The 57671-nt window shown below is 33.2% G+C and carries 58 protein-coding genes (2 of these 58 cut by a window edge); 53 read left to right on the top strand and 5 right to left on the bottom strand.

The window, feature by feature from the left end; all coding sequences use genetic code 11:
- From C1Y58_RS12135 to C1Y58_RS11995, 31 genes are all read left to right on the top strand, one after another.
- On the top strand, positions 1-194 hold the 3' end of the coding sequence (locus C1Y58_RS12135) for a GNAT family N-acetyltransferase (RefSeq protein ID WP_105616309.1). It extends 364 nt beyond the left edge of the window; only the last 194 of its 558 coding nucleotides appear in the window; its start codon lies off the left edge, out of view; the stop codon is at positions 192-194.
- Positions 195-300: 106 nt separating this feature from the next.
- Positions 301-1137 carry a Cof-type HAD-IIB family hydrolase gene (locus C1Y58_RS12130; RefSeq protein WP_105616308.1) on the top strand — a complete coding sequence of 279 codons (837 nt, stop codon included), beginning with the start codon at positions 301-303 and terminating at the stop codon, positions 1135-1137.
- Between the two features lie 349 nt (positions 1138-1486).
- Entirely contained in the window at positions 1487-2098 is a 612-nt protein-coding gene (locus C1Y58_RS12125) for a class I SAM-dependent methyltransferase (RefSeq protein ID WP_105616307.1), read from the top strand.
- 21 nt (positions 2099-2119) lie between these two features.
- Positions 2120-2422 (top strand): hypothetical protein, encoded by a 303-nt coding sequence (locus C1Y58_RS12120; RefSeq protein WP_105616306.1) that lies wholly within the window; start codon positions 2120-2122, stop codon positions 2420-2422.
- Positions 2423-2438: 16 nt separating this feature from the next.
- Positions 2439-2840, top strand: coding sequence for a hypothetical protein (locus C1Y58_RS12115; RefSeq protein ID WP_105616305.1), 402 nt, complete (start codon positions 2439-2441; stop codon positions 2838-2840).
- Between the two features lie 19 nt (positions 2841-2859).
- Positions 2860-3123, top strand: a complete 264-nt coding sequence (locus C1Y58_RS12110) for a hypothetical protein (RefSeq protein ID WP_105616304.1) — start codon at positions 2860-2862, stop codon at positions 3121-3123.
- 34 nt (positions 3124-3157) lie between these two features.
- Positions 3158-3751, top strand: a complete 594-nt coding sequence (locus C1Y58_RS12105; protein WP_105616303.1) for an NUDIX hydrolase — start codon at positions 3158-3160, stop codon at positions 3749-3751.
- 23 nt (positions 3752-3774) lie between these two features.
- Entirely contained in the window at positions 3775-4380 is a 606-nt protein-coding gene (locus tag C1Y58_RS12100; RefSeq protein ID WP_105616302.1) for a pentapeptide repeat-containing protein, read from the top strand.
- 82 nt (positions 4381-4462) lie between these two features.
- The gene (locus C1Y58_RS12095; RefSeq protein WP_105616301.1) at positions 4463-5362 is read left to right on the top strand and encodes a GNAT family N-acetyltransferase; all 900 of its coding nucleotides are present in this window, start codon (positions 4463-4465) and stop codon (positions 5360-5362) included.
- A gap of 19 nt (positions 5363-5381) precedes the next feature.
- Entirely contained in the window at positions 5382-5600 is a 219-nt protein-coding gene (locus C1Y58_RS12090; RefSeq protein WP_105616300.1) for a hypothetical protein, read from the top strand.
- Between the two features lie 46 nt (positions 5601-5646).
- Positions 5647-6690 (top strand): DUF5700 domain-containing putative Zn-dependent protease, encoded by a 1044-nt coding sequence (locus tag C1Y58_RS12085; RefSeq protein ID WP_105616299.1) that lies wholly within the window; start codon positions 5647-5649, stop codon positions 6688-6690.
- Between the two features lie 121 nt (positions 6691-6811).
- Entirely contained in the window at positions 6812-7570 is a 759-nt protein-coding gene (locus tag C1Y58_RS12080; protein ID WP_105616298.1) for a SagB/ThcOx family dehydrogenase, read from the top strand.
- A 67-nt stretch (positions 7571-7637) separates the two neighbouring features.
- The gene (locus tag C1Y58_RS12075) at positions 7638-8009 is read left to right on the top strand and encodes a VOC family protein (RefSeq protein WP_105616297.1); all 372 of its coding nucleotides are present in this window, start codon (positions 7638-7640) and stop codon (positions 8007-8009) included.
- Positions 8010-8366: 357 nt separating this feature from the next.
- Positions 8367-8984: an NUDIX hydrolase N-terminal domain-containing protein gene (locus tag C1Y58_RS12070; RefSeq protein WP_105616296.1), complete on the top strand. Its 618-nt coding sequence runs from the start codon at positions 8367-8369 to the stop codon at positions 8982-8984.
- A gap of 202 nt (positions 8985-9186) precedes the next feature.
- Complete coding sequence (locus tag C1Y58_RS12065) at positions 9187-9723, top strand: NUDIX hydrolase (RefSeq protein WP_105616295.1); 537 nt, start codon at positions 9187-9189, stop codon at positions 9721-9723.
- Between the two features lie 100 nt (positions 9724-9823).
- Entirely contained in the window at positions 9824-10549 is a 726-nt protein-coding gene (locus C1Y58_RS12060) for a 4Fe-4S double cluster binding domain-containing protein (protein ID WP_105616294.1), read from the top strand.
- A 263-nt stretch (positions 10550-10812) separates the two neighbouring features.
- Entirely contained in the window at positions 10813-11502 is a 690-nt protein-coding gene (locus C1Y58_RS12055) for a hypothetical protein (RefSeq protein WP_157950062.1), read from the top strand.
- Between the two features lie 40 nt (positions 11503-11542).
- Positions 11543-12007 carry an aminoglycoside 6'-N-acetyltransferase gene (aac(6'), locus tag C1Y58_RS12050; protein WP_105616494.1) on the top strand — a complete coding sequence of 155 codons (465 nt, stop codon included), beginning with the start codon at positions 11543-11545 and terminating at the stop codon, positions 12005-12007.
- A 53-nt stretch (positions 12008-12060) separates the two neighbouring features.
- On the top strand, positions 12061-12684 hold the full coding sequence (locus C1Y58_RS12045; protein WP_105616292.1) for a class I SAM-dependent methyltransferase: 624 nt from the start codon (positions 12061-12063) through the stop codon (positions 12682-12684).
- A 97-nt stretch (positions 12685-12781) separates the two neighbouring features.
- A complete protein-coding gene (locus tag C1Y58_RS12040) occupies positions 12782-13144 on the top strand; it encodes a DUF8058 family membrane protein (RefSeq protein WP_105616291.1) in 363 nt (120 codons plus the stop codon).
- 59 nt (positions 13145-13203) lie between these two features.
- The gene (locus tag C1Y58_RS12035; protein WP_105616290.1) at positions 13204-14031 is read left to right on the top strand and encodes a flavodoxin family protein; all 828 of its coding nucleotides are present in this window, start codon (positions 13204-13206) and stop codon (positions 14029-14031) included.
- A gap of 63 nt (positions 14032-14094) precedes the next feature.
- Complete coding sequence (locus C1Y58_RS27045) at positions 14095-14226, top strand: hypothetical protein (RefSeq protein ID WP_278286099.1); 132 nt, start codon at positions 14095-14097, stop codon at positions 14224-14226.
- A gap of 433 nt (positions 14227-14659) precedes the next feature.
- A complete protein-coding gene (locus C1Y58_RS12030) occupies positions 14660-14968 on the top strand; it encodes an RNHCP domain-containing protein (protein ID WP_105616289.1) in 309 nt (102 codons plus the stop codon).
- Between the two features lie 106 nt (positions 14969-15074).
- Entirely contained in the window at positions 15075-15872 is a 798-nt protein-coding gene (locus C1Y58_RS12025; protein WP_105616288.1) for a GNAT family N-acetyltransferase, read from the top strand.
- 50 nt (positions 15873-15922) lie between these two features.
- Positions 15923-16450, top strand: a complete 528-nt coding sequence (locus tag C1Y58_RS12020) for a GNAT family N-acetyltransferase (protein WP_105616287.1) — start codon at positions 15923-15925, stop codon at positions 16448-16450.
- Between the two features lie 134 nt (positions 16451-16584).
- Positions 16585-18309 carry a S8 family peptidase gene (locus tag C1Y58_RS12015; RefSeq protein WP_105616286.1) on the top strand — a complete coding sequence of 575 codons (1725 nt, stop codon included), beginning with the start codon at positions 16585-16587 and terminating at the stop codon, positions 18307-18309.
- A 41-nt stretch (positions 18310-18350) separates the two neighbouring features.
- Positions 18351-18917 carry an AlkZ-related protein gene (locus C1Y58_RS12010; RefSeq protein ID WP_105616285.1) on the top strand — a complete coding sequence of 189 codons (567 nt, stop codon included), beginning with the start codon at positions 18351-18353 and terminating at the stop codon, positions 18915-18917.
- 36 nt (positions 18918-18953) lie between these two features.
- Positions 18954-19808, top strand: a complete 855-nt coding sequence (locus C1Y58_RS12005; RefSeq protein ID WP_105616284.1) for an arylamine N-acetyltransferase family protein — start codon at positions 18954-18956, stop codon at positions 19806-19808.
- A gap of 288 nt (positions 19809-20096) precedes the next feature.
- Positions 20097-21032: an AraC family transcriptional regulator gene (locus C1Y58_RS12000; RefSeq protein ID WP_105616283.1), complete on the top strand. Its 936-nt coding sequence runs from the start codon at positions 20097-20099 to the stop codon at positions 21030-21032.
- A 190-nt stretch (positions 21033-21222) separates the two neighbouring features.
- Positions 21223-21354, top strand: a complete 132-nt coding sequence (locus C1Y58_RS27040; RefSeq protein ID WP_278286098.1) for a hypothetical protein — start codon at positions 21223-21225, stop codon at positions 21352-21354.
- A gap of 256 nt (positions 21355-21610) precedes the next feature.
- Entirely contained in the window at positions 21611-23209 is a 1599-nt protein-coding gene (locus tag C1Y58_RS11995) for a peptide chain release factor 3 (protein WP_105616282.1), read from the top strand.
- 251 nt (positions 23210-23460) lie between these two features.
- Here C1Y58_RS11995 and C1Y58_RS11990 read toward each other — a convergent pair whose 3' ends face one another.
- The 4 genes from C1Y58_RS11990 to C1Y58_RS11975 all read right to left on the bottom strand — a co-directional run bounded on the left by C1Y58_RS11990 (position 23461) and on the right by C1Y58_RS11975 (position 28740).
- Complete coding sequence (locus C1Y58_RS11990; protein WP_105616281.1) at positions 23461-24255, bottom strand: TrmH family RNA methyltransferase; 795 nt, start codon at positions 24253-24255, stop codon at positions 23461-23463.
- Positions 24256-24590: 335 nt separating this feature from the next.
- Positions 24591-25475: a M23 family metallopeptidase gene (locus C1Y58_RS11985; RefSeq protein ID WP_105616280.1), complete on the bottom strand. Its 885-nt coding sequence runs from the start codon at positions 25473-25475 to the stop codon at positions 24591-24593.
- 190 nt (positions 25476-25665) lie between these two features.
- A complete protein-coding gene (locus C1Y58_RS11980) occupies positions 25666-27348 on the bottom strand; it encodes a methyl-accepting chemotaxis protein (protein ID WP_105616279.1) in 1683 nt (560 codons plus the stop codon).
- Between the two features lie 279 nt (positions 27349-27627).
- Complete coding sequence (locus C1Y58_RS11975; RefSeq protein ID WP_105616278.1) at positions 27628-28740, bottom strand: uroporphyrinogen decarboxylase family protein; 1113 nt, start codon at positions 28738-28740, stop codon at positions 27628-27630.
- Positions 28741-28889: 149 nt separating this feature from the next.
- On the opposite strand from C1Y58_RS11975, the gene C1Y58_RS11970 reads away from it, so the two are divergent.
- From C1Y58_RS11970 to C1Y58_RS11930, 9 genes are all read left to right on the top strand, one after another.
- A complete protein-coding gene (locus C1Y58_RS11970) occupies positions 28890-29732 on the top strand; it encodes an AraC family transcriptional regulator (RefSeq protein WP_105616277.1) in 843 nt (280 codons plus the stop codon).
- A 106-nt stretch (positions 29733-29838) separates the two neighbouring features.
- Positions 29839-31914, top strand: coding sequence for an immune inhibitor A domain-containing protein (locus C1Y58_RS11965; protein WP_105616276.1), 2076 nt, complete (start codon positions 29839-29841; stop codon positions 31912-31914).
- A 257-nt stretch (positions 31915-32171) separates the two neighbouring features.
- Positions 32172-33881, top strand: a complete 1710-nt coding sequence (locus C1Y58_RS11960) for a S8 family peptidase (protein ID WP_105616275.1) — start codon at positions 32172-32174, stop codon at positions 33879-33881.
- Positions 33882-34105: 224 nt separating this feature from the next.
- The gene (gene glgB / locus C1Y58_RS11955; protein ID WP_105616274.1) at positions 34106-35998 is read left to right on the top strand and encodes a 1,4-alpha-glucan branching protein GlgB; all 1893 of its coding nucleotides are present in this window, start codon (positions 34106-34108) and stop codon (positions 35996-35998) included.
- Positions 35999-36022: 24 nt separating this feature from the next.
- The gene (locus C1Y58_RS11950; protein WP_105616273.1) at positions 36023-38428 is read left to right on the top strand and encodes a glycogen/starch/alpha-glucan phosphorylase; all 2406 of its coding nucleotides are present in this window, start codon (positions 36023-36025) and stop codon (positions 38426-38428) included.
- 9 nt (positions 38429-38437) lie between these two features.
- Entirely contained in the window at positions 38438-39586 is a 1149-nt protein-coding gene (locus tag C1Y58_RS11945; protein ID WP_105616272.1) for a glucose-1-phosphate adenylyltransferase, read from the top strand.
- Between the two features lie 108 nt (positions 39587-39694).
- Positions 39695-40816 carry a glucose-1-phosphate adenylyltransferase subunit GlgD gene (gene glgD / locus C1Y58_RS11940; protein ID WP_105616271.1) on the top strand — a complete coding sequence of 374 codons (1122 nt, stop codon included), beginning with the start codon at positions 39695-39697 and terminating at the stop codon, positions 40814-40816.
- A gap of 22 nt (positions 40817-40838) precedes the next feature.
- Positions 40839-42281, top strand: a complete 1443-nt coding sequence (gene glgA / locus C1Y58_RS11935; protein ID WP_105616270.1) for a glycogen synthase GlgA — start codon at positions 40839-40841, stop codon at positions 42279-42281.
- A gap of 59 nt (positions 42282-42340) precedes the next feature.
- On the top strand, positions 42341-44251 hold the full coding sequence (locus C1Y58_RS11930) for a glycoside hydrolase family 13 protein (protein ID WP_105616269.1): 1911 nt from the start codon (positions 42341-42343) through the stop codon (positions 44249-44251).
- 47 nt (positions 44252-44298) lie between these two features.
- On the opposite strand, the gene C1Y58_RS11925 is transcribed toward C1Y58_RS11930, so the two are convergent.
- Complete coding sequence (locus tag C1Y58_RS11925) at positions 44299-44982, bottom strand: HAD family hydrolase (RefSeq protein WP_105616268.1); 684 nt, start codon at positions 44980-44982, stop codon at positions 44299-44301.
- A gap of 384 nt (positions 44983-45366) precedes the next feature.
- Between C1Y58_RS11925 and C1Y58_RS11920 the strand changes: the two genes are divergently transcribed.
- From C1Y58_RS11920 to C1Y58_RS11860, 13 genes are all read left to right on the top strand, one after another.
- The gene (locus tag C1Y58_RS11920) at positions 45367-46395 is read left to right on the top strand and encodes a 3-oxoacyl-ACP synthase (protein WP_105616267.1); all 1029 of its coding nucleotides are present in this window, start codon (positions 45367-45369) and stop codon (positions 46393-46395) included.
- On the top strand, positions 46395-47270 hold the full coding sequence (locus tag C1Y58_RS11915) for a branched-chain amino acid ABC transporter permease (protein ID WP_105616266.1): 876 nt from the start codon (positions 46395-46397) through the stop codon (positions 47268-47270). The genes C1Y58_RS11920 and C1Y58_RS11915 overlap by 1 nt, the downstream gene beginning before the upstream one ends.
- A 17-nt stretch (positions 47271-47287) precedes the next feature.
- The gene (locus C1Y58_RS11910; RefSeq protein WP_105616265.1) at positions 47288-48316 is read left to right on the top strand and encodes a branched-chain amino acid ABC transporter permease; all 1029 of its coding nucleotides are present in this window, start codon (positions 47288-47290) and stop codon (positions 48314-48316) included.
- Positions 48288-49079 (top strand): ABC transporter ATP-binding protein, encoded by a 792-nt coding sequence (locus tag C1Y58_RS11905; RefSeq protein ID WP_105616264.1) that lies wholly within the window; start codon positions 48288-48290, stop codon positions 49077-49079. The genes C1Y58_RS11910 and C1Y58_RS11905 overlap by 29 nt, the downstream gene beginning before the upstream one ends.
- Position 49080: 1 nt before the next feature.
- Positions 49081-49800, top strand: a complete 720-nt coding sequence (locus tag C1Y58_RS11900) for an ABC transporter ATP-binding protein (RefSeq protein WP_105616263.1) — start codon at positions 49081-49083, stop codon at positions 49798-49800.
- A 69-nt stretch (positions 49801-49869) separates the two neighbouring features.
- Entirely contained in the window at positions 49870-51087 is a 1218-nt protein-coding gene (locus C1Y58_RS11895) for an ABC transporter substrate-binding protein (protein ID WP_105616262.1), read from the top strand.
- A gap of 119 nt (positions 51088-51206) precedes the next feature.
- Positions 51207-52514, top strand: coding sequence for an acetyl-CoA hydrolase/transferase family protein (locus C1Y58_RS11890; RefSeq protein WP_105616261.1), 1308 nt, complete (start codon positions 51207-51209; stop codon positions 52512-52514).
- A gap of 39 nt (positions 52515-52553) precedes the next feature.
- Entirely contained in the window at positions 52554-53372 is an 819-nt protein-coding gene (locus C1Y58_RS11885) for an alpha/beta fold hydrolase (protein ID WP_105616260.1), read from the top strand.
- Positions 53373-53704: 332 nt separating this feature from the next.
- Positions 53705-54280: a TetR/AcrR family transcriptional regulator gene (locus tag C1Y58_RS11880; RefSeq protein ID WP_157950061.1), complete on the top strand. Its 576-nt coding sequence runs from the start codon at positions 53705-53707 to the stop codon at positions 54278-54280.
- A gap of 44 nt (positions 54281-54324) precedes the next feature.
- The gene (locus C1Y58_RS11875; protein ID WP_105616258.1) at positions 54325-55527 is read left to right on the top strand and encodes an acetyl-CoA C-acetyltransferase; all 1203 of its coding nucleotides are present in this window, start codon (positions 54325-54327) and stop codon (positions 55525-55527) included.
- 322 nt (positions 55528-55849) lie between these two features.
- A complete protein-coding gene (locus C1Y58_RS11870) occupies positions 55850-56281 on the top strand; it encodes a MaoC family dehydratase (RefSeq protein ID WP_105616257.1) in 432 nt (143 codons plus the stop codon).
- A 38-nt stretch (positions 56282-56319) separates the two neighbouring features.
- Positions 56320-57039 carry a 3-oxoacyl-ACP reductase FabG gene (gene fabG, locus C1Y58_RS11865; protein WP_105616256.1) on the top strand — a complete coding sequence of 240 codons (720 nt, stop codon included), beginning with the start codon at positions 56320-56322 and terminating at the stop codon, positions 57037-57039.
- Between the two features lie 235 nt (positions 57040-57274).
- Positions 57275-57671: the 5' portion of a mechanosensitive ion channel family protein gene (locus C1Y58_RS11860; protein WP_242985384.1), read on the top strand. Its footprint extends 425 nt past the window's final position; only the first 397 of its 822 coding nucleotides appear in the window; the start codon lies at positions 57275-57277; its stop codon lies off the right edge, out of view.

Below are 57671 nucleotides of genomic sequence, written 5' to 3'. Positions count from 1 at the left end.
TTCTAGAGAAAAGTGAAAATGTTAAATCGCAGATTTTAATAGTATCAGAGAATTGGGGGCAGGCTAGAAAAATATATAAGAGAAATGGTTTTCTTGAGGTAAAGTACATTAAGGACTTCTTAGTATACAATAATAATCTTAAAGAAGATTTCATTGTCATGAGAAAATTGGATTGCAAGAATAAAATGCAATAAAACAAAATAAGATGACATTCGATACATGACCACAAACTAACTTAGTGGTCATTTCTTACTTATTATAATGATCATACAAAACTATGCAAAGAGGATGAATGCTATCATGAACAATCTATACATATCTGATTTAGATGGAACATTATTATCTACTGATGCTACTCTAACTGAGTTTTCTAAATCCAATTTAATACGATTAATTAAGAATGAAGTAAATTTTACAGTGGCAAGTGCTAGAAGCGTCGTATCTATTCAAACTATCTTTCAGGGAGTTCTGCTTAAATTACCTGTAATTGAATTTAATGGTGCATTCATTTCGGACTTAAAAACAGGCCGGCATGAGATAATTAATGATATTGATAGAGACTATAGTGAAGACATCTTTAGCATGATAACTCAATATGGCTTAGAATGCTATATCTCAACTTTTGATGGGACAGAAGATCATTTACATTATAATAAAATCACTAATGGAGGAATGCAGTGGTATCTGAATAGTAGATTAAAAGCAAAAGACAAACGCTTGAGAAAATCTAACTTAAGAGAAACGTTAGCTGAACGAGTGATTTGCTATACAATAATTGATAAGTATGAGATTCTAAGCTATCTACAAAAGAATATTCACAGGAAGTTTTCTGATCATGTAGAATTACATCTGATAGAAAATCAGTATTCTCCTGGGTGGTATTGGTTGACAATCCATGATAGAAAGGCGACAAAAGATCAAGCTATAAAATCTTTGGTAAATAATTATGGATTAGGTAAAAGCGAGTTAACTGTATTTGGTGATAATTTAAACGATATCAAGATGTTTAAGTTAGCCAAAAATCGGATTGCTGTTGGAAATGCAAAGCCAGAATTAAAAGAGTATGCAACACATGTAATCGAAACCAATAAAGAGGACAGTGTAGTGAGATATATTTTGGAAAGAGAAGGAGCTTAAATGTATAGAAAGAAGATGATAATTGCATATTGATATAAAAATAATGGAACTCCATATCTAATGGTGTTTTGTATGATGAGTATATTGTTAATGATGTATAATAATGGTATAATTTATCTCTGAGGATTAACTACATGTATGAACTAAGAAAGCAGTTTAAGTACGAAATTTTGGAGATAATCTGTATGTTGGATAGATATAAGACGATTATTTTTGATGTGGCAGTTTAATAGATCCAAATGAAGTAGATGTACCTAGTAAATAGCTGTGCTGAAAGAACTGAAAAGCCCATAATATTTAAGTTTATAGAAAGCTTCTTATTATAATTTTATGAAATGAGGGACCGTATATGCATAATTTAATTAACGCATTTCCACTGTATAATTTTTTAAAGTATTGCAATAATAGTTCACTCGAAAAGATTATTCTTGATTGTGGCGCAGGTGGAGCTAATCCTCCACTATCTTTATTTTATGAGTTCAGTTATGAAACATATGGGGTAGAATTATGTGAAGATCAGCTGGCTAAAGCCTGTGATTTTAGTGAAGTACATAATATGGATCTAAACATTATCAAAGGTGATATGACAATACTTCCTTTTGATAATGAGTTTTTCAGTTTTCTATATTCCTACAATACAACAGTTCATATGAGAAAACATGACTTTAAAAAGGCTATTGCTGAATTTCATCGAGTTCTGAAAGCTGGTGGCTTAAGCTATGTTAATTTTCTAACTGAAGAATGTGAGACCTTTGGTAAAGGAACTCAAATCAGTGAAGGTGAATTTAAACAGACAGAAGATGGTGAAGAAGTTTTTTATTGCCATTATAAAGAAGAAGAAATCCATCAATTATTTTGCAATTTTGATATGCTTTACAAGGAGAAACGTATCGTTGAAAGAAATATAGATAACAAAATATTTAAGTCTGCTTATCTTGATTATATTATAAAGAAAAAATAATGCTAAAAATGAGGAATATTAATGAGAGAAGTTAAACATTATAATGTCGGTGAATATAGAATGGAGCTAATTATTCCAGGGCATAAGCTTGATGGAACATTGGTTAATAACTTAACCATCTATAATGATGTAAAGAAATCAGTATGGAACATAGAGGAATTACTCAAGGCATATTCTGATGAAAATGGATACAAGTACTTTAACGAATTATATTTTGATATTCATATAGTAGCTGATAATAAAATATACTGTGTTGGTTTTAACAAACATTGTGAGATCGATTTGAATACTATGAGAATTGTTAAAACCATAATTAATCGATAACATTTGGAGGGGTTGAATGATAATAGTAATTTTAGCTTTATGCTTGATACTATTTTCTATCATTGATAGGTATTTATTTCTTAAATTCTATGGAAAAGAAAAATTAAAGAGTGTAGCTGTAATAGTTATTGTTGAAAGAGTTATTTTTTTCACTTGCTATTTGATAATGATTTACTATATTACTGATACCTTTTTAGACTTTTTTATAGTTGTATTAACATTTTCTCTATATTTTGCACTTGTTCTCATATACAATATGCAATTTGATAAACTAAGATGGAATTTAGTAGTTATGTTAGGTACGCCATTATTTGCTATCCTCTTGATATTTTCAATTCAGCATCTATTGATTGAAATGCACTATATGCTATTACCTGTTCTGATTCCAGCAACTATTATTGTTTCTTCGTATAAGTAGGAGAAGTAGTATTTCAAAAGTGTTAGGAGTTGGAATTACTATAGTATTCGTTTGGAGTTTTTATTTTTTCTATAATGGTGAGATAGTTAAAAAACAAGAAACTTTTGCAACAGATTTTATAGTAAATGAATTAAATTTAGATGTGGATATTATCTATTCAGACAGTAAGTTAAGAGGAGAAGAAATAGAAGTAAAAGCTTATACATCCGATGATACGAAGATTACTTTAATTTATAGAGATAATTCCATTATTAACTATGAAATAAAAAAACATGGCGAATGATAATGATGATTACACCCATGATTGGAGAGATTTTATGGACTTTAAAGAACAAATTAAAGAATTTATCCCTGATAATGATCAAGAACGACAAGATAAAAAGATACTGGTTCAATATATAGAACTGTTTCCACATAATGTTTTATTGAGAGATAATGAAATTGCACACATCACAAGTTCAGGTTTTATAATGAATAAGGCTTTAGATAAGGTATTGATGGTACATCATAATATACTTAATACATGGGCTTGGACTGGTGGACATGCTGATGGTGATGAGGATTTTTTGAAAGTTGCAATTAAAGAAGCAAAAGAAGAAACGGGAATTAAGAAAGTATCGCCCCTTTTTGATCATATTGCATCTATAGACATATTACCTGTACCTGGACACATTAAAAATGGACAATATGTCAGTACCCATCTTCATCTTTCGGTAGCCTATATATTAATAGCCAGTGAGGATGAGAAATTAGTAGTTAAAGAAGATGAAAATAGTGGTGTTAAGTGGATACCAGTAGAAAGATTTACTGAAGACTATTTTAATTCTTATGACGTTTATTTATACAATAAGTTGATTAAAAAAGCTAGAGATTACATTAAAAAGAACTTAAAAAGTACTTTAATTAGTTGAGAGATGAGAGGATAGATCTATAAATGATAATATCAAGTAACACAGAGTATGAAGGGTATGATTTTGAAGATATCGATTTGAAGTTTCTTGATCTGAGTAAATCATCATTTACTAACTGTAATTTTAAAAATGCTGAATTAGATGAATCACAAATTGCTAACTGTCAATTTGTTAATTGTAATTTCAAGTCTGCTAGATTAAATGCGAGTGAAATCAAGAATTCCGCTTTTTTAAACTGTAAGTTTGGTTTTGCTGATCTATTCGTTACTAAGTTCATTGACTGTAAAATGGTGGGGTCAACATTTGAGGAAGCGAATTTATTAGGAGTAATCGTTACTAGAGGTGATTGGTCCTATACTAACTTGAAATTTCATGATTTTAAAGATTTGGATTTAAGCTATATTAATTTTACACGTGCAGATCTAACAGGATGTAATCTGCAAAATACTAAATTTGATGGAGCAAAATTGGTTTATACCAATTTATATAATGCAAAGTTAGATGGAAGTGATTTAAGAGGTGCCATAATCGAAGGTATAAATTTATCTGAGCTTAATTTACATAATGTTAAGTTAGATGTTGCACAGTGTATCTTACTTGCTACTTCATTTGGCGCTAAAGTAGAATAAAAATGTTCTTAAAATATTTCTAGAATTAATTAAAAAACATAATAAACTAATTCAGGAGTTATAAAATGTGGAGGGATTTTATATGGAGACTATAGTAATTAATGAAAAAACGTATAAATTTGTTAGCCATTTTAAAGATAATAATGAATTAAGAGTTAGCTTCAATGGTTTAGCAAAAAAAACATATGGTTTTGATTTTGAAGAATGGTATCAAAATGGTTATTGGCAAGACAGATACATACCTTATGCACTTCTAGATGGCGACAAAGTTATCTCTAATGTTTCAGTCAATGTTATTGATTTCATTGTTAGAGGTGAAAATAAGACATATGTACAAATCGGAACTGTTATGACAGATGATGATTATAGAAAACAAGGTTTAAACCGATTTCTTATGGAAAAAGTTTTAGAAGAATGGAAAGGGAATTGTGATCTTATTTATCTTTTTGCTAATGATAGCGTAATCGATTTTTATCCAAAGTTTGGATTTGTTCAAGCTACTGAGTATCAGTATACAAAGAAAGTATCTTCACAGAATTCAACTTACCCTACGAGAAGATTAAATATGTCAGATATAGCGGATAGAAATGTTCTCATTAATATGATTAATGATTCCTTACCCTTTTCTCAGATCACAATGCAAGATAACGCATCTCTTATTATGTTTTATTGTACATCATTTATGGATGAGGATGTTTACTATATACAAGAGTTTGATGCTATAGTTATTGCAGATTATGATGATGATGTTTTATATTTGAATGATGTATTTTGTAAGACTGAAGTACCATTAGATGATATTATCTCGGCAATGGTTAAAAGAGATATAAAACGAATTGTATTAGGATTCACACCAAATGATGTTACATCATTTGATGTTTCGTTATTACAAGAAGATGATACAACACTTTTTGTAATGAATGCTGATAAAGAAGTACTTAAGAATAATAAAGTAATGTTTCCAGTTCTTTCTCATGCGTAAAATGATCAAATAAGATGGATTGGTAATTTTTAGGGGTTGCTTTATTTGCTTTGATGCTAGTAATAAGGAAATTCATGAAATTAATCTTAGGGAAGAACAAAAGGATGTCATTCTTAAAGTCAATGAAGAAAATAATTCACTTGATGTGTATTATCGAAATAATGATAAACTAACAGTAGACTTTACATATATTGCACAGCTATCAATGGATGGCAATGAGTTAATTTTCTTAGAATAAGAAAGTGAACTATAAGTTAGTTCATATAGAATATGGAGAGGTGCGTATGATAAAAATCAGTAAAACGACAATTTTACCGATGTTAGATATTATGGAGAGATTTAATGCAGGTGTAGATGTAAGGAAAGATTTATCCGAACTTTTAGAATATGAAGACTATCAAATAGAAATAGAACGTTATCAGAATCATATAGAGGGGATTGGGTTTACTAAGGAAGAATATATCGATTATTTCTTGAATATTAGAACGGTCGAGGTTGAGACTATAGCTTCAAAAGCATTGAAGTATCGAGTAAAAGATCTACTGTCTGTTATGGATAATGTAGATTATTATCGTGATCTATATGAAGAAATAAAAGATTTTAAAGAAGCGGATGTAAAAGATGCACTTATAAGAACTAGGTTTGGACTACCTGATGAAATAGAACTAGATGATATAAGAATTATTTTTTCAATTGGTCTTGGTCTATCAGGTGGATGGGTTTATAAGAATAACAGTCATTATGATTTAAAGCTTATTATTGATAAAGAAAAGAAGACTGGGTTAAAGAATACCATTGCTCATGAATGCCATCATATAGGTTTTAATAAATATATGAAAGCGGTTAATATGGATGCTTTATCAAGCTCAAAAGATACTGCCTTAGTACTATATTTTAGTGGAGAAGGCACTGCCATAAAGTATTGCAATAATTTTCATGGGATAATGACTAGAAAAATATATAAACACGATGATATGGATATAGATGATCAATCTTATAGGTATTATCTTAATAATTTTGATAAGATTTACGATGGGTTTAGAAATGATATAGTAACACTTCGTTCTTGTGATAAAAAAGAGATGAATGTTGTTAGAGATATATTTATGAAGAATTATTTCTATAGGGATGTTGTGATAGACGGAGAACTAAGAGAAAATTATCTATGGCAACCGATAGCTTACCATTTAGGTGCTGATATTTGGGGATTAGTTCATGATGTTTTTGGTAGAGAGAAGGTATTTGATTTATTAATGAATCCAAGTTCCTTTTTTCAATATTTTAATATGGCTCTATCAGAGATTGATAGAGATGATTTGCACATATAAGTAATTATTAACATACATGGTCTAACTTTAAATATGTACCGAGGGCAGAAAAGAATGTTTATTATTTCTCAGATGGACTAAAATGGTTTGTAATTGATATTAAAAAGAGAAGGTGAGTAGTGTGATTACTAAAGAATATATTGAATCAATTATGAAGAATGGCTTAGAAATGCTAAAACCTGATTGGAAACTATGGAACTATAAGAAGACGGATGCAGGAAAAGGATTAACACCCCCAGCAATCGTAAAAGAGTATGATCAAAAAAGTGAATTAATATCACTAAAGACTGATGGTATTAATGAATTAAGCAAAAAGTCATTAATTGATTGTATAGAGAATCGCAAAAGTATTCGTAAATTTAATGACAACGCTTTAACTATTGAAGAATTGTCTTTACTGCTATGGGAAGTAGGTGGAATAATAGAGCATCGAGATGGATGGTCTCGTAGGACTGTTCCATCAGCAGGGGCTAGACATTGTCTTGAGACATATATTTACATTAACAAAGTTGAAGAAATTTCAGAAGGTTTATACAGATATTTGCCCATTGAAAATAAATTGTTACTTGTTAATGCTACTGATAAGTTAAAGAGTAATTTGGATAAAGCCATGTTTAATCAGATGTATAATAGTGCTGTAACCTTCATTTGGACAGCTATTCCATATAGAATGGAGTTTAAGTATTCAGTTGTTGCACATAAAATGATTGCTTTTGAGGCAGGACATGCTTGTCAGAACCTCTATCTAGCTTCAGAAGCTATTGATTGTGGTTGCTGCGCAATATCAGCTTATAAGCAAAAATCAATGGACAAGATAGTTAAAGTTGATGGTGAAGATGAATTTGTCATCTATATGGCAGTGGTTGGAAAGAAATCTTAAATTGCATTGAAGAAAATGACTTTAATACGAACTGTAGCAATCTAAATCTACTACGGAGGGATAAAAAATGAAATTTGCAGGTATTTGTATGGTCACGGATGATGTTACTATGTTGAAAGAGTTTTATGAACGTGTATTTAATGTTGAAGCTAGTGGTGATGATAAATTCGCTTCTTTCATGTTTGATGAAACCCATGTGTCCATATACTCTAAAGCTGGTACTGAGAATTTAGCTCCAGGTAGTATGAAGGGGAGTGGCAGTGGAAACTGTATACTTGAATTAGAAGTAGAAGATGTCGATTATGAATATGAAAGGCTTCAATCATTAGGTGTAAAAATAGTCAAACAACCTACAACACAACCATGGGGTATAAGATCAGTTTGGTTGAGTGATCCTGATGGTAACATAATCAATTTCTTATGCAATGTCAATAAATAATTCCACTAAAAAGTCTTGGGTTAATATTAAAGTGTCGTGTATGGATTATCATAAGTGATTTTACATTAGATTCTGGTTGGGAAGTATTAAAGAAAACTGTTCAAAACTCAGCAGGCTTTTCAACACAATGTTCTATGCTTAATAATGCTAGCAAAATTAATGAAATCAACGATATAATGACTACAGAGTTAGATAAGGTTAATGAAACATCAGAACAAACAGAATCATCAAATTGGATTTTGAGTTTAGGGTTAATCATAGTATTAATTATATTAATTACTATAGTTATAGCCAAAAGGAAGTCTCAGTCACATGGAATGAGTTAACAGTGCTTGATGATGAAAAGGAGACAAGTTTATGGAAGAAAAATGGTTAAGATGGGCTAAGCAATTACAGGCAATAGCTCAAGCGGGACTAGAATATTCAAAGGATAAATATGATATTGATAGATTTCAGCAAATTAGAGAATTAAGTATTGAGATAATGAGTGACTATACTGGTATAGATCATTCAAAAGTGAAATCACTTTTTGCAAATGAAGAAGGTTATCAGACACCCAAAGTTGATATTAGAGCAGCAATATTTAAAGAAGAAAAAATTCTACTAGTCAGAGAACAAATTGATAATAGATGGTCACTACCAGGTGGTTGGGCTGACATAGGACTTACCGTAAGTGAAAATATAATGAAAGAGTCCATGGAAGAAGCTGGTGCTCAAGTAAAACCTAGAAGAGTCATTGCTGTATTAGATAGAAATACGCATATAAAGGATGCAAGCCCATACTCTATATATAAAGTTTTTGTGGAATGTGACTATTTAGGTGGAGAATATCAGGATAACATTGAAACCATTGAAGCTGAATTTTTTGATCTAGAAAATTTACCCAAATTATCTGTAGGAAGAAATACAAAATCTCAAATTGAAATGTGTTTTAAAGCAAGAAAATCAGAAGTTTTTGAGACAATATTTGACTAATTTAATGTTTTGAAAATTACTTCATATTGCTTATAGTATTATATAAAAATCAAATAAGTAGCTTTGAAGTGTTATCATGGCAAAAATATGGTATAATATTTTTGTCATGATTATTTATTAGAATTATATTATTTTTACATAATAATAATTAAGATTACTTTTGATAAATAGCATTTTATAGGTACTGAAATGGAGTGATTTTTTGAAACTTATAAATAAGTTAACGGATGCAGATTTTAATGGTGGCAAACGTACTTATCTAAATAAAGTATCAAGATTTGCGTCTAGAGGGATTTTGTTCGATAAAGATTTTAATGTTGCAATGATTCATATGTCTAGAAATGGATGTTATAAGTTACCTGGTGGTGGAATAGAGAAAAATGAAACACGACGAGATGCCTTTTTACGTGAAATACGAGAAGAAACAGGATATAGTGCGAAAGTTATAGATGAATTAGGTTATATAGAAGAGCATAAACTAAGAAATAAATTTATGCAACGTTCATATTGTTATGTTGCAAAAGCTGGTCTTCATAAATCTAACATAATGCTTAGCAATAATGAAAAAAAATTGGGGTTTGAGGTAGCTTGGATGCCTTTAGATGAAGCATTAATTGCCATGAAAAACTCACTTGAAATATGTAATGAATATACCATGAATTTTATGCTTCTTAGAGATAAACTAATAGTAGAAGAAGCAAAAAAATGGTTAAAACGTACCAACAATAACATAAAATAAAAATGTAGCGAGATGAGAATGACCACAGAGTATAAGTGCTTAGTGGTTATTTTTATATCTTTAGCAATTTTAGTAATCTAAAGAATCTGGGGGAATGGTAATGAGTTTAAGTAAAAGGCTGAAAAAAGTATTAAAAGAAAATGGTGCAGATATCATTGGTTTTGCGGACTTAAGTCCCATAAATTCTGATGAGAAGTTAAGCTTTCAATACGGTATTTCCATTGCAGTTGCTTTAGATCCAAATGTTATAAATAATTTATGTGATGGTGTCACACGGGAATACGAAAGTGAATATGAAAATAAAAATCATAAACTTGATGAACTTGCATTGTTAGCAGCAGAGCTTCTGCGTGAAGAAGGATATGAAGCTTTTCTACAGACGACTACCGAAGTGGTCATCAAAAGTGATCATCGAACCAATCTGCCTCATAAAACAGTAGCTAGACGTTCGGGTCTAGGCTGGATAGGTAAATGCGCTTTGCTTATCACCCCTGAATATGGATCAGCAATAAGATTAACTTCTGTCTTAACTAATGCGGAACTGGAAACTAGTACTATTGATAAAAAATTAAGTTGTGGAAATTGTAAACTATGTGAGATCAGTTGTCCTGGTGGAGCTGTTAAAGGTGTTAATTGGGCTGAAAGCAAGCAAAGAGAAGATATCTATGATGCAATCAAATGCAGAAAAGAAGCAAGAAGACGTAGTGAGTTCAATGGTATTTATAAAAGTCTTTGCGGTGTTTGTATATTAACATGTCCATATACTAAGAAATACAAAGAAGCAAGTAATATTGTATATAGAGGAAATGATATTCAGCCAATCTAATTAGTTCAAAAATATTTTATTATGGCTTTACTTTATAAGGATATATTGTATAATGGTTATAATATTCTATAAAAGTTACATAAAATGAATAATCAAATATATTCATATCATATGAAAGAATTATCCGTTATATAAATGACCACAAAGTATAAGGCTTAGTGGTTATTTTTTAAAATTCATAAAGAGACTAAAAGAGTAGCAGGGATAAGTACACAAGAGTACAAGAATTTAAGCGAATAGTTAAGGAGTTAGGAGGAGAGATGGTGAAGAGATGTTTGTTAATAGTCGTAATATCTTATGCTATTTTATTAACTGGATGTAATCAAAATGAGAAAGTAACTTTTAATGATGAAGTTGTACAGAAAGAGTTAGAGGAAGCGAATACTAAGAAAATAGAATTAAAAAAGAATTTAGATGATGCAAGGAATACTATAGTAGAATTAGAAAAACAAGTTGATGATCTTAAAGCAGAAGTTAATAGACTAAGTAATCAAGAAGGCGTTAAACAAGAGCTCAATGGGATAAATGAATTAAAAATAATAAAGGTTGACGAAAATGTTATTAAATTTCTTATAAATGAGTCTAAAATTCCAGCACAATCGGTTTCTATTGTAGGAAACAATATTGACGGTTTTATAGAGGAATATGAAGAAATTCATTTGGGTTCCCCAAGTGATTTTAATGAGTATTTCAAAGCTACAGTCATTGGAAGTATATATAATCTTCAACTCATAGAACTTGAATGGAATAATGAAACAAATGATTTAGAAGAAGTTAATGTTGCGTATGAAATGGAAGAAGTTAGAAATCAGACAGTATATATAACGACAATATTACCATGTGGTCTACCAGGTCAAAAAATTAAGTGGGAGAATTCAAAAGGAGATTCCCACGAAATCTACCTGTCAAATGACGGTTATGGATTTGATGGTTCAATCGTGTTATCAGAATAATGCATATTTATACTTTTTCAATGGAAATGGAGAGGATCAAATGAGTAATGATATATATGCAAATATCAAAGTAGCTACCATAGATGATTTAAAAGCAGTTGTAAAGATGGCTTTAGAGTTGTGGCCAGATAATCTATATGATGAGCTGAAAAAAGAATTTAAAGAAATAGTTACTCATGATAATCAAAAGGAAGAAGTATTACTTTATCAACAAGATGATAACTTTATAGGTTTCATTCATGTAGCTATTAGGAATGATTATGTTGAAGGTACTGATTTTAGCCCTACAGGTTATATCGAAGGAATATATGTGAAGTCCGACTCTAGAATGAAAGGTATCGCAAAGACTCTTGTTAAAGCTGGAGAAGGATGGGCAAAAGAAAAAGGATGTAGGCAAATGGCTTCAGATGTTGAGCTTCATAATGAGGATAGTATTAAGTTTCATAAACGTATTAATTATCGTGAAGTTAATAGAGTGGTATGCTTCTTGAATGATATCGATTAGACAATATAATGAACATGAAACTACATGTATAAAAAAGATGAAGGTGGTTTAATATGAATCCTTGGGAGCAAGTAGATATAAATATATATGAAAAACATATGAAATCAAATAACGTTATGCAGCTTCAAAAGTTAAATGACATTATGGGTAATCAATTAAAGTACAACAAACCCTTTGTCGGAATTCTTGGAGTAGCAGGTGGTAATGGTCTTAATCATATAGATACTTTAATAACGAAAAAAGTCTATGGGATAGATATAAATAAAGAGTATTTAGAAATATGTAAAAGCAGATATTGTGAACTCCGTGATATTTTAGAGACTATACATAGTGATTTATCAGATGATACCATAGCACTTCCATTTACTAATTTACTTATTTGTAATTTGGTTATTGAGTATATAGGAGTAAAGCAATTTTGTAAGATTATAGAAAGGAATAGTGATTATATAGAAGTAATATCATGTGTGATTCAAAAGAATAACGGTGATTATTTTGTGAGTCATACAGATGAAGGTAAAGACCTACATAAACTTGAAGCAGTACATCATGATATCAAAGAATTTGCATTAACGAAAGAGCTAATAGATTTAAATTTCCAATGTATTCTTAGAGAAAAGTATGCCTTACCTAATTCTAAGGAATTTATTCGATTAGATTACATTAAAAGCACGTAACTCAATTGAGGTGATAATAAGTAAATTTTTTATTTTAATGATATCTATTAAAAGATGATGTTATCGATTAGGAATTAAATAACTGAAGGAGATTAGAATGAAAAAGTTAGTAGGGGTATATTCAGTATTATTGGGTATATCTATTATGGGGCTATGGACAATGCTTTTAACTACCGGAAATGTCCCTGAACTAGATACTGAACCAATCTGCTTGTATTTTCATTTGACAGCAGAAATACTTATGGGGATATTGCTAGTACTAAGTGGTATAGGCTTAATTAAAAAGTCTAGATGGGGAAAATCATTATTTGTACTATCTACGGGCATGGTTATCTATTCTGTAATCAACGCGGCAGGTTATTATGCAAATAATTCAGAATGGACGATGGTTATCATGTTTATGGTAATATTGGTTTTATCTATTCTGTTCACTTTAGTCCAATTTAAAGATTATTTATAATTATAGTAGAATAATATGAGGCTAATTATATATTAGCAGAAAGGTATGGAGCTTTTTATATGAAATTAATAGCTATATTAGGTTGCTCAAAGAATGGTAACACAACTCAAATAGTCCAGCTTTTTGAGAAAAAATTAAAAGAACAAATTGAATGTGAAGTAGAGTATTTATATTTATCGGATTTTGATATAGGTTTTTGCACAGGATGTCATAAGTGCATCTTTGATGATGAGAAGAAATGTCCTCACCATGTAGAAGTAAGAAAACTAGAAGATAAGATTATGCATTCAGACGGTTTAATTTTAGCCTCACCTGGTTATATGTTTAGTGTGACTGGGGTTATGAAGAATTTTTTAGACCATGTTGCTTACAATTGTCATCGCCCTAAATATTTCTATAAGAATGCATTTATAATTGCCAATTGTACAAGATGGCAAGAGAAAAGTGTACTTACACCTATGGAGGTTTGGCTGTCAGGAGCTGGATTTACTGTAAACGGCAAGATGTATGTTGATATGCTACCATTCCCTCTTAAAGAAAAAATATTACATAAAAAAAGAAGACTCATTGAAAAAAAAGCTCATAAATTTAGTTCTATACTCAAAAAGGATGTTGACTTACAACCAAGACTAGGAGAATTAATGGTATTTCATGCCTTTAAAACGCTAAGTAAGATAGCGCCTAATATTTTAAAAGCAGATGTTAGGTACTATGAATCTATTAATGCTTATGAGAAATCTGTCAAGTGGTATATACCTGCAAAAATATCTTTATTAAAGCATTATATGGCTAATATGATGGCGCATAAGATGGAGAAAGAAATATCCAAGATGATCGATCAAGATGAACTTCACAATGTTCAGGATAGATACATAACACGTCTATAAGATAAAGCTTATTAGACCAATCAAGTTATAGTATTTACAGGTAGAGGTGAGAAGGCTGATATAATGATTTCTGTTCATCTGCTTGGTAAACATAAAGATATGGATAAGATGTATGCTTTAGCACAAGTAGTAGAATTACAAGTAAATTATGAATTAAAGTTCAAATCTGAGTGGATAGATACTATTTCAATATGACTAATAGAAGAAAGTAACAATTACAGAGGGAGACAAAATAATCATTGTATAACAGTGCTAACTCATTCCTAGGTCATATACAACATGAAGTACTGGAGTGATTGAATGAAAGGTAGTCAACTATTTAATACTCAAGCCTAATCGGGGACGAACGCCCAAGTTAGTGAGAATCATCATACACGTACCAATGGAAGGTGGGCCCAAATATGAAGTTATTCCGCCTTACAGTGGCCAATACAAATTAAGCAAAATTGGTCGAGGTTCGGATTTAAGGATGAAATAAGCTTTAATGAAGCTGGAACTGGAAGTAATCGCTGACCCTAAAGGAACTGGCGGTGAATGAGTCAATAGATGATTCAAGCCTAATAAAAGAATTAAACGGAACCCGAACTTCTTGATTTATTAATTAAATCAAGAGAGGGGAATTTTAGGCTTGGGTAGACAAAGTGAAAATCAAGGGTTTGTATGTAAAAATTGTGGAGTGAAAGTGATCCAATTGAGCAATGGTAGCTATAGAAATCATTGTCCTTACTGCTTATATTCTTTACATGTCGATAACAAACCTGGCGATAGAGAAAATTCATGCAAGGGGCTAATGAAACCCATAGGAGTTAAAAATACATCTAAAAAGGGTGTGCAGATAGTCCATGAATGCATGAACTGTGGAATACAAAAAGTTAACAAAATAGCAGAGTATGATACACAGCCAGATGATTTAGATGCAATTATAAGATTGATGTAAAAGTTGTAATGACAGTTTTCATAGTTCACTGAGAAGAATTTAGGGATGAGTTAGCAGTGTTATATAGAGAGGGAAAAAAGATACTAACTATACTGGAGTGAAGATCATGGTGAAGAAATTAAAAGAAGAAGATAGAGCAAAAGCATTAAAATTATTAAGTAAAGAGCCATCAATTAATTTATTTTTAATTGGTGATATTGAAGCATTTGGCTTTCATGAAGAATTTCAAGAATTATGGGGCCAGCATAGTGATAACGGTGATTTAGAAGGTATATTATTGAGATTTAATGAGAATTATATCCCCTACTTCACCAATACTGAATTTGACAATACTGAATTTATGAAGATTATTCTTAAAGAGCAAGGAGAAATGATGATTTCTGGCAAAGAGAGTATTGTTTCAAAGTTTGAAAGGGAATTACCTAACCATCAGTCAAGAACAACCTATTTCTGTGAATTAACGCATAGTGGGCAACTTGAAAAGGAGCAAGGAGATAGGATTAGAGTTGCGCAGGAATCAGATGCTGAGAGAGTATATGATTTTATTGAAAGTATTGAAGAATTTAATGGAATAGGGAATAACATTGATAGAATTAAGCATAAGATTGAAACTGGTACTGGTAGAATCTATTACATGGAAAATGCTGAAGGTGAAATGATATCAGTAGCTCAGACAACTGCAGAAAATTCAATGTCAGCTATGGTTGTGGGTGTCGCCACATTAAAAGGATACAGGGGAAAGGGTTTAATGAGTAGTTGCTTGTCAAAACTTTGTAAAGATGTCTTGTTGGAAGGAAAGACTTTATGCCTTTTTTATGATAATCCAAAAGCTGGAAGTATTTATCATAGATTAGGCTTTCAATCAATTGATAAATGGATGATGATAACTAAAAAACAAGATTAATGTATGATTCATAAAGACAGTGTTATGACACATTATATGGGAGTAAATTAATGAGATTATATTTTTTAAAATCAGAAAGATTAGGGTTCTCTAAGTGGGAGAAAGAGGATTTGGAATTAGCTGTAGGGCTTTGGGGAGACTATAATGTTACACAATTGCTTGATTCTAGGGGCAAACTATCTAAGGAACAAGTGAAAGAAAGATTGGAAAAAGAGTTGAATTTAGAAAAAGAATATGGTGTACAATATTGGCCAATTTTTAATTTGAAAACTGAAGAGCATATAGGGTGCTGTGGACTTAGACCCTATGATCTTTCAAATAATATTATGGAAATAGGTTTTCATTTGAAGAAGGCTCATTGGGGACAAGGATATGCATATGAAGCAGCACAGAGAGTTATAGCTTATGTTTTTTCTGAAACGAATTGCAGAGGTCTTTTTGCTGGCCACAATCCAATGAATATTGGATCTCGGAAACTCTTGGAGAAATTAGGCTTTGTTTATACTCATGAAGAATATTATCCAGGAACTGGTTTACATCATCCCTCTTACATACTAAATCATAGTAGAACAATGTAATCTAATGAGATGTTATATTCGTTATTACCTAGGAAAATGAAAAACTTCAAGGGGGAAATAACCTATTTGTAATTGTAATACCATTCCTATAATGAATCATAGATTATTGTAAGGGGCTGAGAGGAGCACTAGGAATGGATATTGATTTAAGGCAAGAGGATTTAAATGAAGAGCTAAACTGTCACTATGTTATAACATCTGAGGATTATGTAGATATTTATTATAGAATGAAGGGAAACATAGAAGAAGCTGCCAAACAATCAGGAGCAGTATGTGTTCAAGATATAGTTGATGGTATTCCTTTATTCCATATAAAAATGGAACCTGAAGATTGCCAGGAGTTTTATTTTAATAGTGAGTACTTAGCATTACCTAATCTATATGGACTATCAAGTATAAGTAGTATAGAAGCTGCTGGGATAGGTCCAGTTATTAAAAGTGAAAGTTTAGCAGTTACAGGAAATGGGGTTCTAGTAGGAATAATCGATACGGGCATTGATTATACCCATGAAGCTTTTATATATGAAGATAATACAAGTAAGGTTGTAAATATATGGGATCAAACCCTTGCTGGATCGCCTCCAGAAGGCTTTCTTTATGGGACAGAATATTCACAAGAACAGATTAATGAGGCACTTCAATCAGAGGACCCCTTATCAATCGTACCTTCCACTGATGAAATTGGTCATGGAACTTTTTTAGCAGGTCTGGCTGCAGGAAGACCAAAGCGGTCAGAAAAGTTTCAAGGGGCAGCACCTGATGCAGATCTAATTGTAGTTAAGTTAAAGCAGGCTAAGAAATGTATAAAAGACTTTTTTCAAGTTAAAGATGGTGCAATAGCTTATGAGACTAACGATATTTATCAAGCTACTAAATACATATTAGCAGTAGCCAAGAAATTCAAAAAACCAATTGTTATTTTATATGCTTTTGCTTCATCAGATGGACCACATAATGGAAAAAGTAAATTTGAAGAGTTTTTAGCCCAACAAGGAGACTCCATAGGCGTTGTTATCATTACGTCAGCAGGAAATGAAGCGAATACAGATCATCATTATCGTGGGATTATCCCAGATGGTGAGAATAAGGATAAGGTTGAAATGAATGTGGCAGAAAATGAAAAAGGGGTTTTTTTGAATGCGTGGATTCCACTTCCAGATAAGTTCAGTATTGAAATAATCTCACCAACTGGAAATACTACTGGAATTTTCCCTTTGAAATCACGCACATGGCAAGACTATACCTTTGCCCTAGAAGGTACAATGGTTCATGTACACTATGATTTGTTAGATGAACGGGCTGGAGGGGAAATCATTACTGTCATTATTAATAAACCTTCAGCTGGTTTATGGACACTTGTCATTCATGGGGAAACTGTTATTAATGGAGTATTTGATATATATCTGCCTACTAAAGGTTTTATCGAAGATGATACTATTTTTTTAAAACCAGATCCCAATATAACTGTTGTTATACCATCTACAAATCCTGGAACGATTACAGTAGGTGCTTATAATGAAGTAATAAATAGCATCTATTTCTCTTCCGGTCGTGGTTATACACGAGAGAATAGAGTAAAACCTGACATAGTTGCTCCTGGGGTTAACGCTGTTGGACCATATCCAAACAATCAATATGGTGTTATGTCTGGAACCAGCGTGAGTTCTGCAATTACTGCAGGAGCCAGTGCACTTATATTAGAGTGGGGTATCGTTAAAGGGAATGACTTAAGTATTAATACTACAGCAACTAAAGCATATCTGGTACGAGGAGCAAATAGAAAGAAAGGGCTAAAATATCCCAACAGAGAATGGGGATTTGGTGAATTAGATCTATTAAACACTTTTAAAGAATTATAGAGATGAAATAGCAAAAAACTAATTATAAGGAGGAGAGCATCTTGTCTCAAAAAAGTATGTTTCTGAAAGATACTATTGATAAAAATGGATTTCTTGTCCTGAATCATTCCAAGGATTTACCAAGTGTAATGGATATAGGTGGCGATTGGTATTCAGTTTTAGAGTTAATCGAGGAACGTCATATATATGTCTGTAAACTTATTAAGGGAAGAACAACATATCTATCAAAAGAACTTTATTATGCACTTAAACCTTTTCTGCAAGATGCAATACTTAATGAGGAGGAAGAGAAAATATATTCTTTTATAGATACAAATGAAGACGTGAATACGAAAATCCTCAAATTTGCTCTAAACTTAGAGTCTAAAGTATTTAAAAAAGCACTAGAAAACATGCAGAAGAATTTGCTCATAACAGTTTTACATGGTGACCAAACTTTAACAGCAAGTTGGTCTACGTATTGTTGGGGGACTTTTAAGCAATGGGAAGAGACTGACCCACACCCAATAATTATGGAGGTAGAGGAGGCATATGAAGTAGCAATCAGGTTTCTAAGTCCATATTTAACAGAAAAACAGTTGAAGAATCTTCTTAAATTGAAGGCCTGATGCCAATTCGTTTGAATAAAAAATATGGTATAATGGATGGACAAGTGTTATGTGTTTGTCCATTTTTGTTATTTAGATGAATACATTAGAAAGATGGTGATACCAGTGAACATAGATGATTATTTGAGAAGAATAGGTATTAGTGATGAAATACTACCTAATCTAAAAAGTTTAAGACTTATACATAGGCAACATTTACAATCAGTACCATTTGAAAACTTAGATGTACATCTGTATAACTCAATCAATCTTGATGAAGAATCATTATTTAATAAGATTGTATCCAGGAACCGTGGTGGTATTTGTTATGAACTTAACTATTTGCTTTACCTGCTACTAGCAAAAATAGGATTTAAGGTTATTCTTCTTGGTGGAAAGGTGCTGGAAGAAAATGGTTCATACTACGACCATCTCCTGATCAAGACAAGAATTCATTCTGAAGAATACCTTGTGGATGTAGGCTTTGGTGATAATTATTTTGAACCATTAAAGTTTATCTGTGATTTAGAACAAGAAGATTTAAAAGGGATGTTCAAAATTGAAAAAGTTAGTAAAACTTCATATAAACTATGTCATAAGGTGGAAGAGGTTTATCAACCCGTCTATACCTTTATTAATATAGAAAAGACTATTGAAGATTTTGACGAAAGAATAGCGTATTTTACACAATCACCTGACTCACTCTTTCGAAAAAACTTATTTTGCTCAATTGAAAAAACAAGTGGCAGAACATCTTTAAAGCAGGATAAAATAATCATTACTAATAATAACAGTAAGAAAGAGTATAAAGTAGTTTCAGTAAAGAATTATTATGAACACCTTAGAAGCAAATTTAAATTACATCTTACACCAAAAGAACTAGATAGTATTGATAAATTATTCTTTAATTAACGTTACAAACAATATAATGAAAATATTTTTTCCATTCTTGTATCGGATCTAATGAAGTCCACCTATAGGATTAAGTAACGATATCTAATCATATTAACATAATAATATAAACGAATCTTTAAACAATCCCTGCTCAGAAAAGTGAATTATAAGCAAAAAAGTATTTATATACATAGAATTATCATAATTTCAATAAAAAACCTCCTTTTGTCAAGGAAATCTTAAGATAAAGACGTTATAATAACGAATCATATGATTGTATGATAATGGAGGGAGGGAATAAATAGTGTGGAAGCTAAGACTTTGCAAGCTATAAAAGCATTTAATACTCCGGCGAGAATTGTAGTAAGAACAATAGATAGGCATCCTCATCATTGGCATGATGGAATTGTCATTATACAGGTATTGACTGGTCATATTAAACTCAGAGTATGGGCTGAAGACCACTACCTAAAGGAGAATGATATCGTCATCTTCAATATTGGTGAAGTCCATCAACTAGAAGGTGTTACAAAAGGAAACTTAGTCTTAATAGCTTTTATCGAAGCATCCTATTGTAGAGAGCATATAAAAGGATTTGACCAAATCATTTTTTTCTGTAATTCTGTAAAGTATGAGAGATTTAATCCTTATAAATATCAAAAACTTAGGGAACATATAGACTCTCTTGCTACATGTTTAGTAACAAAAACAGATATAGAGGATATTGTTTTGGGTTTAGTTGAGTACATTTGCAATGAATTTGACTATATAAGTGTAGGAATGTATTTAGAAAAATTCTCTGCAAGATCCATTAGAAGGTACAAAATGCTTTATGAAACAGCATTTACAACAGATGGTCACCTTAGAAAACTCAACATGAAAGAATTAGCAGATTATATTGGCATTAGCTATGATCATTTAAAAAAGGATATTCGTGAAAAATTTGGTTATGGATTTAAATGGTTAAAGAATACAGTGATGGTTCAGCAGGCTTGTAGGCTTTTACTTACTACAAATGAACCTATCATACATATAAGCTTCATATGTGGTTTTTCTGATCCCAAATATCTAATAAAATACTTTAAAATCTACTATAATTGTACGCCTTCACAATTTAGAAGCTTATATCGCGATAGCAGTTGTGGGCAGAGTCTATATAATGAGTATACTTTAAAAGAAATATTCCAATATACTAATACAAAATTTTCAAAAACCCCCTTTTTATCAAAGAAAACTATGTAGATAAACGTTATAATAAGTTAAAGTTGATAGTCACAGATAAAACGTTTAACTATAATTGTTGAGATGGACTAGTTATTAAATAGGTATTAATTACATAATTTTTGACAGAGGAGAGGATAGTACTTACGATCTCAGACTTGATGAGAATCATGAAGCAGTTAAGTATTAAGAGAGAAAAGATGAGACGGGTATGGCCTCACCAGAAGAACTCACTGCTACTGCACTGCAATCAGCATCTATAGAAGAGGTGGCAGGTTCAAGTGACAATTTATCGCAACTATCACAAGAGTTACAAGAGACTATAGCAAAATTTAAATTATAAACTGGCAAAGAAAAAGCGATTAATGTTAGAGGTCGAGTAAAAGGGAAAAGCTAAGGGTGAAAAAGAGATAGTGAAAAGGTGACTAGTTGAAAGAAGCTAGTCGCCTTTTTAGAGTTATTTTGTAAAAAAAATATTATTTTACATGAATAATGATTGACAGTTAAAGAATAAAGGTATAACATCATAAAGGTTAGACTTTTTAACTATTCAATGAAACGAGTAAATAATATTATAATTTATATAAAGGAAGAGTAAAATGTCAAAAGAAAATATCAACTTTATCGATGAAGTTCGAAGAAGAAGAACATTTGCAATTATATCTCATCCCGACGCTGGGAAAACTACTTTAACAGAAAAGTTCCTCTTATATGGTGGAGCTATTCGATCTGCGGGATCTGTAAAGGCAAGGAGATCACAAAAACATGCAGTATCTGATTGGATGGAAATTGAAAAGCAAAGAGGTATTTCTGTAACGTCAAGTGTACTTCAGTTCGAGTATAATAATTTTTGTATCAACATTCTTGATACACCTGGTCACCAAGATTTCAGTGAAGATACTTATAGAACATTAATGGCAGCAGATAGCGCTGTGATGGTTATTGACTGTTCTAAAGGGGTTGAAGACCAAACAAAAAAGCTATTTCAGGTTTGTAAGATGAGAGGAATACCTATCTTTACATTTATTAATAAGATGGACCGAGCTGGAAGAGATCCCTTCGATCTATTAGAGGATATAGAAAAAGTACTAGGTATTAAGTCATACCCAATGAATTGGCCTGTTGGTAATGATAATAGTTTCAAGGGCGTTTTTAATCGCCAAAAGAATCAAATTGAACTTTTTGGCGATGGTAACCATGGTCAATCAATTGCTGAAATAATAACAGGTGAAATATCAGATGAAAAGTTCACAGAGCTTTTAGGTGAAGAGGTCCATAATAAGCTACTGGGAGATATAGAATTACTAGATATAGCTGGTGATGAATTTGAAGTTGATCAAATACTTAACGGGGAACTTACCCCTGTGTTTTTTGGTAGTGCTTTAACCAACTTTGGCGTTGAACCATTTTTACAATCTTTCTTAGATATCACTACACCTCCTCAACCACGTAGTAGTAACTTAGGTGATATTGATCCAGAAGGTAAAAATTTTTCTGGCTTTATATTCAAAATTCAAGCCAACATGAATCCAGCTCATAGAGATAGGATTGCTTTCTTAAGAATTTGCTCAGGAAAGTTTGAAAAGGGTATGGCTGTGAATCATGTACAAAAAGATAAGAAGGTTAAACTTGCTCAACCACAACAGTTTTTGGCGCAAGATCGTGCCATAGTTGAAACGGCTTATCCAGGAGATATTATAGGTATTCATGACCCAGGTATTTTTAATATTGGTGATACATTATGTCAAGACCAATCAAAATTAGAATACGCTGGGATACCACAATTTGCACCTGAACATTTTGCTAAAGTATCTACCATCAATTCACTTAAGCGTAAGCAGTTTTTAAAAGGAGTTACTCAATTAGCTGAAGAAGGATCTATACAGGTGTTTAAACGCCCCAATATAGGTGTGGAGCAATTAATCATAGGTGTAGTTGGTGTTCTTCAATTCGAAGTCCTTGAATACCGTTTAAAAAATGAGTACGGTGTTGACATTACTATTGAACGACTACCTTACCGATATATCCGATGGGTGGAAATGGATAATTTTAATGCAAATACTTTTTCACTGACCATGGACACAATTATTGTAGAAAATGAAAAGAAAGATCCAGTATTATTGTTCAAAAATGAATGGTCAATTAGACATGTCATTGAACGAAATGAAGGTGTTATTTTAAAAGAAACATCTATGTAAGATCTATTAAAGTTATATTTTATCAAAAAAATACTAGAAGGTCTCTGAGCAACCGTAGACCTTCTAGTTTTTCTTTTACTTGTTGAGGGGAAATTATAAAGAGCGATAACTCTATAGGTTATCGCCCTTTTACCTATGTCAGGCGTGACACAGGTGATAGCAATGAGTAGTCAATTAAGACTATAATTGCTATCAATAAAAGTATGTCCAGTTCCGTTGATTTTTATACAACAAAAAATTTTATTTATAATTTAAGTCTCTTTGATACACATTTCATATAAAATGATTGATGCAGCAACACCTACATTAAGAGAATCGCACTTACCTAACATTGGTATAGAGACTTTTAGACTATTTTCTAAGTTCCAATCCTTAGAAAGACCATATCTTTCATTTCCAACGACTAATGCTGACTTATTGCCATAGTTGACTCTTTTAAAACTATGTTGGCTATGTGGATCAGCTAAAACTAATGTATAACCATTGGATACAAGCCATTCTTGACAAGCGATTGCGGAATCAAAAAAGTACCAAGGAATGGTAAAGGAGCCGCCCATACTAGCTTTAATTGTTTTATAACTGTTAATTTTCGCCCTTTCATTAACGATAATAACTGCATCTATTCCTGAGCCATCACAGGATCTAAAAATGGTACCTATATTCCCAGGCGTTTCTAATCCGTCTAAAACGATTAATTTAGTTATGTTACTCATTTCAGTATCTATTTTGAAATGAGGTAAAGTACATATGGATATTAAGCCGGAGGCTTTGTCTTTATCACATAATTTTCTTATCACTTTTTCAGATACATAATAGATGTCGTTAGCTTGGGCCAAACACTTTCTATATATGGAGTCTTCAAATGGTGTTTTAATGAGATCGATGCAAACGATTAATGACTCGATATTTACTCGACTATCCATAACTTTTTCATGATCCCAGTGACCTTCAATGATAAATCTATAGGGATGGCATTTATCACCTTTTTTAAGTTTCTTTATACTCTTTATAATATCATGTTGCATTCCAATATATTTTCTTTGCATATTCTCTGCGCTCCTTTATTTTATTAGATCTAAAATAAGGATGCAAAGCCTACATTCAAAGAAACTACTCTAATCTAGGTATAAGCTCATAGTTTTTTCTATTTATAACTAGATAGTGATGCCGGCAATGATTTAGCGCCATGCAAAATGCCAGTCTTTAAAAAGTAGACTCTGCATGGCGCATACCGAATAAGGTGTGGTTAAGTAAGAACATCGTTTCACTTCCTTTCAATTGATTAAGGATTAATATAATTTAAGCTTAAGCCAAGAAGAAAGATTATTCAAGTGATAAAACTATTATAATAATTCTTGTGTGAGATTAGATGTAAGTTGTATTAATTAATAGGAGTGATAATATCTTTGATAATCCCACCTTTAGGTATTGGTGGACCATCTATATCACGAAAATAAAGAGGCAATCCTTCAGTTAAGAACATGCTAGTCGTCAGAGGGTTTTGACGCTGATGATGGATGTGGAGGTGAGGCTCGCTACTAGAGCCTGAATTACCAACTCGAGCTATAGGTGTACCTTCCTCTACATACTGACCAATCTGTACAAGAACTGAATCTTTCTTCAGGTGTGCAAAGATTAAGTATGTATCTGTTGTATCCAATCGCATATAGATATAATTACCCATCATGGTTTCATTATCAGCTGCCCCAGGCAAAATATCATCTTCTTGGTCATACACATCTATGATGATTCCTGAAATGGGAGCAATAACTTCAACGTCATATATGCCGTAATCGGATAATTTATTACTGGACACAGAGTAGGGGTCTATCAGTAGATCATATGCCCATCGCTCCATAGGAACAATAGCATGAGGGCGATTAGTTTCAAGGCTGTTTCCTCCCCAACCAACAACAGTAGTTTGATCAATAGGTAAACGAATTGAAGCAGCAGGTAGTATAGGGGAATGAACTGGATATGCCATTTGTCCTATATCGAAAAGCCACAGAATGGGGTAACCCATCATCAAAGCAATTAGTAGAGCGGCAGTTAAAGCATAATGAATTTTTCTTCCACGAACTAATCTGGAACCTATAAGTGCAATCAGTACAATAACTATTAGTGAAGCAATTATACTTCCTCCGATAATAAACCACCAACATACAACACCAATGATTCCGCCTATAAAAAAGACACTGATCCATTCACACAACAGTACAACAAGAAGTAATACAGGAAGTATATAAGCACGTTTTTTAGTTAACATTTACAACACCCTTTCAAATACTGAAATAGTAATTATTTGATAGCTTTCGAATATTTAGACGAGTAGGATAAGTTTTTCACTTCAAAAAGATATGATTTTATACTGAAAATTTTATAGCGAATTTGATAAAGGTAGAAAATAAAAAAACGTATCTATTTTGTAATTAAAATAGATACGTTACTTTTAATATTTAATCAACTTTAAATTTATCGGATAATTGTTTTAATCTTAATGCTTTCTGATTTAGTTCAGTGAGATTAGCACCAATTTCTTCAAATGAAGCAACTTGCATTTCAATAATACTATTAATCTGTTTAACAGATTCTGCATTATCAGTTGTAGTTGAAGATATTTGCTCGATGGCTTTTGTCATTTCTTCAGATATGTTTGCTTGTTCTTTAGAAGATGAAGAAACAGCATTACTATGCTCAGTTATAACTTCAACTGCACTCAGAATCCTTTTAAATTGCTCTTTTGCTTGATTGGATTTTTCAACGCTAATGTCTACACGTTCTTTGCCTTCTTGAATAGCTTGATCTGCAAGATCAGTATTATCTTGGATTTCTTTTATTAAATTAATAATTGAGGCTGCTGAGGCTTTACTTTCTTCAGCTAGTTTTCTCACCTCATCTGCTACAACAGCAAAACCTTTACCTTGCTCACCAGCCCTAGCAGACTCTATAGATGCATTTAGAGCTAAAAGATTTGTTTGACCAGCGATACCATCAATTATATTGACGACTTCACCAACACGTTCTGAAGTAAATTTTAACTTTTGAATAGCCTCAAAAACTATTCCGGTAGAGTTATGAACTAGAGCATTTGCTTCTACCACTTCATCAACATATTTCTCACCTAAAGTTGAATAATCTAAAGTATCACAACTATGCTTTGATGTTATAACTGTTCGTTCAGCAATAGCATCAGCATTATTTGATAATTCTATGATGCTGGCATTTGTTTCTTCCACAACGCTAGCTTCATGGATGCTGCTCTCTGATACCAAAGCCGTCTTATTAACGATTTCTTCCATCCCGAGATTACTCTGTTCAAGAGCGGAAGATATCTCATCAGAAGCTTGACTTAGATAGTTCACATCAGATTTTACTTGAGCTACTAAACTTTGAATGTTTTCAACAAAAATATTATACCAATGACCAAGTTGCTGGATTTCATCATTTGTTTCAATATGTACACGACCAGTTAAGTCACCATCGCCATCAGCAATATCTTTCATAATAGTTGTTACTTTTTTTATAGGTTTCACTATTTGTCTATGGGCTCTAATAATCCCAAAAAGAAGAATTAAGAAACCACACAGTAGTATAATAATTTGCTCTAACTTTAAAACAAACAATTTATGATCATAGTTTTCCTGGTACTTGCCAACAATTTGATTAATTTCATTTTTGATCAATAAACTGTTTTCTGTTACAAATTGTTGATTGCTTGTAACGGATTGTCCTTCAAGAATTTGTCTTATGGCTAAAGAATATTTTTCAGTATCTTTCTTAACCTCTAAGATGGTTGATACAAGTTCATCATTATTATTTGGAGAAATTTTATATTGAGTATCTCCATCAATTAATGCATTCATAATGTCATCATATGTTTCAAGTTCATTTTCTAAGATAGTTTTGCTTTCATCTAAAAGTTCTTGATTATTTGACTCAAGAGCTTCAATATATTCAAGAGTATAAAAACCTAAAAGCATGGTTCTCATTCGTTGACTTCCTGATAGATTAATTGCAACACCATCATCACTCATGGCATTAAAAGTCGCAAATGAAAGGAGAACACTAACTACAAAGGGAATAAAAACAAGCAACAATATAACAGCTAATTTTTTACCTACTGAGTTGAGTTTAAACATCTTTTACCTCTCTTCCTATATTTTTAGATACGTATATAAGTATATTCTAACATATAATACCATAAAATATCAAATTATAATCTTATTTATGATAGAAAAAAATATATTTTGGTAATTAATGCAACAAAAAGAGCAATAACCATAATGGTTATCGCTCCTTGACCTATGTCAAGCGTGACATAGATGATAGCAAGATTATAATCAGTTAAGATTATAATTGCTATCAATAATAGTATGAACAGATAAAATTTTTTTATTCAATTTTTTTTAATTTTCTACTTAATATCTACCAAAGGTTTGAATGGCATGCATGACTGTACGCATACTGGTTAATAAACTTCCATTGTTTATTGAACCAGCAGTTGATAAATTTAACCCTTTACAATTTTTGGCCATTTCATAATCTCTTTTGACTTCCTCAATGATTTTTCTTTCATCATTTTTCATAAAAGTGAATGGAGCCAAGCATCCATCTATTCGAGTATTCGGCATATGTTTTCTGATATCATTGACTAAAACTGTAGGACCAAAATTGCAGCCTGTTAAATTTAAACGACTAAGAATGGGGATGAGATGACCCATTTCCGAGTCAGAATGCTGATAACGTCTATCATTTTTATCTGGAGACCAATAGTCAAAGACTCTCTTTAAAACAGGGTAACCAAATAATTCATACATTTCTGGAGTAAGTAAAGCACAATTATCATCTGCAAAGGAAAAGCCTTTAGGTCGATTTTTAGAAGTAAATCCTGCTTCTTCATCCATAATCTTACCTATTTCTATGATCACATCTCCGATAACCTTACTAAAATGTTTGGCTAAATCCGGTTCGTCATAAATTAAATAAATTAAATTAGTGTCACCATATATGGACATAGCCAGAGTAACAGGACCTCTTACATGACGGAGTAGTGGAGGTTTTTTTCCATACTTCTCATAAATTTTTCTTTTTTCATTTTCCCAATTAGTTGGAAGAATAAAGTTACGAATATCCAGCTTTTCAACATGAGTTAAGAGAGTTTCTAATTCTTTAGGTGTACTACAGGAACCGTGAAGCCAAACACTATTTCCGTTGTCCTCGTATCTACCACCAAAGACTTCTCCTATTCGTTTAATGGGTGGAAAGAGTTCATCATCTTCTGGGAAAGATTCTTTAAGTAAACGCCTTCCTACTATTTTTTCAGCCTTATCATTGTAGCGTTTATTCAGTTCAATACGCTTTTCTCTTGGGATAGAGCCCCAAGGATTTCCTTCTACACCTAACTCAGCAAATACGCACTCATCGCTCATACGAATACCTAGTGCAATTTGAGGTGCATTTTCACTAAAACAATTATCTTCATGCGCTAATTCATCATCACTCCAAAAGCGCTCTAAATCAACAGGTAACATATTTTATCCTCCATATAAATTTGTAGTATGTTATAATCGGAGTATAGAACTATTTTGTTTAAAATACAATGTACAATGCTATAATATTTGTACTATCTTATGATCAAATTAATCTACAAGATATTTTTTTAGGAGGATAACAAGTAGATATGACTAATTATGAAAAATTAAATAATATCGCCCCCGAAATAATGTATAGTGTTCATCGGATATGTACGATGAACTGGAGATTATGTGGACCTTATCAGAGACACAATTTAATACTGGTTTATGAAGGGAGAGGTCATTTTGAAAGAGATGGTGAAGTATACGAAGCTAAAAAAGGAGATCTCATATATTATTCTCCATGTCTCATGCGAAAGGCTTATACATATAAAGACGATCAAATGAAATGCTATGCCATAGATTTTCAATACACTTGCCCAGTATTTAATGAAGAATTAAAAGAGTGGAATTTGGAGCATGAGGAGATACCTTTGAAATTTGGTCAAAGAATAGAAGACGATTATTTATTTCATTCAATAAGAAAAGTGATGAGTGAATTAAATAAGACATGGTTATCTAATCAACCCAATAAACAATTAAAAGAAAAGTATTATTTTATGGAGCTAATGCATTATTTAATTGCATTCAAAACACAAGCTGGAATAAACTATCACAATGTAAAAAAAGTCGATAGAGTAATTGATTATATTTGCAAACATTATTACAAAAAATTATCATTAAATGATTTAAGCTCAATCGTTAATATAAGTATACCTTATCTAAGCAGTATATTCAAAGAAGTAACAAATAAGGCTCCAATTGAGTACTTAATGGATATCCGAATATCAAAGGCTAAACAGTTATTAGACGACGGTTATACAATATCAGAATGTGCTCAACAAACTGGATTTAATGATATCTATTATTTTAGCAAATACTTCAAAAAACATGAAGGAATTGCGCCCAGTATGTATGTTAATAGAAAAGTGCAAGAGAAATTATTTTGATATCATATTATATTAATAATTAGATCTAAAATAACAATGAAAGATTGACATAAATTAACATATAAGTTATTATAAGTTTGTACAACATCAAAAGGAGGAAAAAAATATGAAAAAAGGTTTGAGCTACATACTCATTTTAGCATTTGCGATCTCTACATTACTTGTTGGACAAACTTCACAAGTACAAGCTAAAAAAAATGATGTATCACAAGACATGCAGGTGTTAGATATTGGACCTCGTTTAAGACATTTAGAAAATGATGAAGAATACGTAGAAGAAGTTGAAAAACAAATTAAGAAAGCAGCAGCTACATATAACTTTAATGAAGAAAATACAGTAGAAAGTGATGAAGAAAATAGTAATTTTACTTTTGATGGTGGAACCAAAGATTTTCTGGGGTATGATAGTGTTAATGGATATTATTTCAAATCATATACCCTTAGAAGTGTAGGAGAAAATATTGAGGTTTGGGTTGCTGATGACCTATCATTTCAAGATGATCGACCAGCTCATGTAGTCACTCAAGAGCAAGTTGATACATTGAGAGATGAATTTGATAACAATATTTATTCTACTGATACTGATTTTTTTGGTACTCCGGATTCTCATGATGGAGACCAAGCTTTATTGAGTGATTGGGGTTATGTGGATCCAGATTATTACTCTCCTAAAGATGGTATTGAAAGAATCATTATGTTAGTAGATAATGTTCGCGATGAAAATTATTATGATCCTGACTATCCATTTTTTATTGCAGGGTTTTACTCATCAACATTTGAAGCCTATTTTGACCGTAACATTATCTCATTAGATACGAATTCATGGGAAGAAAGATTAGAAAGTACATTCTTTGGTACTACTGCTCATGAATTACAGCATTTAATCCATGACGATAATGATTCTGCTGAGGAAACTTGGGTGAATGAAGGGATGTCAGATTTTGCCGAATTTTTATGTGGTTATGGTCATCCAATGGGACACGTTAACTTCTTTATTGAACATCCAGAAAATTCTTTAGTAGAATGGGATGATCACTTGGAAGCGGTAACTGGACCAGAAACACTTGCAGATTATGGTCAAGCTTATTTGCTTCAATTATACTTATATGATCATTATGGTAAAGATTTTATACAACAGTTAGCTAAAGAAACAAAGCATGGTTTTGAAGGAGTTGAAAAAGTATTAGATGACTATAATACTGGTATTGACTTTTCAGAACTATTTAGAAGATTTAGTATAGCTGTTGCAATTGATAGCCCAGAGCCAGATAGTGGAATTTATAATTTTGACAGTATTGACATTAATGTAAATTATGAGTCCGCTCTTGCATATGACAAAGATGGTGTACCTGCTTGGGGAGGAGACTATAAAGAGATAGATCAAGCTAATAAAATTCAAAGTATTAAGTTTGATGGTATTAACTTTTTACAATCACCATGGCAAGTTGTTCAAGATCCAACTGACGAATCTAATCAAGTCTTCTGGGCAAATAAAGGAGATGAGATGGATAGTCAAATAATTATATCAGTTGATCTTAAAGATGTTAATGAAGCAACATTATCTTTTGATCATTTAGTTGAAATTGAACAAGATTGGGATTTTGCATTTGTTCAAGTATCTACAGATGGAGGAGATACTTGGAACAGTTTAATGAATGAAAGTACTGTTGATTCATTAGTACCAGAAGGTTACCCAGCTATAAGAGAAAATTTACCTGGTTTTACAGGTCATACGAATGGATGGACAACAGAAGAATTTGATTTAACGCCTTATATAGGGAAAGAAATTCTCTTGAACTTTAGATATATGACGGATTGGGGTACAAATGAGAATGGTTGGTACATTGATGACATTAGTATTCCTGAAATCAACTTGTATTTTGATGGTAGTGATTTAGAAGAGTTTAAGAGTATTCATGAGGTTACAGAATCTTATGTTGAATATGCAGTAACTTTTATTAATCAAAAATCACTAGGTAAAGGAAATAACAATAGTAACTATAAAGTGTTAAGCATAGATCCATTTGATGTTACAGAAGCAGATGCTATTACCTTAAAAGAGTTTTTCAGTGGTGGTAATAATTATATGGTTATTTGGTATGCAGCACCAGCTGGAACAAAGGGTGAAGTAGATTATAGTTATGAAATAACTACAAAGAGTGAAGCAGCAAAACAAAAATAATCTATAATTAGTCTTTTCAAAAAGGCTTATAGGCTGTCGACATAGTCGATAGCCTTTTATGTTTTTGATTTATAGAAATATGTGTGAATGAGAATCAGGTATACTTCGCTAAGAAATCAACATATAATATGATAAGCATTCTAATTAAACGTTAGAGAAGTTATTTATAAGAGTCTGGTATTTATATCTCAATAGAGAATAGGATAAGATTAACCTTTTTATAAGGCGCAAATATAGTCTTAGAAAGGAGGAGAAGATTGAGAGAAGTAGAAAAAGAAGATATAACTTGTCATGATATCATTACTTCTGAAGATTATGTAGATATTTATCAGCGCATAAAAGGGGATATTGATGAAGCAGCAGCTGAAGCTGGAGCTGAATGTGCTCAAAGGGTATTCGAAGAATGGGTAATATTACATATAAAAATGGATCAAAAAGATTGTGATAGATTCTACCTTAATAGTGAGTATATAGTACTACCTAACTTATATGGATTAACAAGTGTAAGCAGTATTGAAGCTGCAGGAATTGGTCCAGTGTTGTCCAGTGAAAGTCTTGATATTTCTGGTAAAGGAGTTTTGATTGCCATTGTAGATACTGGAATCGATTATATTCATGAAGCTTTCCGTTATGAGGATAATACAAGTAAAATTCTTAGTATATGGGATCAAACACAAGCAGGAACACCACCGGCTGGCTTCCTATACGGTTCGGAATATTCCAATGAGCAAATTAATGAGGCATTAAATTCGGAGGACCCTTTATCAGTTGTGCCAACGGTAGATGACGTTGGTCATGGTACTTTTTTAGCAGGTGTTGCTGCAGGACGAAGTAACTTAGAAGAGAATTTTAGTGGTGCAGCCCCCGATGCTGAATTAATTGTTGTGAAATTAAAACGTGCTAAAAAATGCTTATCAGATTTCTTTCAAGTTAAAGAAGGGGCTATTGTTTTTCAAACCAACGACATTCTCCAAGGTTTTAATTATGTTTTAGAAAAAGCACAGCAGAAAGATAAACCCTTAGTGTTGTTGTTTGCAGGTGCTTCCTCTGATGGTCCACATAATGGAGCTAATGAAGTTGAAGAGTTTTTAGCTAAGAAAGGTGATGCAATTGGAGTAATTGTTGTCACTTCAGCAGGCAATGAGGCAAATGCTGCACATCATTTTAGTGGTACTTTTAAAGAAGGTGAATCTCAAGTCAATCTTGATCTTAATATTGCTGATGGTGAAAAAGGTGTATTTGTAAATATGTGGGTACCTCTTCCCGATGTTTTAAGTTTAGAGCTTATATCACCAAGTGGAGAAACTACTGGCGTTTTTCCTATTAAGCCAAGAGAATGGCAGTTCAAAACTTTTCCATTAGAAAATACTGTTATTCGTGTTCATTACGATCTACTAGAAGAAAGATCAGCAGAAGAATCAATAGCTTTTATGATCATAAATCCCTTACCAGGCATATGGAATATTATTATTCATGGAGAGACACTGGTTAACAGAAAATTTGATATTTACTTACCAATTAGAAGTTTTATAGATAGACTAACTATTTTTCTAAAACCTGACCCTTATACCACTGTTGTGATCCCATCAACCAATCCAGGTACTATTACAGTTGGCGCTTATAATGAAATAATAAGTAGTATTTATTTAGAGTCAGGTAGAGGCTTTACTAGGGAGGATAGAGTTAAACCAGATTTCGTTGCACCAGGTGTCAATATTATTGGACCCTATCCCAATAATACATATGGAATGTTATCAGGAACGAGTCTGTCAGCGGCAATAACAGCAGGCGCATGCGCTCTCTTATTAGAATGGGGGATTATTAAAGGAAATGACCCTGCTATTAATACAGTCGCTATGAAAACTTACCTAGCTCGTGGAGCAAGACGAAGAGAAGGTGTCATCTATCCAAACAAAGAATGGGGATTTGGAGAATTAGATTTAATAAATACCTTTACAAAAATTTAATCATTAGTGGGTGAAGTAGCCAATTAAAAGTAAAGAATGCAAGGGATTTTTCATTTTTAAGAAAAGCTAAAATTGATGGATGAAAAGGGACTGAAAACGTCTCTTTTTTTATTACAAAAAAATCTTTTCTTCATTTTCATTCCATGTATAATTCAATCAAACATACAAACATTAAAATAGAGTATAAAAGAAGTTTGACAAGCTGATAACTGCGGAGGTAGGATTTGAAGAATTTAATCAACAAAGAAGCTTTGTACTTATATAACAGAGGACGTTATTATCATAGTTACAATATATTAGGTGCTCACAGAATGAAACATAATGGGAAGCTTGGCGTTAGGTTTACTGTCTGGGCACCCTATGCCAAAATGGTCAGTGTAGTAAGTGAGTTTAACAACTGGAACGAATGTGTAATGGAAAACCTTGGCGATTCAGGTGTATGGGGGTGCTTTATAGAAGGGCTTGATGAAGAAGTTAAGTACAAGTATAAAATTCTAACTCAAGAGAACCAGTATAAATATAAAGCTGATCCCTATAGTTTCTTTTCAGAATTAAGACCTCAAACTGCTTCTATTGTTTACAATTTAGATCATTACAAATGGCATGATGCGAAATGGCTTGAACATAGAAAGAATATTAATATCTTTGAAAGACCTATCAACATCTATGAGATGCATTTTGGTTCATGGAAAAGAAAAAAGGATGGCGAAATATATACTTATCGAGAATTAGCTGACTTAGTCATTGGTTATGTAAAGGAGATGGGTTATACACATATAGAATTGCTTCCGATTATGGAGCATCCATTTGATGGTTCTTGGGGCTATCAAATTACAGGTTTCTATTCAACAACTAGTAGGTATGGAACACCTAAGGATTTTATGTACTTTGTAGATCAATGCCATCAAAGTGGAATTGGCGTCATACTGGACTGGGTACCTGGTCATTTTTGTATGGATGAACATGGTTTGTGTGAATTTGATGGGGAAAACATATACGGTTGTATAGGACATAAGCATTGGGGAACTATGAACTTTGATTTTAGTAAGACAGAGGTACACAGTTATTTAATTTCAAATGCTGTCTTTTGGTTTGATAAATTTCATGTCGATGGCTTAAGGATAGATGGTGTATCGAGTATGCTTTATTTAGATTATGGTTATGAAGATAAGAATTTAGCACCACGAAATAAGTTTGGTGGAAATAGTAATTTAGATGCTATAACATTTATGAAGAAATTAAATGAAATTATCTTTAAATACTATCCTTTCGCATTGATGATTGCAGAGGAGTCGTCATCATGGCCCTTGGTTACAAAACCACAATATATGGATGGGCTAGGTTACAATTTTAAGTGGGATATGGGATGGATGAATGATACGCTGAGATACATGCAGTTAGATCCTTTTTTTAGAAAATACAATCATAATTTGATAACTTTTTCGATGAGTTATGCTTTTGCTGAGAATTTTATTTTGTCGCTATCACATGATGAAGTTGTCCATGGTAAGAAGTCTTTAGTAGATAAGATGCCTGGTGACTACTGGAGTAAATTTGCAAACTATAGGGTTCTGATTGCTTACATGATATTTCATCCAGGTAAAAAACTTTTATTTATGGGGAGTGAAATAGCTCAATTTATTGAATGGAGAGAGTATTCGGAATTGGACTGGATGCTATTAGAATATGATATGCATAAAAAATTCCAGTTGTATGTTAAAGACATCAATCACTATTATTTGAATGAGAATGCTTTATGGGAAATTGATTATGATTGGTCCGGTTTTCAGTGGATTGACGCTGATAATAGAGATCAGAGTATTTTTATCTTTAAACGAGTAGGCAAAAAGGGTGAAGATTTTAACGTGATAATCCTTAACTTTACTCCAGTTTATTATAAAAATTTCAGATTAGGTGTACCTGCTAAAGGAATTTATAGAACGGTGTTTAATAGTGATGAAGAAAAATATGGCGGGTCGGATACAACCATTACGAAAACAATGAAAGCAAAAGAAGTGGCATGGCATAACCAGCCCTATTCAGTAGAGCTAACAGTACCCCCATTGTCATCTTTAGTTATTAAGTTAAGCAAAAGAAAATTAGCTATACCCAAATAAACTTTGTCTACGAGGTGAATAAATATGTTAAGCAATAAAGAAAAATTTAAGGCGACCTATCTTGAAAAATTTAAAGAACTAACAGGAGATTCTCTAAGTGATGGTAATATACGTGACAAATATATGGTGTTAGCAAAGTTAATCGTTGATGAATTGAATAAAAACTGGGCACACAAAAAAGCACAAATGAAGTTAAGTGAAAGTAAATTAGTTTATTATTTCTCAATAGAATTCATGATAGGTAAATTACTTAGACAGTATTTGATCAGTTTAGGTGTTATTGATGTAGTGGAAGTAGGGTTAGAGGAATTAGGAATCTCACTGTCTGATTTAGAACAATGTGAGGATGAACCAGGATTAGGTAATGGGGGATTAGGACGTTTAGCAGCCTGCTTTTTAGACTCAATGGCTTTTTTGGGGATTAACGGTAACGGTATAGGTATACGATATAAACATGGACTTTTTGATCAAAAAATAATGGATGGTTATCAGGTTGAATTGCCTGATAATTGGCTACGTCATGAATTTCCATGGGAAAATAGGCGAACAAAATCTGCGGTAACAGTGAATTTTGGTGGAGAAGTTGAGACCAGAGAGCTCAATGGTAAATTGACTTTTGAACACAAGAATTATGAATCAGTATGGGCTGTACCCTATGATATAGCCATAGCAGGATACGATAATCCAGATAGCATCAATCGTTTACGCCTTTGGAGTGCTGAACCTACAAAAGGTTTTGATTTAAAGTCATTCCATGAAGGGAATTTTCATCAAGCAGTGCAATACAAATCTTCTGTTGAAGCTATTTCTCAAGTATTGTATCCAAATGATGCTAATTATGAAGGGAGATTACTTCGTTTAAAGCAGCAATATTTTTTCGTTTCAGCAGGTATTCAAAGTATCATAAGACGCTATAAAAAGAATCATGGATCTGTCCAAGATTTCTATAATAGAATCGCTATACACATTAATGATACCCATCCAGCATTATGTATTCCTGAGTTAATGAGAATATTTATCGATGAAGAAAACTTAAGTTGGGATCAAGCTTGGGACTATACCACGAGAACTATTTCTTATACGAATCATACACTTCTACCAGAAGCACTAGAACGTTGGCCAATTCACATGGTTAAGACCCTAATGCCAAGAGTGTACATGATTATTGAAGAGATTAATAGAAGATTTTTAGAAGATATTCATCATGCTGAAGAAGCAAATATGGCCATTTTACAGCATGGACAGGTACACATGGCTCATCTAGCTATTATTGGCAGCTATTCTGTAAATGGAGTGGCTAAGATTCATAGTAAGATTTTAAAAAATGAAGTGATGAAAAACTTTGATACAGTCTATCCTGACCGATTTAATAATAAGACGAATGGCGTTGATCATAGAAGATTTTTATTGAAAGCAAATCCTTATCTAAGTCAATTAATTAACGAAACCATTGGAAAGGGTTGGATTGAGAAACCATTAGAGCTTAATAATCTCATGAATTTTCAATATGATTCTAGCTTTAGGCAAAAAATCTTCCAAGCAAAACAGCAAAATAAACTTAGATTAGCAAAATATATTGAAAGTCATTATGATATTAACATTGATCCGAGTTCCATTTTCGATATTCAAGTAAAACGAATTCATGCTTATAAACGTCAATTAATGAATGTTTTACACATTATGAATCTATATAATCAATTAAAAGAAAATCCTGCACTTAATATTCACCCAAGGACTTTTATATTTGCTGGAAAAGCAGCTCCAGGTTATTACTATGCCAAAAGTATTATAAAGCTTATTAATTCTTTAGCAAAGAAAATCAATAATGATAGAACAGTTAATGATAAACTAAAAGTGATTTTCCTACAGAATTTCAATGTTTCTTTAGCAGAAATTATTTACCCAGCGGCAGATATAAGTGAGCAAATCTCTACAGCGAGTAAAGAAGCTTCAGGTACTGGCAATATGAAGTTCATGATGAACGGTGCTGTAACAGTAGCAACACTTGATGGAGCTAATATTGAAATATTGGATGAAGTTGGAATGGATAATATCTTCATATTTGGATTAAAAGCAAGTGAAGTCATTAAGTATTACAAAAACAATAACTATAAGTCCTATGAAATCTATCATAAAGATTATAGAATTCAAAGAATCCTTAATCAGTTAATAGATGGGTTTTTCTCTGAAGGTGACATGGAATTTAGAAACATTTATGAATCACTCTTGGTTTATAATGATGAATTTTTTGTCCTTAAAGATTTTGCATCCTACGTAGATACGCAGTATAGAGTCAATGAAAAGTACAACGATAGAAGCAATTGGATCAATATGACGATTAATAACATAGCTCATTCTGGTTATTTTTCTTCTGACCGTACCATTAAAGAATACGCAAAAAATATATGGAATTGTGAAGTTAATTATTAGAGGTGAACTATGAAAAAAAAAGAATGCGTTGTCATGCTATTAGCAGGTGGGCAAGGGAGTCGGCTTGGTGGTCTAACAAGAGATATTGCTAAACCTGCTGTGGTTTTCGGCGGGAAATATCGAATAATTGATTTTGCCCTTAGTAATTGTTATCACTCAGGCTTCGATACTGTAGGTGTTTTAACCCAATATAAGCCTTTGCTATTGAATTCCTATATTGGTACTGGAAGCTCATGGGCATTAGATTCAGTTAACGGTGGTGTACGAATATTACCGCCATATCTAACTAGAGATGGTGGTAATTGGTACAAAGGTACTGCTGATGCTATCTACCAAAATATTGAATATATTGATTTTTATAATCCGAGTTATGTACTAATCATATCAGGAGATCAAGTGTACAAAATGGATTATTCTTTAATGTTAGAAATGCATAAGGATAAAGAAGCAGACGTATCGATTTCTGTTATTGAAGTACCATGGGATCAGGCTAGTCGTTTTGGCGTGATGATTGCAGACGATGATGATCGGATAATTGATTTTGAAGAAAAACCACTTGCTCCAAGAAGTAATAAGGCATCTATGGGCATATATATTTTTAAATGGGATGTTCTAAGAGAAGCTTTAATTGAGGACCATAACCTTGTGGAAACTAGTAATGATTTTGGTAAAAACGTCATCCCCATGTTATTGGAACAAGGTAAAGAAATGTATACCTACTCCTATAAAGGTTACTGGAGAGACGTTGGTACAATTGAAAGCTATTATGAGGCAACCATGGACCTCTTGAGTAAGGAACCAGAGATGAACTTATACGATAATCAAGATTTTAAAATATATTCCAATAATTCCAATATACAACCCCATTTTGTCGATGCTAATGCAGTCATCAAAAATAGTTTAATTTGCAATGGCTCTACCATATTAGGGGAAGTTCATCATTCAGTTCTTGGAAATGATGTGTGCATAGGTAGAGGAGCCAGAGTAATTGACTCTGTTATACTAAATAATACAATTATTGAGGATGGGACTGTTATTGAAAAGACAATTATTGGGGAAAATATACAGATAGGAAGAAATCTTAGAATAGGTAAAAAAGGAGAAAACTCAGACATAGAAGTTGTTTTCAATAATATTTCCACTAATCAGCCTTATTAGATAAGAAAATAGTCTGTCTAAGGAATAATTAGAGAGCATAGAAATAGTAAAGTGAATTTACAGTAACTATTAGATAACTGAAATAGGATTATAGCTGGAGGATAAACAATGCATGATGCAATAGGTGTTATAACCAATAAACCTGAAAGTAATATTTTAGGTGATTTAACCAAATATAGAAGTTTGAATACAGTACCTTTTGGAGGCAAATACAAATTAATCGATTTTGCATTATCCAATATGGTCAATACTGGTATTGGGAAGATTGGAGTCATTGGATCACATAAATATAAGTCGCTGGTGGAGCATCTTGGAACAGGACAGGAATGGTCCTTAAGTAGAAAAAGTAAGGCACTTTCCATTTTAAATGGAGGAATGAGCTTCTATGTCAATGAACATCCAAGAATTAATTTGAACGATTTCCTTGTGAATATAGAGTTTTTCGAAAGTGTAAATAAGAAGAATGTTGTCATTTCAGGAAGTGACTTGATAAGTAATATTAGTTATTTGGATGCCATTAATTTTCATAAAAAAAAACAAGCAGATATAACAATGATTTATAAAGCATTTGATGATAATTGTGGCTTTGATGAATACGATACGTTATTAAACATTGATCATAGTGATCAAAAAGTAATTGAAATTTGTGAGTACCCCAATAGTGATAGTAACATGTTGTTTATAGACATGTTGATTATAAAAAAAGATTTATTAATGACCATGATCAAGAGTTGCGATTGCTTAGGTGTCAATTGGGATTTGATCGAAGTGATAAAAAACAATATTAGTCAATTAGTGACTTATGCATACCCTTATGAAGGCTACTTTTGTAAAGTAAATTCAATAAAAAAGTACTTTCAGTGTAGTATGGATCTGCTCAATAATGATATTAAAGATGATTTATTTTTAAATGAAAATAAGATTTATACGAAAGCAAGTGATAATCACCCTACTAAATACATGGATTCAAGTCATACAACCAATGCACTTGTAGCAAGTGGTTGCATGTTATATGGTGACGTAGAGAATAGTATTATTTTTAGAAAGGTTAATGTTGGAGAGGGTGCTTTTATAAAGAACTGTGTTCTTATGGAAAAGTGTCATGTAGGTCAAAAGGTTATTTTAGAGAATGTTATTTTAGATAAGGATGTAACAATAAATGATGGAATTGTATTAAAAGGGAAAGAAAACGCCCCTATTGTCATTGGAAAAAGTTGCTGTCTCGGATAATTTGGGTTAAAGGAGATGAAGTATGAAAGTATTATTTGCTGCCTCAGAGACCATACCATTTTTGAAAAGTGGTGGTTTAGGAGATGTAGTCGGTACCCTACCAAAATCATTAAAGGGATTAGGATTGGATGTTCGAGTCATTATTCCTAAATATGTTGATATACCAGATGCGTATAAACAACACTTTAAATATAAGACTCACTTTAATGTTTCGGTAGGTTGGAGAAACCAATATTGTGGCATAGATGAATGTATAATTGACGGTATAACCTTTTATTTAGTTGATAACGAGTATTACTACAAGAGACCAGGAATGTATGGTTACTATGATGAAGCTGAGCGATTTGCTTTTTTTAGTCGAAGTGTTCTCGAATGTTTAGGTCATATCGATTTCAAACCAGATATTATTCATTGTCATGATTGGCAGACTGCGCTCATACCAGTACTATTAGAAGAGCAATATAGACTTTCAGAAATTCATCATGATATTCGGACAGTTTTTACGATTCATAATCTTAAGTATCAAGGTATATATGGTCAAGAAGTACTAGAGGACTTATTTGGATTAAGTAAAGACTATGCAATGAATAAGAAATTTGAGTTCTATGGTGATATCAACCTATTAAAAGCAGCTCTTTACTATGCTGACATGGTGACTACCGTTAGTCCAACATATGCAGAAGAAATTCAGAATGTTTATTATGGAGAAAAATTAGACGGTATTCTACGCGATATTAATTTTAAGCTAAAAGGTATATTGAATGGTATCGATTATGATATTTTTAGCCCTGAAAAGGATCAGCATATCTTTTTTAATTATACCACTGCTAAAAGCGGGAAACTGGAAAACAAGGTAAAGCTGCAGGCAATATCAGGGCTACCTCAGAATGATCAAATACCTGTTATTGCGATAATTTCTAGGCTGGTTGAACAAAAAGGGTTCGATTTAGTTTTGCATGTCATGCAGGAAATCCTTAACATGGATATTCAATTAGTTGTATTAGGAGTAGGAGACTATAAGTATGAACAATTCTTCAAAGAGTTAGAGCAACACTACCCTAAAAAAGTTAAAGCCTTCATTGAGTTTGATATTAGTTTAGCACAGAAGATTTATGCTGGAGCAGATATGTTCTTAATGCCTTCACTCTTTGAACCATGTGGTTTATCACAATTGATATCTTTAAAATACGGTACGATACCCGTTGTTAGAGGAACTGGTGGGTTAAAGGATACAGTTGAACCTTATAATAAATTTACAAACGAAGGAACAGGGTTTGTTTTTAATAACTACAATGCCCATGAATTTCTCTATGCATTAGAAGATGCGGTAGAACTGTATCGCAATGATGAAAAAGCATGGCAAGAATTGATGAAGAGAGCTATGAACGTTGATTATAGTTGGAACCAGTCAGCTGGAGAATATATAGCAGTTTATGAATCATTAAGAGCTGATATTTGTCACTAGGGAGGATTCCCTAGTGATCAGTAAATGTACATAAACTGATGTAGTAAAGGAGAATTGTTATGCATGAAATTCAGGTTATACATAATTCCCATAATAAACACTATAGAAATCCTTTTGGAGCGGTTATCTGCGGTACTACTGTGGATTTAACAATTGATGTTATCGTAGATATGGATCAGATATACGTAACATTAGAGCTGTTTGAGGCACATCAACACCGACAAGTTGCTATGGAATTATCGGCATTAGAAGGTAATCGAAAAACTTTTACAGTCCAATATAATACGACTAATGATCCAGGATTGGTATGGTATTATTTTAGCATTCATACTCCGGATAGTCGCTATTACTATTCTAATAATAATGAGAGTTTAGGTGGAATTGGAAAGTTAACTCATGAGCATCCAAAAGGATATCAGCTAACAGTTCATCATCCTTTTACAATTCCAGAGTGGTATAAAGAGTCGATAATCTATCAAATATTTCCAGACAGATTCTTTAATGGTGATAAAGAAATAAATTTCGATAACTATAAGAAAAACAGTCTAATTCATGCCAATTGGGACGATAAGCCATACTACATTAAAGATGAGAAGGGACATGTGAAAAGATGGGATTTCTTTGGAGGCAATCTATTAGGTATTATCAAAAAAATAAAACATCTAAAGAAACTTGGGGTTTCAACAATCTATCTTAATCCAATCTTTGAGTCTGTAAGTAATCATAAATATGATACAGGTAATTACAAAAGGATTGATCCAGCATTTGGTGATGAGGAAAATTTTAACAGTTTAATAGAGGAAACACAAAATAATAAGATGGCCATTATTTTAGATGGTGTTTTTAGTCACACAGGAAGTGACAGCATCTACTTCAATAGAGAAAGCAATTACCCAGAAGTAGGGGCATATCAATCTCAGGATTCACCTTATTATAACTGGTTTCGATTTCAAGATTATCCAGACCAATATGAATGTTGGTGGGGGGTAGATACCCTTCCAAATGTTAATGAAATGGAACCGACTTATATAGATTATATGGTAACTGGCGAAGATAGTGTTGTTAGACGATGGATTCAAAAAGGAGCAAAAGGGTGGCGTTTAGATGTGGCAGATGAGCTTCCTGATGAGTTCATCAAAGAAATTAAGAGAGTTATGAAAGAAACTAATCAAGACAGTGTTTTGATAGGTGAAGTATGGGAAGATGCATCAAGAAAAGAAAGCTATGGTAAGTTAAGAGAATATTTCTGGGGTAAGGAACTGGATGGGGTTATGAACTACCCATTTAGAGAATTATTCATCAACTTTGTGAGAGGCGTTTGGGATGCAGAGTATGTTCATAAGCGATTAATGAGTTTGTATGAAAACTATCCAAAAGAATGTTTCTTTGGTTCGATGAATTTAATAGGAAGTCATGATCGCACCCGTATTATGACTTTATTAGGGGAAGCACCAGAAGAACACCACTTAACGGATGAAGAACGTGAAAACTATCGATTATCTGAATCTCAACGTAGCTTAGCTATTAAGCGATTAAAACTGCTCTCTTTAATACAATATACATTTCCTGGAATCCCCCATATTTATTATGGTGATGAAGTGGGTATGGAAGGTTATTCAGATCCTTATAATAGAGGAACTTTTCCATGGGGACGTGAGAATCAAGAATTAATTAACTGGTATATGAAACTTGGAGATTTGAGAAATAATAACCAAGTCTTAAGAAAAGGTGAATGGAGACCCTTTGTTGAAATGGATGATGTTTATGGGTACTATAGGGTTCTGGAAAAGACTAAGGTATTATGCCTTTTCAATAGGCATGTAAATAGGAAAAAAAGCATAATGATACCTGATATACCTGACTATATGACACCTATTGAATTGATGGAAAACAAACGACTCATAAAGGCTGAAGAGTTAATATTAGAACCATTACAAGGAAAAGTAATTTTAATAGAAGCCCAAAACTAAAAGTTTAGTTTTAGGCTTCTATTAATGCCTATCCCTTTATTTTTATCTTATGATACAGAGGAAATAATTCGCCAGTTTGTTTGTGTAGCTATTGATCGAAGTTCATTATCAGGATTGACGACTATAGGTTGTCCAACAGTTTGTAGGAGATGAATATCAGAATAACTATCTGCGTAAGCACAACTACCTTCCCATTCGATAGAGTGATTTTTAAAATAATCTTGTAGTCGATGGACTTTTGATTGACCGCTTGCAACATTTAAGTCTTTAGATAAATCAATTATTCCCTGACTATCGAAGCGAATTTCTGTACCAATTACAGTATCTATCTCAAGATATTCAGCAATTTTGTCCAGAAGTAGGCTGTATGAGCCTGATAATAGAACTGTATGATAACCGGATTGATGAACTCTGTGTACTTCGGTTACGATCTCGCTGTTTAATTCTTTAATAATTGCTTCAGCACTGGATGTTAGATAATGTTTAATCTCTTTCTCACTCATACCTTTTAGGATTTCATGAAATCCTTGAAATGCTCTTAATTTCATTTGCTCCCGTGTTAGTTTAGATTTTAACCCCAACTTATATGTTATATATAATGGAATGAGAGGGAGGTTAACTCTCAATAGTTTAACACTTGAGTAGTTATTCGCTTTCCATTGACTGAGTAAAAAAGGTAAAGTATCCTTTGGAAAAAGAGTACCATCAAAATCGAATATAGCCAGTTTCATGTTTAATCACTCCTTTGATGTTTGTGGTCATACTACCATAAAAAGTAAAAACAATCAAGGCGTGATTTATTCTAATTGACATACATAGAAATGCAATAATTACGGAAAATTACTCTGTATACGTATATTGACTGGAATTTTTTCTGTTGAAGTGTTACTGCAGAATTAGTTATTTAATTAGTTCAACCGAAAATAATTTTATGGATGATCCAGTATTCCGTAAAAATAATAATGTGAAATGCCATAAGTGCCTCCATATTTAAACTTAAGTATGGTAGGGTTATTTTGAGTTTGTTGACAATAAACAACTAGATCTTGTAAAATGTATGTAAGTGATAACTAACATTTTGCTTGTTCGAAAGTTATTTTGAGAGAGGTGTATTTATGGTAGGGGGAAATGTGGGGATTGTTGGAATAGGAGTTTACTTACCTGACAATAGAATGTCGGCAAGTGAAATTTCAAAAGCAACCAATGGTTTTTGGAGTGAAGATGCCATTATCAATAAATTAGGGATAGTCGAGAAGAGGATTCCGGGAAAAGATGATGGAACACAAACAATGGGTGCACTTGCAGCTATAAATGCTTTAAAGGATGCTGATATATCATCAGAAGAAATTGACGTAATTTTGTGTATGGGAGAGGAATGGAAAGAATATCCATTAACTACATCAGCGCTGTACATACAAGATCAGATAGGGGCTACAAATGCATGGGGAATTGATGTACAGAATCGTTGTTGTACCACAGTTTCAGCAATGAAAATGGCAAAAGATATGCTCATAGCTGACAAGGATATCAAAACCATTATGATTGTTGGCGGGTATCGTAATGGGGATTTTGTGGATTACACTGATAAGTATATGTCCATGATGTATAACTTATCAGCTGGGGCTGGAGCTCTTATACTTCAAAAAAATTCTTATAAAAACTTACTTTTAGGTACACATATATTAGCTGATGGATCTTTATCGAGAGATGCTGGTGTCAAAATAGGGGGAATTAATCAACCGATCACAGCTGATAATCTTAATCAAGCTTATCAATCTTTAAAGATTATGCATCCAGAAAAAATGAAAAAAAGATTAAATGAGGTCTCTATTCCTAATTGGTTGACATGTATTGATCAAGCTTTAAAAAAGTCTGAAATGACAAGAAAAGATATTGATTATGTTGCTATACTGCACTTTAAGAAGTCTATGCATGACTATATGCTACAAGAATTAGGACTCACTGAAGAGCAGACTATCTATTTATCTTCTTATGGACATATGGGGCAAGTGGATCAGATTCTATCCTTAAAACTTGGCTTGGAACAAAAGAAAGTTAAAGATGGTTCTGTAGTGCTTATGATAGCTGCTGGGATAGGTTATGTTTGGGCTGCAAACGTCATCCGATGGGGGAGTGATATATAATGTCTACATTTTTACAACTACTGTTTAGTAGTCTTGAATCGGGTAGTGTCTATGCCTTGGCATCATTGGGAATAATTATTATTTTTCGTACCAGTAGAATGACTAACTTTGCTCAAGGGTCATTAGGGATGTTCAATGCTTTTATTGCTACATATTTTTTAATGTTTACAGGAAGTCCAGTTTGGTTAGCGGCTATTATAGGTATGGTAACAGGTTTTGGCTTTGGTGTTTTGGTTGATTTGATCATTATGAGAAGGGCAAAAAAAGTATCCCCAGTTTCCAAGCAAATCATTACTTTTGGAATGATTATGCTCTTCTTAGGTATTGCACCTATGATCTTTGGTACCAGTCCTCTATCTTTTCCACGTTTCTTAAAGCATGGAGCCATTAGTATAGGGGAAGCATCAGTCACCTACAATGCAGTATTGAATATAAGTATTGGAATCATAATCATGCTAGTCCTATTCTTCTTTCTACAGAAAACAAAATGGGGGCTTGCTGTTCGGGTTACAGCATCCAATGATGAAACAGCGCAATTAATGGGTGTCCCAACTAAAACAGTAACCATGGGGGCTTGGGCAGTAGCAGCAGCCCTTGGTACCTTATCTGCTTTGATGCTTGCACCAGCCATAACAGTTAATGTTTCCATGATGGATAATGTGCAGATTAATGCATTGATAGCTTGTGTGTTAGGAGGTTTTCAAACTTTTTACGGACCAGTTATAGGAGCTTATGTCATTGGACTTAGTAAAAATTTATTGAGTTACTACATTTCCTCCACATGGGGAGAAGCTATCATGTATATACTGATCCTAATGTTTATTGTATTTAGACCAAACGGCATAATTGGTAAAAAAGTCGTTAAAAAGGTTTAGAAAGTGAGAAATTTAGTATGGTGAAACTTAAAGAATTCTATAAAAGTCGTTACGGAAAATACATTCTTTTTGGATTAATACTTGCATTAGTTCCTACGTTACAACAAATTGGATTACTTCAGAGTTCTACCGTAATTGTTTTAGGAACAGTTATGTTCTATGCCATTGTTGGAATTGGTCTTAACGTTTTACTTGGTTACTCTGGGTTAATTTCCTTAGGAACAGCAGGATTTATGGGATTAGGAGCGTATATTGCGGCCTATCTCACTAGCGATTTGGGATTATCCTTTTTCCCATCATTGATTATCTCAGTTATGATCCCATTAATCATAGGGATGATTATTGGCTTAATTTCTTTGAGATTAGAAGGGTACTATTTGGCTATTGCCACCCTTGGGGTAGCAGAAATTTTTAGACAGTTTTTTGTTGAGTTTGAGATCATTACAGGTGGGTTCTCTGGTAAGAATGCAAGTTACCCAGTCCTCTTAGGTTTTATACAGTTGAACCGTCAATGGACGTTTGTTCTAATTGTCTTCTTCCTGGTACTCATACTCATACTGACAGACAATTTCATTCATGGTAGAACAGGTAGGGCATTATTGACTATGAGGGGAAGTGAAGCAGCAGCACAAGCTATGGGCATTAATATTCTTCGTTATAAGTTGACAGCATTTGGAGTAGCTACATTGTATGCAGGAGTAGCTGGCGTACTCTATGTGCATTTCATACGGTTTGCATACCCATCAGGTTGGAATTTAACCTTGTCTCTTCAGATCTTAGCTGTCATCGTTATTGGAGGCATGAGAAGGATTACTGGTCCAATTATTGGCGCCTTTATTGTCTTTGGTGTACCAGAGCTTATATTAAAGCAATTACCTGTTATTGGGCATATAGATGGTTTAGCATTTGTTTTTACCGGTATACTGATTATTGTTGTCATTTTGTTTTATCCACAAGGCTTAATTGATATAGGTAAAGATATAAAAAAATTATGGAAAAAGAAAAAGGTGAAGAAAGATGGCGACCAAGGAATGTTTGAGAATTGAAAACCTAACAATGGCATTTGGAGGTATAAAAGCAGTGGATGACCTTAGTTTCGCTATCAACGAAGGTGAAATTTACGGTCTAATAGGTCCCAATGGAGCTGGAAAGACAACGGTTTTTAACTGTATAACACAATTTTATAAACCTAATCATGGCAAAGTGCTTTTTAGAAGATCAAATGACAGAATCATAAATTTGGTAGGCAAAAAGACCCATCATATTATCAAGTATGGGTTAGTGAGAACTTTTCAAAATGTAGAGTTAATTAATGAATTAAGTTTAATAGATAACCTTTTAGTTGGAGCGCATATTGAGTTCAAAACAGGTATTATTGCAGGCGCTTTACGTACGAGGAAGGCACGAGGGGAAGAAAGGCAACTGAGAGAAAAAGCTTACCAAGTACTTTGTTTTTTGGAGTTAGAAGATAGAAAAGATGAACTGGTCGGAGGACAGCCCTATGGTGTATTAAAAAAAGTAGAACTTGGGAGAACTTTGATGAGTCATCCTAAATTAATTATACTTGATGAGCCTGCAGCAGGATTAAATGAATCAGAAACAGCCAGATTGGCAGAATTAATCAAGGGTATTAGGGAGTCCTATGGTTGCAGTATTTTGCTTGTGGAACATGATATGCGGTTAGTCATGGACGTATGTGATCGAATATGTGCTATCTCTTTTGGTAAAAAGCTTGGAGAAGGAACGCCAAAGGAAATCCAGTCCAATCATGAGGTTCAAGAAGCATATCTAGGAAAGGAAGAGGAGTAATATGTCTGAACTAGCCTTGAAAGTAGAGAACTTAGAGGTAGCCTATGGAAACATCAAGGCTTTGAAGGGGATTAATATAGACGTACCTGCAGGTAAAGTTGTTGCACTGCTTGGGGCAAATGGAGCTGGTAAAACCACGACATTAAAGTCCATTTCTGGGATTGTACAGAAGCAAGAAGGGCATATTTATTTCCATGATCAAGACATCACCAGATTATCACCTGCTCAGATTACCACTTTGGGTATCGTTCAGTCACCAGAAGGGAGGCAAATTTTCCCCGATTTAACAGTGGAAGAGAATTTACGTATTGGAGCTTTTACCATTAAGAGAAGAGGCGTGATAAGTGAAAATTATGCCAGAGTATTCCGTTATTTTCCTATATTAAAAGAAAGAAAAAAGCAAGTTGCCGCTACCTTAAGTGGTGGTGAGCAGCAAATGCTTGCTATAGCTAGGGCCTTAATGGCCAGTCCAAAAGTGCTGTTACTTGATGAACCGTCACTAGGATTAGCACCACTAATTGTTAAAGATATTTTCAATATTATTAAGGAAATTAATAGTGAAGGAACTACGGTACTAATCATTGAACAAAATGCATTACAAACTCTAAAGATAGCCGATTATGCTTATGTTCTTGAAGTGGGTCAAATTAATATGGAAGGTAAAGCTAGTGAGTTAATTCAAGATAAGCAATTGATTGAGGCGTATTTAGGAGGGCATTGATGCATGAGTTAATGGTTTTACATATTTAAAATAAAGGCAATTACTAGCCTTAAGGGGAGGGTATTCAAAATGAAAAAAGGTTTAGCTGTTATTCTTAGCACGCTATTGGTAATCTCAATGATGTTAACTGCATGCGAAACAGCAGTTGAAACGGCTCAAGGCGTAACAAAGGATAGTGTTAAGGTAGGGAATAGTATAGCGACTTCTGGTCCATTGGCTCCGGTTGGAGTTCCATATAAGGCTGGGATGGAAGCCTACTTTATGATGGTAAACGAAGGTGGCGGCGTCAACGGTCGCGTGATAGAGTATGTTCATCAGGATGATGAGTTCAATCCTGAAAAAGGGAAAGCTGCTGTAGACAAAATGATTAATGATGAAAAAATATTTGCTTTCGTAGGTCACTTTGGGACACCTATTGTTGGAGCAACGCTTAATGATATTAAAGAAGCGGGTATCCCAGCGGTTTATTTTGCAACAGGTACTGGTTTACTTTATAACGAGAAAGCAGAAGGATTTGATCGCGTAGCATATCCTGTACAGCCAGTCTATCCAATGGAAGGAAGAATTATGGCTGCCTGGGCTAAAGGTGAGTTTAATGCTTCTAAAGTTGGGGTTATTTATACCAACGATGATGCGGGTAAAGATTTACTTAAAGGGATCAAACAAGAAGCTGAAAGAATGGGCGGTTTAACTGTTATTGATGAGCAAGTACCACCGAATGCCGATGATGTTTCAGCTGCTGTAACTAAATTAAAAAATGAAGAAGTAGATATGGTGATCATTGCTGCTATTCAAGGGACATTTCCACAAATAGCTAAAGAATTAGCCAAACAAGGTGTTTATAAACCAACATTAACGACATATGTTAATGCTGATCAGCGGATGACAGCAGCTGTTAAAGACGATGTGGCAGATCACTTTGCTATTTATGCCAATGCATGGGTAGACATGACCAAACCTGCTATCAATGATTATAGAGAGTGGGTGGGTAAAGTATCTGATGAAGACCTAAGCAGTAATGCATATGCCATGACAGGATGGATTGCAGCTCATTTCTTTGTAGAAGGATTGAGAAGGGTTGACGGAGATTTGACCTGGGAAACTTATATGGATGCATTGGAATCTGAACCAATTGATAATCCTTTTGGTGGATCCATTGATTTCTCCGATGGCAAGCGATTAGGTACTCAAGAGATGGCATTGCTTAAGATGAATCCAAGTGTTGATGCTGGTTGGGAAGGTTTTATTGATTTTGAGAGCATAGATGGAATTTTAGATGGTCAATAGAAGATAGTTTATATACACCAGTTATTGCTCGGCTTTCCTGTACTTTAAGGAGAATAGACGGGGGAAAGTCGAGCAAATCACTGAGAGCGTATAATGCCATCAAATAGAGGTGATAAATCGTGAGTTATAAGCACAAAATTATATCAATAGATGAAGCATTAAGTAAGATAAAATCAGAGGATCATATCGTGACGGGTTTAGCAGCTGCAGAAGCAAAAGTCTTATTAGAAAACCTGCATAGAGTAGCTGATTATGTTAAAGGTGTTACAGTAACCACTTGTCTGCCCATGGTTTTAGCAGATTATTTTAATGACCCAACCTATAAAGATAGTTTTCAAATGGATGGGTGGTTTTATACTGCAGCTATTCGGAAAGCACAAAGTAATGGCAATATATCTTTCATACCCAATCATCTTCATCTAGCAGGTATAAAAAGATTAGCCCATAAACAACCCAATATTTATATTGGCAATGCAACACCACCAGATCAGCATGGATATGTATCCTTATCACTTAGTAATGTATATGAAAAAAGAATGATTGAAGCAGCAAAATTAGTTATACTTGAGATTAATCCAAAGTTACCTCGAACCTTTGGAGATATGGAACTTCATGTCAATGATGTAGATTACCTTATTGAGACAGATTATGATATACCTGAATTACCAGATATTGAACCTAACGAGAAAGATCTAAAAATTGGTTCCTATATTGCAGATTATATTCATGATGGAGATTGTATTCAATTGGGAATTGGTGGGATACCTAATGCAGTAGCAACATCTTTGATGAATAAAAAAGATTTAGGTATTCATACAGAGATGATTACAACGGGGATGATGAAATTAGTTAACGCTGGTGTCATTACTGGTAAGAAAAAGAATTTTAATAAAGGAAAGTTAGTAGCTACTTTTGCTTTAGGAACAAGAGAGCTATATGATTTTATAGATAATAATCCTTCTGTAATGATTAAAGATGGTCATTGGGTCAATGACCCTTATGTCATTGGTTTAAATGATAATCAAGTATCTATTAACACGACTATTGAAGTGGACTTAACGGGGCAATGTGCGTCTGAATCTATCGGAGCGGTCCAATACAGTGGTACTGGTGGGCAGGCTGATACAGCCATAGGCGCACAAAGGTCTAAAAATGGTAGGTCTTTCATCGCTCTTTATTCCACTGCAAGGGTAAGGAATAAAGATACAGGAGAAAGAGAAGAAATCTCTAAGATAGTGCCTACATTAAAACCCGGTGCTGCTGTCAGCTTATCACGAAATGATGTAGATTATGTCGTTACAGAATATGGTGTAGCAAGTTTAAAAGGAACCTCAGTTAGAGAAAGGGTAGAGCGGCTCGTACAAATTGCTCATCCTAAGTTTAGAGAAGCACTGATGGAAAGCGCCATAACATTGGGTATTTTTTAATGCGGTATTAAGGTATATAATAGAGAAAGAGGTGATTTAATGTCGGAGTTTCATTACAATAATAAAAAAATATATTTTGAAGTACATGGAGAGGGGCAACCACTGATCATACTGAACGGGATTATGATGAGTCACTTTAGTTGGAAAATATTTTTACCACACCTGACTAAAGATAAACAGGTTATATTATTGGATTTTATTGATCAAGGTTTCTCGGATAAAGCTGAAGGCTTAAGCTATAAGCATGAGTTACAAGTTGAAGTCCTTAAGGGGTTAGTTGACCATCTTAACTTATCAAATATTAACCTAGTTGGAGTATCCTATGGTGCACAAATTGCCTTACAGTTTGCAATGCGCTTTCAAGAAATAGTGGAGCATTTGATGGTTTTCAATGTCAACAGTTACACATCACCATGGTTACACGACATCGGAAGAGCATGGGTGGATGCTGCAAGAACCTATAATCCATCGACGTATTATAACGTAACTATACCTTATATCTATTCACCTAAGTTTTATAATGAAAATTATCAGTGGATGAGTAAAAGAAGGCAACTATTGAATACTGTATTCGATAAACCTTTCTTAGATGCAATGATTCGACTTATTGAAAGTTCAGAAGGATATGATATTAGAGAGCAGCTAAATGATATAACTGCTAAGACCCTTATTGTGGCGTCAGACCACGACTATATTACGCCCCTTGCTGAAACTGAGTATCTACATCATCATATTAAGGAATCTGATTTTGTTATGTTGAAAGAGTGTGGTCATGCTTCTATGTACGAAAGGCCTAATGAGTTTGTTGCGTTGATCAATGGGTTTATGCAGAAAGAGAGTAGAATATCTATTGTTTAGTAATCATGTAAGGGGCAAGCAGATAAGGGGGCTATTGCGCTGGCTGGAAAGATGTCCATGTCTTAGACAGCTAGGCTCACCCTCCATGGTTCGCTGCTCCATAGCCCCCTTATCAGCTTTTGGCTTCGCAAAAGGGACGTGAAGGGTAGCTAGGGTGATCGTAAATAGTTTGTGATATAGTCTATTAACTTGGGTAGAGTAGGAAGAGATTGTCTATAAGATTGATAACAGTTGGGTTACCGATATCATATGGATAGAAAAAGGAAAGTAACGAGAATAATTTGTTGATAAATGATTTTCACAAGTAAATATGACTCGATAGGAGAATGAAAATGTCTAAAAAATTAGAGACTCGTAACAGGATTATGAAGATTGCTTTGAAGTTATTTTCTGAGCAGGGGTATTATGCGACTACAACAAAACAGATTGCTCAAGCGGCTGAAATAAGTGAAATAACATTATTTAGACATTTCGGTACGAAAGAAAATTTGTTTCAAGAGACGACTTTTAATTATGTCAAAGACATTAATATTAAGAATGAAATTGAAAGGCTAAAAAAGCAGGATTTTACTGAAAGTATTATAGAAATTGCTAGAGATTATTTGGACTTTTGTTATAGAAATAGAAAGCTGTATAAAATTCAAATGCGATTAACTGATGATGAAAAAGATTTTGTACGTCTTAAATTATCAAGAGAGTTTGTAAAAGTACTAGAAGACTACTTTAGAGATTTATTAGATGAAAATATCATCGATGGGAATCCACATATAATGGCTGTAACATTAATTAATAGTATCTTAGGAGCATTTACTGTGCATGTGTTAACGGATAATTCCTTTACAGAGACATCATTAGAAGAACTTGTAGATGAGCATGCTAAACAGTTTGCAAAGTTTTATAGGAAGTAGAAAGGTATAGATTAAACGATAACGAATATAATTGGAGGTAGAAAATGAGTAGAGTTTATATTGTTGCTGCACAACGTACAGCAATTGGATCATTTTTAGGAACGATCAAAGATATTCATCCAGCTGACTTAGGAGCTACTGTACTTAAAGACATCATCCAAAAGACAACTATCCATCCAGCTTCGATTGATGAAGTTATTATTGGTAATGTACTGCCTGCTGAACAAGGACAAGGAATTGCAAGACAAGTGGCCATCAAAGCTGGAATACCTGTTGAAGTACCAGCCTACACATTAAATATGGTATGTGGAAGTGGCATGAAGGCTATTATGAACGGTTATACAAGTATTAAAGCTAATATGCATCATTTAGTTGTTGCAGGTGGTGTTGAATCCATGTCTAGAACACCCTTTATATTGCCTAGTCATGCACGAAGAGGGCATAAGTTGGGGGACATGGTAGCAAAGGACCACTTGGTATATGACGCTTTGACTGATGCTTTTGAAGGTTATCATATGGGAATCACAGCTGAAAACATAGCTGAAAAATATAGTATTTCTAGAGAAGAGCAAGATGCTTTTGCTTTGGAATCACAAAGAAGAGCTATTCAAGCTGTTGATAATGGTACATTCAAAGATGAAATTGTCCCAGTAGAGGTAAAAATGCGTAGAGAAGTTATACAATTCGATGTAGATGAATATCCCAATAGGAAAACTAATGAAGAGAAATTAGCTAAGCTTAGACCTGCTTTTAAGAAAGATGGAACAGTTACTGCTGGGAATGCATCTGGTTTAAATGATGGGGCAAGCGTGGTACTTCTAGCATCAGAGCATGCTGTTGAAATTCATGGGCTTACACCATTAGCTGAAGTAATCGGAATAGGCCAAGGAGGAGTAGAGCCTAGTATCATGGGGATGGGACCTGTACCAGCTATTGGAAAAGTATTGAGCTCCATTGATAAGAAGCTCATTGACATGGAGCTTATAGAACTAAATGAAGCCTTTGCAGCTCAGTCATTAGGTGTTATCAGAGAACTTAGTGATGAGCATCAAGTCAGTCAAGAATGGATCAAAGAGAGAACGAATGTTAATGGTGGAGCTATTGCACTGGGGCACCCTGTGGGGATTTCTGGAAATCGAATTGTTGTGACTTTAATCCATGAGATGAAGAAGAGAGGATTAACTTATGGATTGGCATCATTATGTATAGGCGGAGGAATGGGAACAGCACTTATACTCAAAATCTAATTAATGAAATATAAAGAAATTTATACCCAGATGACGTAAAATTTTTACTATATCTTGAGAAATGTCTATTATATTTTTGTTTTTATTAAATACTAATCGATGTTGTTGAGAATATTGTTATAATGGAATAGAGAAGTTCGCATACTTGAAATGTGACGCAAGTCACTTTTCTTGAGGTATAGGAAAGCACTGCGTTTTGCTCGCAAGGAACCATACTTTTCTATCTCCAGTTTAAATGTGGCTTTAGCCACTTTTGTACTAAAATTAGGCATTTATGAATAAGATTGCATGTAAAGATTTTAATGTTTGAGGAGGTATTAAAATGAGTGGTAAGGATGTACATTCTATCAAAATTGGTGATAAAGCCAGCTATACCAGAACAGTAACTGAGGCTGATGTGGTTATATTTGGCGGTGTAAGTGGTGATTTAAATCCTGCACATTTTAACGAAGAGTTTAGTAAAAAGACATTGTTTAAAGGACGTATAGCCCATGGTATGTTGACTGCAAGTTACATATCCACTGTTCTTGGTATGTCATTACCTGGACCAGGCACCATCTATTTATCACAAGACTTAAAGTTTAAAAAGCCGGTCAGATTTGGTGATACAATAACAGCTGAGGTGGAAGTTATAGAAATTAACGTTGAAAAAAACAGAGTCACATTGAAAACCACTTGTTTTAACCAAAAGAAAGAGGTCGTTTTAACCGGGGAAGCATTAGTTATGCCACCTGTTAAAGACAAGTTAAGCTAGGGTTAACAATAACATCTATATTAAAGGGAGTGAGTCACATGCGTTTAGAAGGTAAAGTAGCAATAGTAACTGGAGGAGCTAAAGGTCTTGGAGAGGCTATGGCAAAAACCTTCTCAAAAGAAGGAGCAAAAGTTATCGCAGTAGACATGAGTGAATTGACTTATAGTGATTCCAATATTGAAGGTTATCAATTAAATGTAACAGACCGGGAAGCATGTAAAACTTTTTCCGATTATATTGCCAATAAATATGGAAAAGTTGATATTCTAGTTAATAATGCAGGGATTACCAGAGATGCATTGTTAGCCAAGATGACAGACGAAATGTGGGATCAAGTTATTGATGTCAATTTAACTGGGTTATACAACTTAACAAAGCATATTGGTACATATATGATGAATCAAGGACATGGTTCTATTATCAACATCGCTTCAGTTGTTGGAGAGTATGGCAATATTGGTCAATCCAATTATGCAGCAACTAAATCTGCGATTTTCGGCTTAACAAAAACTTGGGCAAAGGAATTTGCTAGAAAAGGTGCTAATGTAAGAGTTAATGCCATCTCACCAGGTTATATTATGACAGATATATTAAAAACTGTACCAGAAGAATTGCTTAATAAATTTGCCAAAATGACGATGTTGGGTCGTTTAGGTCAACCTCAAGAAATAGCAAATGCAGCATTATTCTTAGCTAGTGATGAAGCGTCATATGTAACAGGCCATACCTTATCTGTAAATGGTGGTATGAGATTATAAAAGGGTTAGTTAAAGGTTTCTTAGTTTATTCTAAGAGACCTTTTTTTGATATAGGAAAGTAATGCGTTTTACTCGCAAGGAACCATACTTTCCTATCTTCAGTTTAAATGTGGCGTTAGTCACTTTTCTTGGTGTGACATAATCATTACTTTTTTTTTAGACTTATTTACATCTATGCGAGGTTTTGTTATAATTTTCTATGATAATGACTAAAATATACCAAGGAGGTGGAGTTTTGGAGAATTTTTTTAAGTTTGATACGACTGTATTACAAACTTTTGCAATAACTTATGGTGGTAAGTTAATATCTGGACTTATTATATTAATTATAGGTCTCAAATTAATCAAATATATTACAAAGTTATTTAGAAGTGGTCTAGAAAGAAGTAGTGTTGATAAGTCTCTGTATGCTTTTTTATTGTCTGCAACGAAAGTCACTTTATATATACTTCTAGTTACGATTCTGGTAGATACTTTAGGTGTTGATACGGCTTCATTTATTGCAGTATTAGGTTCTGCTGGTTTGGCAATAGGTTTAGCTATACAAGGTAGTTTGTCTAATTTGGCTGGTGGCGTTTTAATATTATTTCTCAAACCATTTAAAGCAGGGGATTTTATTGAGGCAGTCGGAC

The organism is Vallitalea okinawensis, from assembly GCF_002964605.1.
GTDB lineage: Bacteria > Bacillota > Clostridia > Lachnospirales > PQDH01 > Vallitalea_A > Vallitalea_A okinawensis.
This window is presented reverse-complemented; position numbering and strand designations above follow the sequence as displayed.

Excerpts from the sequence above, each read along its gene's own strand:
- C1Y58_RS12015 (WP_105616286.1), top strand. The coding sequence starts at position 16,585 with ATGGATATTGATTTAAGGCAAGAGGATTTAAATGAAGAGCTAAACTGT.
- C1Y58_RS12085 (WP_105616299.1), top strand. The coding sequence starts at position 5,647 with ATGATAAAAATCAGTAAAACGACAATTTTACCGATGTTAGATATTATG.
- C1Y58_RS12035 (WP_105616290.1), top strand. The coding sequence starts at position 13,204 with ATGAAATTAATAGCTATATTAGGTTGCTCAAAGAATGGTAACACAACT.
- C1Y58_RS12105 (WP_105616303.1), top strand. The coding sequence starts at position 3,158 with ATGGACTTTAAAGAACAAATTAAAGAATTTATCCCTGATAATGATCAA.
- C1Y58_RS12075 (WP_105616297.1), top strand. The coding sequence starts at position 7,638 with ATGAAATTTGCAGGTATTTGTATGGTCACGGATGATGTTACTATGTTG.
- C1Y58_RS11910 (WP_105616265.1), top strand. The coding sequence starts at position 47,288 with ATGGTGAAACTTAAAGAATTCTATAAAAGTCGTTACGGAAAATACATT.
- C1Y58_RS27045 (WP_278286099.1), top strand. The coding sequence starts at position 14,095 with ATGATTTCTGTTCATCTGCTTGGTAAACATAAAGATATGGATAAGATG.
- C1Y58_RS12095 (WP_105616301.1), top strand. The coding sequence starts at position 4,463 with ATGGAGACTATAGTAATTAATGAAAAAACGTATAAATTTGTTAGCCAT.
- C1Y58_RS12045 (WP_105616292.1), top strand. The coding sequence starts at position 12,061 with ATGAATCCTTGGGAGCAAGTAGATATAAATATATATGAAAAACATATG.
- C1Y58_RS11970 (WP_105616277.1), top strand. The coding sequence starts at position 28,890 with ATGACTAATTATGAAAAATTAAATAATATCGCCCCCGAAATAATGTAT.
- C1Y58_RS11995 (WP_105616282.1), top strand. The coding sequence starts at position 21,611 with ATGTCAAAAGAAAATATCAACTTTATCGATGAAGTTCGAAGAAGAAGA.
- C1Y58_RS11880 (WP_157950061.1), top strand. The coding sequence starts at position 53,705 with ATGTCTAAAAAATTAGAGACTCGTAACAGGATTATGAAGATTGCTTTG.
- C1Y58_RS12020 (WP_105616287.1), top strand. The coding sequence starts at position 15,923 with ATGAGATTATATTTTTTAAAATCAGAAAGATTAGGGTTCTCTAAGTGG.
- C1Y58_RS11965 (WP_105616276.1), top strand. The coding sequence starts at position 29,839 with ATGAAAAAAGGTTTGAGCTACATACTCATTTTAGCATTTGCGATCTCT.
- C1Y58_RS12120 (WP_105616306.1), top strand. The coding sequence starts at position 2,120 with ATGAGAGAAGTTAAACATTATAATGTCGGTGAATATAGAATGGAGCTA.
- C1Y58_RS27040 (WP_278286098.1), top strand. The coding sequence starts at position 21,223 with ATGGCCTCACCAGAAGAACTCACTGCTACTGCACTGCAATCAGCATCT.
- C1Y58_RS11885 (WP_105616260.1), top strand. The coding sequence starts at position 52,554 with ATGTCGGAGTTTCATTACAATAATAAAAAAATATATTTTGAAGTACAT.
- C1Y58_RS12125 (WP_105616307.1), top strand. The coding sequence starts at position 1,487 with ATGCATAATTTAATTAACGCATTTCCACTGTATAATTTTTTAAAGTAT.
- C1Y58_RS12130 (WP_105616308.1), top strand. The coding sequence starts at position 301 with ATGAACAATCTATACATATCTGATTTAGATGGAACATTATTATCTACT.
- C1Y58_RS11870 (WP_105616257.1), top strand. The coding sequence starts at position 55,850 with ATGAGTGGTAAGGATGTACATTCTATCAAAATTGGTGATAAAGCCAGC.
- C1Y58_RS11950 (WP_105616273.1), top strand. The coding sequence starts at position 36,023 with ATGTTAAGCAATAAAGAAAAATTTAAGGCGACCTATCTTGAAAAATTT.
- C1Y58_RS11975 (WP_105616278.1), bottom strand. The coding sequence starts at position 28,740 with ATGTTACCTGTTGATTTAGAGCGCTTTTGGAGTGATGATGAATTAGCG.
- C1Y58_RS11985 (WP_105616280.1), bottom strand. The coding sequence starts at position 25,475 with ATGTTAACTAAAAAACGTGCTTATATACTTCCTGTATTACTTCTTGTT.
- C1Y58_RS12040 (WP_105616291.1), top strand. The coding sequence starts at position 12,782 with ATGAAAAAGTTAGTAGGGGTATATTCAGTATTATTGGGTATATCTATT.
- fabG (WP_105616256.1), top strand. The coding sequence starts at position 56,320 with ATGCGTTTAGAAGGTAAAGTAGCAATAGTAACTGGAGGAGCTAAAGGT.
- C1Y58_RS11900 (WP_105616263.1), top strand. The coding sequence starts at position 49,081 with ATGTCTGAACTAGCCTTGAAAGTAGAGAACTTAGAGGTAGCCTATGGA.
- C1Y58_RS11925 (WP_105616268.1), bottom strand. The coding sequence starts at position 44,982 with ATGAAACTGGCTATATTCGATTTTGATGGTACTCTTTTTCCAAAGGAT.
- C1Y58_RS11990 (WP_105616281.1), bottom strand. The coding sequence starts at position 24,255 with ATGCAAAGAAAATATATTGGAATGCAACATGATATTATAAAGAGTATA.
- C1Y58_RS11905 (WP_105616264.1), top strand. The coding sequence starts at position 48,288 with ATGGCGACCAAGGAATGTTTGAGAATTGAAAACCTAACAATGGCATTT.
- C1Y58_RS11915 (WP_105616266.1), top strand. The coding sequence starts at position 46,395 with ATGTCTACATTTTTACAACTACTGTTTAGTAGTCTTGAATCGGGTAGT.
- C1Y58_RS12025 (WP_105616288.1), top strand. The coding sequence starts at position 15,075 with ATGGTGAAGAAATTAAAAGAAGAAGATAGAGCAAAAGCATTAAAATTA.
- C1Y58_RS11895 (WP_105616262.1), top strand. The coding sequence starts at position 49,870 with ATGAAAAAAGGTTTAGCTGTTATTCTTAGCACGCTATTGGTAATCTCA.
- C1Y58_RS11875 (WP_105616258.1), top strand. The coding sequence starts at position 54,325 with ATGAGTAGAGTTTATATTGTTGCTGCACAACGTACAGCAATTGGATCA.
- C1Y58_RS12060 (WP_105616294.1), top strand. The coding sequence starts at position 9,824 with ATGAGTTTAAGTAAAAGGCTGAAAAAAGTATTAAAAGAAAATGGTGCA.
- glgD (WP_105616271.1), top strand. The coding sequence starts at position 39,695 with ATGCATGATGCAATAGGTGTTATAACCAATAAACCTGAAAGTAATATT.
- C1Y58_RS12100 (WP_105616302.1), top strand. The coding sequence starts at position 3,775 with ATGATAATATCAAGTAACACAGAGTATGAAGGGTATGATTTTGAAGAT.
- glgA (WP_105616270.1), top strand. The coding sequence starts at position 40,839 with ATGAAAGTATTATTTGCTGCCTCAGAGACCATACCATTTTTGAAAAGT.
- C1Y58_RS11945 (WP_105616272.1), top strand. The coding sequence starts at position 38,438 with ATGAAAAAAAAAGAATGCGTTGTCATGCTATTAGCAGGTGGGCAAGGG.
- C1Y58_RS11980 (WP_105616279.1), bottom strand. The coding sequence starts at position 27,348 with ATGTTTAAACTCAACTCAGTAGGTAAAAAATTAGCTGTTATATTGTTG.
- C1Y58_RS12070 (WP_105616296.1), top strand. The coding sequence starts at position 8,367 with ATGGAAGAAAAATGGTTAAGATGGGCTAAGCAATTACAGGCAATAGCT.
- C1Y58_RS12115 (WP_105616305.1), top strand. The coding sequence starts at position 2,439 with ATGATAATAGTAATTTTAGCTTTATGCTTGATACTATTTTCTATCATT.
- C1Y58_RS11930 (WP_105616269.1), top strand. The coding sequence starts at position 42,341 with ATGCATGAAATTCAGGTTATACATAATTCCCATAATAAACACTATAGA.
- C1Y58_RS11920 (WP_105616267.1), top strand. The coding sequence starts at position 45,367 with ATGGTAGGGGGAAATGTGGGGATTGTTGGAATAGGAGTTTACTTACCT.
- C1Y58_RS12005 (WP_105616284.1), top strand. The coding sequence starts at position 18,954 with ATGGACAAGTGTTATGTGTTTGTCCATTTTTGTTATTTAGATGAATAC.